The organism is Cetobacterium sp. (assembly GCF_051658645.1).
Classification (GTDB): Bacteria; Fusobacteriota; Fusobacteriia; order Fusobacteriales; family Fusobacteriaceae; genus Cetobacterium_A.
Map to the genome: position 1 here is coordinate 57,672 of NZ_JBOFMZ010000035.1, position 50,544 is coordinate 108,215.

Below are 50,544 nucleotides of genomic sequence, written 5' to 3' on the forward strand. Positions count from 1 at the left end.
TAAAGAAGCTTTAGAAGAACAATTGAGAGTAAAGCAAGGCAAAATGACAGATGTTTGTTCAGCTGCTGGAAATAGATTACTTTTAAAACTAGGTAGATTCGGTAGCTATTTAGAAAGTGAAAACTTTAAAGAGGATAATGAAAGAGTTTCTTTACCTGGAGAAGTAAAAAAGCTATTAATGAATGGTTCTATTGAAGAGGAAAACGGAATAGTTCAATTAAAATGGATAATGGATGGAATTCAAAAAGAAGAAGAAGAGATTCTTAAAAATGCAGGAAACTGTGAAAAATGTGGAAAACCTTTTAAAATTGGAAGAGGAAGATGGGGTAAATTCTTGGCTTGTACAGGATATCCAGATTGCAAAAATATAAAAAAATTAGAAAAAGATAAAAAAGAGTAGCAATAAAAGACTCGCCTTTGTAGGCGAGGCTTTTGTATGTATAAAAAGGAGAGAATATGATAAAAAAAGAAGTAATCGTAATAGGAGCAGGACTAGCTGGTTCAGAAGCAGCCTACCAATTAGCAAAACATGGAGTAAAAGTTAAGTTATATGAAATGAGATCGAAAGTTTCAACAGAAGCTCATACAAGTAATAAATTTGCTGAGTTAGTTTGTAGTAACTCTTTAGGAGGAGACCATTTAGGAAATGCTTCTGGACTTATGAAAGAAGAGCTAAGAAGAATGGGTTCGTTATTAATAGAGATAGCAGATGATGTTAAGGTTCCAGCTGGACAAGCATTAGCTGTGGATAGAGAAGGATTCTCTGAAAGAGTAACAGAGAAGTTACATTCTATGGAAAATATAGAGATATTTAATGAAGAGTTAAAAGAGATACCAAAAGATAAAATTGTAATTGTTGCAAGTGGACCTTTAACATCAGATAATCTTTCAAAAAATATAGCAGAATTATTAGAGCAAGAATATTTATATTTCTATGATGCAGCAGCTCCAATAGTTACTTTAGAATCTATTGACCAAGATAAAGTGTTCTATCAGTCAAGATATGATAAAGGAGAGGGAGAGTATATAAATTGTCCTATGAATAAAGAGCAGTACGAAGCTTTTTACGATGCCTTAATTACAGCGGAAAGAGCTCCTATGAAAAAGTTTGAAGAAGAGAAGCTTTTTGAAGCTTGTATGCCTGTAGAGAGAATAGCTCAAAGAGGATTCAAAACTTTATTATTTGGACCATTAAAACCAAAAGGATTAATTAATCCTAGAACAGAAAAGCAAGAGTTTGCAGTAGTTCAATTAAGACAAGATGATAAAGATGGAAAATTGTATAATTTAGTAGGATTCCAAACGAATTTAAAATGGGGAGAGCAAAAAAGAGTGTTCTCAATGATACCTGGATTAGAAAATGCTGAGTTTATAAGATATGGAGTAATGCATAGAAATACTTTTATAAATTCAACAAAGTTATTAACACCAGCTTTAAACTTAAAAAGTAATGACAACATATACTTTGCTGGGCAGATAACTGGTGGAGAGGGATATGTTTGTGCAATTGCTACAGGATTAATGGCAGCAACAAATATTTTAAGAAAAATGGATGGAAAAGAGCCATTAATATTAGATGATAGAAGTTCAATAGGAGCAATAATTAAATATATAACAGAAGAAAAAAAGAATTTCCAACCAATGGGAGCAAATTTTGGAGTAATAAGATCATTAGAAGAAAGAATAAAAGATAAAAGAGAAAAATATAAAAAGATTTCAGAAATAGCCTTAAACTATTTAGAAGAAAAATTAAATGAAGAGAAATAAAAGGAGTTAGGGATGGGTACTCTTAATTTATTAGTTAATATAAAAGAGTTTTTGTATCACTGCGAATTTGGAAGAGGAAAAAGTTTAAATACAATAAAATCATTAAGAATTGATTTATATAGATTTAATCAATATGTTATGAAATCAAAAGACTTAGAAAAAATATCTGATATTGATGGTTTTAATTTTAGAGAGTTTTTGATAGAACTTCAAAGTGAAAATATAGGAAAGAGGTCTTTAAATAGAAAAATTTCTTCAATAAAATCTTTTTTCAAATATTTAAAAGATACTGACAAAATAAAAAGCAATCCAGCTCAACTTATAATAGCTCCAAGCTATGATAGGGGGATTCCAGATGTACTTAGTTTAGATGAAATAAATATTTTTAGAAAAGCAATTGAATTAAAAAATTATCATAGCTTAAGAGATAGATTGATAATTGAGTTACTTTATTCAAGTGGGATAACATCACAAGAACTTCTCGGATTAGGAGAGGAAGTTTTTAATTTAGATAACAGAGAAGTTGTTGTAAGTAGTTTTAAAAAATATAGAACAGTATTTTTCAGTGAAAGAACAAGAGAATTCTACAAAAGGTATATTACAGCTAAAAAAGAAAAACTAGGTGAAAAATACAAAAAAGAGATATTATTTGTAAATGGATCTGGTGGAAGATTAACAGATCGTTCACTTAGAAGACTTATTGACAGATATGCTATTAGAGGTGGAATAATAAAAGAGGTAAGCCCTCATAGTTTTAGACATACTTTTGCTGTTCATATGCTAGAAAATAAAATGGGACTATTGCAATTACAAAAACTATTAGGACATACAAACTTAGAATCAACAAAAATATATATAGAAGCTTTAGAAAAGAAAAAGCGTAAAGATTTATTTGAATAATAAAAGATGAAAAAAAATCATATTATAATTAAAGGAGAATTTATGACAAAAAAATGTATAGGATGCGGAATTGAACTTCAAGGGGAAAATTCAAGTTCTAATGGATTTTTACCAAAATCGGTTTTACAAGGTGGAAGCAAAGAATTACTTTGCCAAAGATGTTTTAAAATAAAAAACTATGGACAATATATACCTATAAAAATGACAAAAGAAGATTATAGAAACGAAGTAAGAAAAAATTTATCAGAAGCAGATGTAGCTATTCCTGTTTTTGATATAATTGATTTCGAAGGTTCTTTTGATGATGAGATTCTAGATATTCTTAGAGAGATGGAATCAATAATTGTAATAAATAAATTAGATTTAATTCCTGACAATAAGCACCCTTCTGAAGTTGCAGATTGGGTAAAAAGAAGATTAGCAGAAGAGGGAGTTGCACCATTAGATATAGCTATTGTAAGTTCTAAAAATGGATATGGAATAAATGGTATTTTTAAAAAAATAAAACACTTCTATCCAAATGGAGCAACTGCTTTAGTTTTAGGAGTAACAAATGTTGGGAAATCGAGTATTATAAACAAGTTAATCGGAGCTAAAAGAGTAACTGTTTCAAAATTCCCAGGAACAACTTTGAAAAGTATAAAAACAGAAATACCTTTCTCTAAGATTACTTTAATTGATACACCTGGATTAATCCCAGAAGGAAGATTCTCAGATTTTGTATGTCAAGAATGTAATCAAAACTTAATTCCAGCAAATGAAATATCTAGAAAAACATATAAAGTTGAAAAAAATAGAGTAATATTAATTGGTGGGATGATTCAAATGACTGTTTTAAATAATGATGATTTAAAACCAATATTCTCATTATATGCATCTAAAGATGTTACTTTCCATGAAACTAACTTAGATAAAGCTGTTGAATTAATGAATGGAGTAGATTTTATAACTCCACCATGTGATTCTTGTAGAGATGAATTTAATAATCTTGAAAAAGATGTAGAACTTTACACAGTTGAAACTGGAGAAGAACTAGTATTTAAAGGATTAGGATGGCTATCGGTAAAAAGAGGGCCTTTATACGTAGAGATTACTTCACCAAAAGGTGGAGATATAATAATAAGAGATGCATTTATAAAACCAAAAAGATCATAGAATAATAAGAGGTTATGATTTATGGAAAAAGATGGAAAAATAATAACTTTAAATTGGATTATAAATATAGCAGTTACAATTTTGTTTATCTATTTAGCTATGAGAGGTATCGATGATTTAACAGGAACATATAAAATAGATGAAACTATAAGAAATACAAAAGAACTTAGAGTAGCTTTAGAAAAATATTATCAATTAGCAGGAGATTACCCAGACTTAACTAAGTCTGGAGTAAATTTAAATTTGTATCTTTTAGATTATACTGATGCGAAAGGAAATAAAATATCTTTTGCAGAAATTTACGGGAAAAAAACTTTAGCAAAAACTTATGGAAGTAATTCTATTATTGCATCAAATAATGTTTATAATGTTTCTCATTTTGAGAATAGTAGTAAAGAAGGTGGATGGAACTATAATTATTCTGAGAGAACAGGAGAGATTCATCCAAATTTACCAGATGATATATATGTAGAAAAAATAAACTGGAATAGGCAGTAGCGACAATATGGAGGGGCAAATGTACGATATTATATTTTTAGGTGGCGGACAAGCAGGAGTTTTTGGAGCTTATGAAGCAATAAAAAAGAATAAAGATTTAAAAGTATTGATTTTAGATAAGGGAAGAATGCTTACACAAAGAGTTTGTCCTAAAGAAAAATTGGGAACATGTGTAAAATGCCCAACATGTGCAATTATTTATGGTGTTTCAGGAGCAGGAGCATTTTCGGACTCTAAATTCAACATGGATTATAGAGTAGGTGGAGATGTACATATTTTAACAGGAAAAGCCATAGTAAATGAAACAATTCAATATGTAGCAAACATATATAAGAGTTTTGGATTCGATGAGAAACCATCAGGTTTAGAATATAACCAAGTTATGCTAGATATAAAGAAAAGATGTATCGAAAATAATGTTCAATTAGTTGACACTCCTACAATGCATTTAGGAACAGATGGATCAAGAGAACTATATACAAAGTTAGTAAATGAACTTCTAGAAAAAGGAGTAGAATTTATAACTGAAAGATCAGCAGAAGACTTAATAATTGAAAATAATTCAATTAAAGGAGTAATAGTAAAGAATAAAAAAGGTGAAATTGAAAAATATTTTGCAGATAATGTTGTAATTGGTCTTGGAAGAAGTGGTGCTCAAAAGTTAATGGGAATGTGTGAGAAATCAGGTGTATCTTACGAAACGGGTGCTGTAGATTTAGGTGTTAGAGTTGAAATACCTGATTTAGTAATGAAAGACATAAATGAAAATTTCTATGAAGCTAAAATGATTTATCATACAACAAAATATAGAGATAAAATGAGAACTTTCTGTTCAAATCCAAGTGGGTTTATAGCTGCTGAAAAACATAGTGATGATGTAGTATTAGCAAATGGGCATGCTTATAAGGATAAAAAATCAGAAAATACAAACTTAGCCTTACTATGCACAAAGACATTTACACATCCATTCAAGCAACCGTTTGAATATGCGACAGCAATAGCTAAAATGTCATCAATGTTAACAGACGGAAAAATATTAATGCAATCTTATGGTGATTTAAAAGTAGGAAGAAGATCAACTGATGAATCAATTGCAAGATTAAATATTATTCCAACAACAGAGGATTATGTAGCAGGAGATATTTCACTTGCTTGTCCTAAAAGAATACTAGATAATATAATAGAATTTATTGAAGTACATGACAAAATAACTCCAGGGTTTGCGTCAAGTGATTTGATACTATATTTCCCAGAAATAAAGTTTAGAAGCACAAGAATAGAAATAGATGCTAACATGGAAACAAACATCAAGGGATTATATGCTGCTGGGGATAGCTCAGGATATGGAAGTGGATTGAACATAGCTGCTGTAATGGGGATACTAGCTGTAAGACATATAATTTCTAAATAATTTGGAGGAGTATTATGGGATTTTTTGATAAACTTTTCGGTAGAAAAAAAGAACAAAAAGTAGAAGAACAAAAAAAGGAAGAACAAAAATTAGAACAAGATGAACTTAAAGAAGAAGTGGAGTCTATTGAACAAATAGTTTTAGAAGAAGTAGAAAATATTGAACAAAAATTAGAGCAAGATGAGTTTAAAGAAGATAAACAAGAGGAAAAAGAGATAATCTATACAGAAAAACCAAAAATGGAAAAAAGAAGGTTTTTTACATCTTTAAAAGATAAACTTTTTAAATCGAGAGAGGGTCTTTTTGGAACTTTGAAAAACATTTTTACAGGAAAATCTATAGTGGATGGTGAAATGTATGAAGAACTTGAAGACACTCTTGTACAATCAGATATTGGAATAGAAATGACTTTAAAAATTGTAAAGGATTTAAAAGTAGAAGTAAAAGCAAGAGGTGTAAAAAAACCTGAGGATGTTTATCCTGTATTAAAAGATGTATTAGAAGGATATTTAATAAATGAAAATACAAAACTAGATATTCAGCCTGGAAGAATGAATATAATTTTAGTTGTTGGAGTAAATGGTGTTGGAAAAACAACCACTATCGGAAAAATAGCTTCGGCATTAGTTAAGGATGGAAAAAAAGTTGTAATAGGAGCTGCAGATACATTTAGAGCTGCAGCAGTAGAGCAATTAGAAGAATGGGCTAAAAGAGCTGGCGCTGAAATAGTAAAACATCCTGATGGAGCTGATCCAGGTGCAGTTGTTTTTGACACTTTAAAAGCAGGTGAAGATAAAAATGCAGATGTTGTAATAATTGATACTGCAGGTAGATTACACAATAAAAATAACTTAATGAAAGAATTAGAAAAAATAAATAATATAATTAAAAGAAAAATAGGTGATCAACCTTATGAATCTATTTTAGTTTTAGATGGAACAACTGGACAAAATGGATTGGTTCAAGCAAGAGTTTTTAATGAAGTAACAGAGTTAACTGGATTTGTTGTTACAAAATTAGATGGAACTGCAAAAGGTGGGATATTATTTAGTATTTCTGAAGAATTAAAAAAACCTATAAAATATATAGGTGTAGGAGAAGGAATAGAGGATTTAAGAGAATTTAATAGTAAAGAGTACATACAAGCAATTTTTGATTAAAAAAAAAAAAGAATTTCTGTTGTAAATATATATAAAATTTGTTAATATATAGTTGAAAAATAGGTGCACTATTACAGTGTGGTTAAAATTATGATTAATTTAACAAGAATTAAGGAGGAGTTAAAATGAGTATTATAGTTCAGATTAAAGAAAAAGCGAAAGCTTTAAAAAACAAAATAGTTCTTCCTGAAGCTACTGATGAGAGAGTAATCAGAGCAGCAGCAGGAATAGTTGAAGAAAAATTAGGAACCCCTGTACTAATAGGAAATGTTGAAGCAATAAAAGCATTTGCTAAAGAATTAGTAGTATCATTAGAAGGTGTTGAAATAATAGAGCCAAAAACTACAGAAAAGCTAGCTTCTTATGTAGAAAAACTTTGTGAATTAAGAGCAAAAAAGGGAATGACTCCAGAAGAAGCAGAGAGATTGTTAACAACTGATGTTAATTTCTTTGGTGCTATGATGGTAAAAATGGGAGATGTAGCTGGAATGGTTTCAGGATCAGACTCACCTACAGCAAATGTTTTAAGAGCTGGATTACAAGTTGTTGGAACTAAAGCAGGAGTAAAAACTGTATCATCAGTATTTATGATGGAGTTAAAGCATAATGTAGAAACTTATGGAGAAATTTTATTATTTGGAGATTGTGCTGTAATACCAGAACCAACTTCAGAGCAACTAGCTGATATTGCATCAGAAGCAGCAGCAACAGCATCAGCAGTAGCTGGATTAGATCCAAAAGTAGCACTTATGACATTCTCTACAAAGGGATCTGCAAAACATGATTCAGTAGATGTTGTAAAAAGAGCTGGAGAAATATTAAGAGAAAGAAATGTAGAGTTTGCATTTGAAGAAGAGTTACAAGCAGATGCAGCATTAGTTGCAGCTGTAGGATTAAAGAAAGCTCCAGAATCGAAGGTTGCAGGACATGCAAATATATTAATATTCCCTAATTTAGCAGCAGGAAATATAGGTTATAAATTAGTTCAAAGATTAGCAAATGCAGAAGCTTATGGTCCTTTAATTCAAGGATTAGCATCTCCAATAAATGATTTATCTAGAGGATGTTCAGTTAAAGATATTATAGATTTAACTGCAATAACTTCAGTTCAAGCTGGAAAATAATTGTTTCAAAATAAAATTAAGGTAAAAAATAGTAAGAGTTAATATCTTACTTGAAAATAAAAAAATAAAATTAAGGTGGTAAATTTTATGAAAGTTTTAGTTATTAATTGTGGTAGTTCATCTCTAAAGTATCAATTGTTAAATGCAGAATCAGGAGAGCTTTTTGCAATTGGACTTTGTGAAAGAATTGGAATTGAAGGATCAAAAATGGAATATGAGACTCCAGCAAATGATTTTGAAATAGAAATAAAAGAAGCAATGCCAACTCATAAAGAAGCTTTAGAACTAGTAATGAAAGCGATAACTCATCCAGAGTATGGAGTAATAAAGTCAGTAGAAGAGATAGATGCAATAGGTCATAGAGTAGTACATGGTGGAGAGAAATTTGCTCAATCTGTATTAGTAACTCCAGAAGTTATGGTAGCAATGGATGAATGTTCAGAGTTAGCTCCATTACATAATCCTGCAAATATATTAGGAATTAAAACTATGCAAGGATTAATGCCTGGAAAACCAAATGTAGCGGTATTTGATACATCGTTCCATCAAACAATTCCAAAAGAAGCTTTTATGTATGCATTACCATATGAAGACTACACTGATTTAAAAGTTAGAAAATATGGATTCCATGGAACTTCTCATAAATTTGTTTCAGGAGTAGCTCAAGAGTTATTAGGAAATCCAGCAGAATCAAAAATAATAATATGTCATTTAGGAAATGGTGGATCAGTATCTGCTGTTAAAAATGGTAAATGTATAGATACGTCTATGGGATTAACTCCATTACAAGGTATAATGATGGGTACTAGATGTGGAGATATTGATCCTGCAGCAGTTTTATTCATAAAAAACAAAAGAGGATTATCTGATAAAGAGATGGATGACAGAATGAACAAACAATCTGGAATCTTAGGAATTTTCGGAGTATCTTCAGACTGTAGAGATATGGAAATGGCAGCAGAAGCAGGAAATGAAAGAGCAATATTAGCTGAAAATATGTTTGCTTATAAAATAAGAGGATATGTAGGAAATTATGCTGCTCAAATGGGAGGAGTAGATGCAATTTGCTTTACTGGTGGAATCGGAGAAAATTCTGGAAAAACTAGAGAAGACATTTTAAAAGGATTAGAATTTTTAGGAGTTGACTTAGATAAAGCAGTAAACTCTAAAAGACAAAAAGGAAATGTTCTTTTAACTACAGAATCATCAAAAGTAAAAGCATTTAAAATCCCTACAAACGAGGAATTAGTTATAGCTAGAGATACTTATGAGATAGTAAATACTGCAAAGTAGTTTATATATAAGATTATATCAAAGAGCAAGAAGTCAAAAAAATTATATTTTGTTAAATTAAATTAAAGTTTCTCAAAAAAATAGAACTTTGATTGACATTTGAGTCAAAAATGTGTAAAATAAATTTGACTCAAGAGTCGATTAGAAAAAGGGAGGATAATTCAAATGGCTAAAAAAATGCAAACTATGGACGGAAATCAAGCGGCAGCATATGTATCATATGCGTTTACAGAAGTAGCGGGTATCTATCCAATAACTCCATCATCGCCAATGGCTGAGTACACTGACGAATGGGCATCAAGAGGAATGAAAAATATGTTTGGAGTTCCAGTAAAGGTTGTTGAAATGCAATCAGAAGCAGGAGCAGCAGGAACAGTTCACGGGTCTTTACAGGCTGGAGCTTTAACTACAACGTATACAGCATCTCAAGGTTTACTATTAAAGATTCCTAATATGTACAAAATAGCTGGTGAATTATTACCTTCTGTTATACATGTTGCAGCAAGATCACTTGCAGCTCAAGCATTATCAATCTTCGGAGATCATCAAGATGTTTATGCAGCAAAGCAAACAGGATATGCAATGTTATTTGAAAGTTCAGTTCAAGAAGTAATGGACTTATCTGCAGTTCCTCACTTAGCAACTTTAAAATCTAAAGTACCTTTTATGAATATATTTGATGGATTCAGAACTTCACACGAAATTCAAAAAGTTGAAGTAATTGAATATGATACATTAAAGAGTATGGTTGATATGGATGCAATAAAAGAATTTAGAAATAAAGCTCTTAACCCAGAGCATCCAGTAACAAGAGGAACAGCTCAAAATGAAGATATTTACTTCCAAACTAGAGAAGTACAAAATAAATATTATAACGCAGTACCTAAAATAGTTGCAGATTATATGGATGAAATTTCAAAAGTAACAGGAAGAGATTACAAACCATTTAATTATTATGGAGCACCAGATGCAGAAAATATTGTTATCGCAATGGGATCTGTATGTGAAACATTAATAGAAACTGTTGATTATTTAAATGCAAAAGGGGAAAAAGTAGGTCTTATAAATGTTCATCTTTACAGACCATTCTCATCTGAATACTTCTTTAATGTATTCCCTAAAACAGTTAAGAAAATTGCTGTATTAGATAGAGCTAAAGAGCCAGGATCACTTGGAGAATCTTTATATATGGATATTAGAGGATTATTCTACGGAATGGAAAATGCGCCAGTAGTTGTAGGTGGAAGATATGGATTATCTTCAAAAGATACAACACCAGCACAAATGAAAGCTGTATATGATAACTTAAAAAAATCAGAACCTAAAAATGGATTTGTTGTAGGAATTGTTGATGATGTTACATTCCATTCTTTAGAAGTAGGAGCTCAATTAGATTCAGCAGCTGAAGGAGTAAGAGAATGTTTATTCTTTGGACTTGGAGCAGATGGAACAGTAGGAGCGAATAAGAACTCAATTAAAATAATTGGAGATAAAACAGATTTATATGCACAAGGATACTTTGCATACGATTCTAAAAAATCAGGTGGATCAACTAGATCTCACTTAAGATTTGGAAAAAATCCAATCAGATCTACATACTTAGTATCAGCACCAACATTTGTAGCGTGTTCAGTACCAGCTTACTTAACGCAATATGAGATGATTTCTGGTCTGAAAAATGGTGGAACATTCTTATTAAATTGTGTTTGGAATAAAGAAGAAATTTTAACTCACTTACCAAATTCTTATAAAAAAGCTTTAGCAGAAAAAAATGCAAAGTTCTATATAATAAATGCAAATAAACTAGCAGCAGAAATTGGATTAGCAGGAAGAACTAATACAATAATGCAATCAGCGTTCTTTAAATTAGCAGATGTAATTCCATTTGAAGAAGCTCAATCTTACATGAAGCAGTATGCTGAAAAGTCATATGCTAAAAAAGGTGACTCTATTGTAAAAATGAATTATGAAGCTGTAGATAGAGGAGCAGGAGAGTTAGTTCAAATAGATGTTGATCCATCTTGGATTAATTTATCAACTGAAGCTGTAGTAGAAAAAGAATCTTGCGATTGTACAGGATGTGGATGTTCAACTACTAAGTTAGAATCATTCGTTGAAAAAATTGCAAAACCTATAAATGCTTTAAAAGGTGAAGAGTTACCAGTTTCTACATTCTTAGGATATGAAGATGGAACATTTGAAAATGGAACAACTGCTTTTGAGAAAAGAGGAGTTGCAGTAAATGTACCTGAGTGGAAAGTAGAAAATTGTATCCAATGTAATCAATGTTCATTTGTTTGTCCACATGCAGTTATAAGACCATTCTTAATGACAGCAGAGGAAAAAGCAGGAGCACCTAATGAGTTAAAAACAAAAACTCCAGTAGGAAAAGGATTAGAAGGATTAGAGTATAAAATACAAGTATCTCCTTTAGACTGTACAGGATGTGGACTATGTGTAAACGTTTGTCCAGCTAAAGAAAAAGCTTTAGTTATGGTACCTATTGGTCAAGAAGTGAAAAATGGAGAGCAAGAAAATGCTGACTATTTATTCAATAAAGTAACATACAAAGATGAATTTATGCCTAAAACAACAGTAAAAGGATCTCAATTTGCACAACCATTATTTGAATTCCATGGAGCTTGTGGAGGATGTGGAGAAACACCTTACATCAAAGCAATAACTCAATTATTTGGAGATAGAATGATGATAGCTAATGCAACAGGATGTTCTTCTATATACGGAGGATCAGCACCATCAACTCCTTATACAACAAATAGCTGTGGAGAAGGTCCATCATGGGCTAACTCATTATTTGAGGATAATGCAGAATTTGGATATGGAATGTCAGTAGCTGTTGAAGCAATGAGAGATAGAATTGAAACAATCATGGAAGAAAACATGACAAATGTTTCTGAAGAAATTGCAACAATGTTTGCTGAATGGATTGAAAATAGAAAAGATGGAAATAAAACAAAAGAAATTAGAAATAAATTAGTTCCAGCATTACAAGCTTGTAATTGTGAAGTTTCAAATGAAATTTTAGATTTAAAGCAATATCTTGTTAAAAAATCACAATGGATATTTGGTGGAGACGGTTGGGCTTATGACATCGGTTATGGTGGATTAGATCACGTATTAGCTTCTCCAGATGATATTAATGTTTTAGTAATGGATACTGAAATGTATTCTAATACTGGTGGACAAGCTTCAAAAGCAACTCAAACAGGAGCGGTAGCTAAGTTCGCTGCTGGTGGAAAAGCTAATAAGAAGAAAGATCTTGCATCAATAGCAATGTCTTATGGACATATCTATGTTGCACAAGTATCTATGGGAGCTAACCAATCTCAATACTTAAAAGCAATTGCAGAAGCAGAAGCTTATGCAGGACCATCATTAATTATAGCTTATGCACCTTGTATAAGTCATGGATTAAAAAATGGAATGGGTAATAGCCAACTTGAAATGAAAAAAGCTACTGAATGTGGTTACTGGCCAATATTTAGATATAATCCATTATTAGAATTAGAAGGGAAAAATCCACTTCAAATAGATTGTAAAGAACCAATTTGGGATAATTATAATGATTACTTAATGGGAGAGGTTAGATATGCAACATTAACAAAATCTAAACCAGAACATGCAAAAGTATTATTCGCTAAGAATAAATCAGAATCTCAAAGAAGATGGAGACAATATCAAAGACTTGCATCATTAGACTTCACATCAGAAGCTAAGTAATTCTTTAAAATATGAGAGATAAGGTAGAGATACTTTATCTCTTTTTTTTAATGGAAAACTATTTTGTAAATTAACATATAATTTGTTATAATTAAGAGTAAGTAATAAAAAAGAGAGGTGAAATGATGAAGATATCTGTTGCAATGATAACTTTTAACGAAGAAAAAATATTAAGAAAAACTTTAGAATCAGTTAAAGATTTAGCAGACGAAATAGTTATTGTAGATAGTGGTTCTACAGATTCTACAGAAAAAATAGCAAAAGAATTTGGTGCAAAGTTTTATGTAGAATCTTGGAAAGGGTATGGTCCACAAAGAAATTTAGCTATTCAAAAATGTTGCGGAACTTGGATTTTAAATATAGACGCGGATGAAGAAATTTCAGATGAATTAAAAAATAAAATAAGAGAAATAGTTAATAACAAAAAAAATTCAAAAGAAGTTTTTAAAATAAATAGATTGTCTGTTTGCTTTGGTAAAGAATTAAAATATGGTGGATGGGGAACATCTTACGCTATTAGGTTATTTAAAAAAAGTACAGGTCAATTTAATGATAATACAGTTCATGAAGCTTTTGAAACAGAAAAAGAAATTTTTAAGATAAAAGAAAATATTCTTCATCATTCATACTTAACGATGGATGATTATTTTATAAGATTTAATAGATATACAACTGAAGGAGCAAAGGATTATTATAAAAAAGGAAAAAAAGTTAATTTTTTTGACATAGCTATAAATCCACTATATAAATTTTTAAGGATGTATATATTTAGATTAGGATTTTTAGATGGTATTGAGGGATTTGTAATAGCTTCAACAAGTTCATTATATTCTATGATAAAATATTTTAAGTTGAGGGAGATGTATAAAAATGGCTCATACATACAAAAAGATAATAATAGCAAGAACAGATAAAATTGGAGACTTAATTTTATCAATCCCTAGTTTTTTTATGGTGAAAAAAATGTATCCAGATGCTGAAATAACTTTGTTGGTAAGAGGTTACAACTACAACATAGTAAAAAATTTACCTTATATAAATAGGGTTGTTCAAATTGATAGATATAGACAAAAAGAATTGTTGGAAAAAATACAATATTTTAATGCCGATGCTTTTATAGCTTTATATGTTGATGATTTTGTGATGCAACTTGCAAAAGCAAGTAAAGCAAAAGTAAGAATAGGTCCATTATCTAAACTAAAATCTTTTTTTATTTTCAATAAGGGTGTTTTACAAAAAAGATCGAAATCAATTAAGCATGAAGCTGAATACAATTTAGATTTGATAAAAAAATTAGATAAAAATCTTTTTGAAGAACGATTTGAGATAAATACAGGAATATATTTGGATAAAAGTAACATAGATTCAGCTGAAAAATTTTTTAAAGATAATAATATAGGAAAGAAAGTTTTGGTTGTTAATCCGTTTATGGGAGGTTCAGCTAAAAATATAACTGATGAAGAGTACATTCAACTTATAAAAAAAGTCATAGAAAAACAAGAAGATTTAGATATAGTTATAACTGCTCATATTTCAGATGAAGAAAGAGGCTTAAACTTAATAGAAAAAATAGGAAAAGAAAGAGTATTTTTATTTGCAAATGGAGGCGAGTTGTTAAATATAGGTGCAGTTATAAATAAATCCAAAGTTTATTTTGGTGGCTCAACAGGTCCAACTCATATAGCAGGTTCATTACAAAAAAGTATAGTTGCATTATACCCTAAAAAACCAACACAAAGTCCTAGACGTTGGGGGGTATTTGGAAATAATAATGTAAGTTATATTATTCCAGATGAAAACTCTAAAGAAAATTATAATCATAAAAATTTTGATTCATATACAGAAGAGGTTGAAAATAAAATAATAGAAGAGATAATAGAGAGGTTGGAGCGTTAATGATGAAGATATTGATTATACATACAGCTTTTATAGGGGATATAGTTTTATCAACCCCTTTGTTAAAAAGAATAAAAGAAGTTTATCCAGAATCTAAAATTACGTATGTAACAACTCCTATAGGAGCTAGTGTTTTAAGAAATAATAAACATTTAACAGAGATAATAGAATATGATAAAAGAGGCTCTCATTCTGGAATTAAAGGACTGATTGCTTTAGGAAAAAGATTGAGATATGAAAATTTTAATATGGTTTTAACACTTCATAGATATCTACGAAGTTCAATATTATCTTGGTTAACAAGATCTCCAAAAAGAATTGGATATAAATCTGCAAATGGGTCTTTTTTATTTACGGATAAAATAATATATGATAAAGAAAAGCATGAAGTTGAAAAATTATTGTCTTTTATTGATAATAATACAAAAAATACGATTGGAAATTATCCTATAGAATTATATCCAAGTAAAAAAGATATAGAAAATATAGAGAGTATTTGGATTGAAAATAAGTTAATAAATAAAAATGTAGTAGCAATTGCACCAGGAAGCAAGTGGTTCACAAAAAAATGGCCTTTGGAATATTTCAATCAAGTTATAGATTTGCTAGTGGAAAATGGAAATAAAGTTGTAATAGTTGGAGGCAAAGACGAACTTTTCTTGAATATAAATATCTCTAGAGGCATTGTTGATTTAAGAGGAAAAACTACGCTTTTAGAATTAGCAGAAGTATTGAAAAGATCAAAAATTGTTCTGACAAATGATTCGTCACCAATTCATATAGCTTCAGCATTTAGTGGCACACATATTATAGCTTTGTTTGGGCCTACAGTGAAAGAGTTTGGTTTCTTTCCATGGAGTGAAAACAATGAGGTTTTAGAGGTTGAAAATTTGTCATGTAGACCTTGTGCGATTCATGGTGGAAACAAATGTCCAAAAGGTCATTTTAAATGTATGTTAGAGATAAAACCAGAATTAGCTTATAGAAAAATTATAGAGAATTTAAAGAGGTAGTTATGGAAAATGTAGTTTGCAATCATTTCGTAGATTTTACTCTGCCAAATAAAGTGAAAAATAAGAATTATAAAATTTCAAGAGTTTTAAAAGATGATAATCGAAGTGAAGTAAAGCTTATACAAATAGATAAAAAAAAGTATGTTTATAAAATTCCTAAAGAAAAGAATAAAAGAGTTTGGCAAAGGTTTATTTCTATTTTTAGAGGCAGTGAAAGTAAAAGAGAGTATGAAAACTATTTAAAAATATTGAATTTAGGATTTAAAGGGCCAGTTCCTATTATGTATTGGGAAAAAAAAGTTTTAGGAATGAGTTTTGATTCATTTTTAATAATGACATACATAGAAGGAAAATCAGCAACTTTAGAAGAATTAAATTTAGTAAAAAAAGAATTGGAAAGAATTCATAGAAAAGGATATTTACATGGAGACTCTCAATTGAGTAACTTTATGGTATCGAAAAAAAAAATATTTTTAATAGATGCAAAATTAGTAAAGAATATATATAGAAAAATAGGAGAAGCTTATGAATTTATATATTTAGAGGAAAGTTGCCATGTTGAAGTAGATGTATATAACAAAAAAATAATAAGTTATAAACTAGCTAAAAGTTTAAATAGCTACTTACATTGGTTTGGGAAAATAAAAAAAACCATTAGAAGAAAGGAAAGATAAATTGAGAGTTTTAATCATAAGGCTTAGTTCAATTGGAGATGTAATATTAACAACTCCTATATTGAAAGAGCTTAAAATAAAATATCCAAAGATAGTAATAGATTTTTTGGTTATGGATAAATTTAAAGACTCTATTTTAGGGTGCCCATATATAGATAATTTGATTTTGTTTAATAAAAAAGAGCACGATGGTTTGAAAAATATGATGCGTTTTGGAAAAAGTTTAAAAATAAATAATTATGACTATGTTTTTGATTTGCATTCAAAAGTAAGATCTAAGATTATAAGTAGTGCCATCATGTCAAAAACGTTTACATATAAAAAAAGAAGTTTATTAAAAACATTTCTAGTAAAAAATAAAATTATAAAATATAAAGTTGATAATACAATAATTAAAAATTATTTTGGAGCTTTTAAAGTTTTGAATTTAGAATATAAAGGTGAAGATTTGACATTTTCTTTTGAAGAAAAACACTCTGAAAAATTGAAGACATTGGGTATTGAATATGAAAATATTCCGATATTAGCTCCAGGAGCTTCAAAGGAAACTAAAAAATGGACCAAAGAAGAATTTGCACAATTGTCGAAACTACTTTATAATAAATATAGAAAGAAACCTATTATAATCGGATCTAAAGAAGAGTTTGAAATGTGTGAAGATATAAAAAAAATTAGTGGAGAAGTAGCTATAAATTTAGCAGGTAAATTAAACCTTAAAGAAAGTGGAGCATTATTGTCTAAAGCTAGTTTTTTAGTAACTAATGATTCAGGACCATTTCATATTGCCAGAGGAGTAAAATGTCCTACTTTTGTTATATTTGGACCAACTAGTCCAGATATGTTTGAGTATGATGAAAATAATAGGTTGATTTACTTAAATGAATCTTGTTCACCTTGTAGTTTACACGGTGATAAGGTATGCCCTAAAAAACATTTTAATTGTATGAAAAAATTAAGTGCAGAAAGGGTAATGAATATAATAGAAAAAAATGGGAGGTAGTTGAGCATGGCAAAAAAGTCAGTAGAAACAACGGATAAGTCAAAAGCATTAGAAACAGCATTAAAGCAAATTAGAAAAGACTTTGGTGAAGGTTCTATAATGAAACTTGGTGAAAATCAAGGAATGAATATTGAAGTAATTCCTACAGGAAGTATTAATTTAGATATAGCTCTTGGAATAGGTGGAGTACCTAGAGGAAGAATTCTAGAAGTGTATGGAGCAGAAAGTTCAGGAAAAACAACAATAGCTTTGCATATAGTAGCTCAAGCCCAAAAATTAGGTGGAGTAGCAGCATTTATAGATGCTGAGCATGCCTTAGATCCAGTTTATGCAAAAGCATTAGGAGTTGATGTAGATGAGTTGTTAATATCTCAACCAGATTTTGGAGAGCAAGCTTTAGAAATTGCGGATATGTTAGTGAGATCAGGTGCTATAGATGTTATCGTTATTGACTCGGTAGCTGCTTTGGTTCCAAAAGCAGAAATTGATGGAGAAATGTCAGATCAACAAATGGGACTTCAAGCAAGATTAATGTCAAAAGCTTTAAGAAAATTAACAGGATCAATTAACAAATCAAAAACAACAATGATATTTATAAATCAAGTTAGAGATAAAATAGGTGGATTTAGTTTTGGACCACAAACGACAACAACAGGTGGAAAAGCTTTAAAGTTCTATTCTTCTGTTAGATTAGAAGTAAAAAGAATTGGAAGTGTAAAACAAGGTGAAGAAATGATTGGTAATGAGACTGTTGTAAAAGTTACTAAAAATAAAGTTGCACCACCGTTTAAAGAAGCAAAATTCCAAATAATGTATGGAAAAGGTATATCTAGAGTTGGTGAGATTATGGATATGGCTTTAGATAATGATATTGTTGCAAAATCAGGTGCTTGGTTTAGTTTTGGAGATATAAGATTAGGTCAAGGAAAAGAAAATGTAAAAGCTAGATTAGAGACTGAACCAGAATTGCTAGCAGCTATAGAAGAGAAAGTTAATGAGTTATTAGTAAAGAATAAAACAATAGTTAAATCAGTAGAGGGAGAAGATAATCTTGAAGTTGAAGAAATTATTGAAGAATAATTTTCTTTTTGAAAATGGATTGAACATTGGTTTGAATAATGAAATAGTAAATAAATATGATTTAAAAAGGAGAGAGGAGCTATCTCATGACGAGTATTTACAAGTGTTAGAGTTAGCTGCTCTCTCTACTTCATATTATTATTTATCAAAAAGAGATTATAGTAAAAAAGAGATATACACAAAGCTACTACAAAAATATTGGGAAAAACCTCCTGTTTTAAAAGTTATAAAAACATTAGAAAATATGGGATATATAAATGATATAGAGTTTGCAAAAACATATGCTAAGTCAAAAAAATGTGGAAGAAAAAAAATTGCATATGACTTAAATTTAAAAGGAATATCATCAGAGATAATAAGTTATGCACTATCTTTTTATGAAGAAGATGAAGAGTTAGAAGAATTATCAAAAGCTTGGGATAAGTTAGGAAATAGAGACCAACATAAAAAAATTGCATCTCTTATGAGAAAAGGATATTCTTATAATGATATTAAAAAGATTATGAATAGAAAACAGGAGGCTGAATGTTAACACTTTTAAAAGTTATATTTGTTGCAGTATTAAATTTTATTTATATAACTATATTTAAAGCAGCAAAAATAAAAAAAATGCCTAAAGATAAAGCACCTTTAGAAGCTAGAAAAATATTAAAAGATATTTTATGTGAAAATTTAGTCAAAGCAGCAAAAATTGATTTAGAAGTTACTTATCTAGATGAAAAAGCTTATAGAAAATTAAAAAGAGAGAATGGGATAGTTATAGTGGCGAATCATGAAAGCAACTTAGATATACCTGTAATAGTAAAAGCTTTAGACATTCCTATAGGGTTCGTAGCTAAAAAAGAAATGGAAAATTGGCCTTTTTATTCAATGTGGATGAAAATGACTAGATGCATCTTCCTAGACAGATCAAATCCGAGAGAAGCGATAAAAAGTATAAGAAAAGCAGTTGGAACAGTAAATGAAGGGTATCCTACAGTAATTTTTCCAGAAGGAGAAAGAAGTCTAACAGGAGAAGTTGGTAGCTTCAAAAAAGGTAGTTTTAAATTAGCAACTGAAGCAAATGGAATTATTCTTCCTGTAACGATTGATGGGACTTTTTTTGTACAAAATAGAAAAAGTATAAAAATAAATCCAAATCAAAAAGTAAGAATAATTGTAGGAAAGCCGATAGATTTAAAAAAAATGTATTTGGGAGAAAATAAAAATTTAAATGAGATTGTTCAGCAATTGATAGTTAATGAAAAAGTTAAACGTTGAGTCAACTAATGTCTATTAAATTGGTATAAAAATAATTGTTAAAAACCTTGGAATAGTTTGACAGTAATTATTATTTATGCTATAATTTGCTTGAAAATTAAGTTCACCTTAACAAAGGGTAAACTAAAAATATAATAGGAATATATAGATAATATAATCCACTCAGGAGGAAAAAGATGGAAAACTTACAATCTTACTGGTCAGAATTCAAGGGACATTTATGGAAGAAAGAAATTAATGTTAGAGATTTCATTCAGAATAACTACACACCTTTCACTGGTGATGAAGAGTTCTTAGTAGGAGCTACTGACAATACAAAAGCTGTTTGGTCAAAATTAACAGAAATGTTCAAAGTAGAGGTTGAAAAAGGAGTTTATGACGCAGAAACTAGAACTCCACAATCAATTGATACTTATGGACCTGGATACATTTCACAAGAAAATGAATCAATTGTAGGACTTCAAACAGATGCTCCATTAAAAAGAGGAATCTATCCAAAAGGTGGATTAAGAATGGTTGAAAATTCTCTTGAGGCATATGGATATAAAATAGACCCAATAACAAAAGAGATATTCTCAAGATATAGAAAAACTCATAACGAAGGAGTTTTCTCAGCTTATACTGAAGATATGATGGCTGTAAGAAGATCAGGAATAGTAACTGGATTACCAGATGCTTATGGAAGAGGAAGAATAATAGGAGACTACAGAAGAGTAGCTCTATACGGAGTAGATAGATTACTTCAAGAGAGAAAATTTGAATTAAAGAAAGCTGAAGCACCAGAATTAACAGATGAAATCATTAGAAAAAGAGAAGAAATTACTGAGCAAATCAATGCTTTAAAAGTATTCGTAAAAATGTGTGCTTCTTATGGATTTGACGTAACAAAGCCAGCAACAAACGCTAAAGAAGCTGTACAATGGGTATACTTCGCTTACTTAGCAGCTACAAAAGATCAAGATGGAGCAGCAATGTCAGTTGGTAGAACTGCTACATTCTTAGACATCTTTATCGAGAAAGATATCGCAGCAGGAATTCTTACAGAAACTGAAGCTCAAGATTTAATAGATCAATTTATCATCAAGTTAAGAATAATAAGATTCTTAAGAACTCCAGAATATAATGATTTATTCTCAGGAGATCCTACTTGGGTAACTGAAGCTTTAGGAGGAGAAGGTGTAGATGGTAGAACTTTAGTAACTAAAACTGCTTTTAGATACTTAAATACTCTTTACAACTTAGGTCCAGCTCCAGAGCCAAACTTAACAGTATTATGGTCACAAAAATCTCCAGAAAACTGGAAAAACTTCTGTGCAAAAGTGTCAATAGATACATCAGCTATTCAATATGAAAACGATGATTTAATGAGACATGATTTAGGTGACGATTATGGAATCGCATGTTGCGTATCTCCAATGAAAATAGGAAAGCAAATGCAATTCTTCGGAGCTAGAGTAAATTTACCAAAAGCTTTATTATATGTAATCAACGGAGGAAGAGACGAGAAGTCAGGAGCACAAGTAGCGCCTAAATTCGAAGGAATCACTTCTGAGTATTTAGATTTCAATGAAGTAATGGAAAAATATGATGCAATGTTAAAATGGTTAGCTGGAGTATATATTAATGCTCTTAAAGTTATCCACTATATGCATGATAAATATTCTTATGAATCATTTGCAATGTCACTTCATGATGTTGAAGTTTTAAGAACTCAAGCATCTGGAATTGCAGGATTGTCAATTGTTGCTGACTCATTAGCAGCTATTAGAGACACAAGAGTAAGAGTAATTAGAGACGAAAGAGGAATTGCTGTAGACTTCGAAAGAGAAGGAGAATATGTAGCATTCGGAAATAATGATGATAATACAGATAAATTAGCTGTTGAAATTATGGAGAAATTCATGAACTACATCAGAACTCACGAAACTTACAGAAACTCAAAAGCAACTCAATCGATCTTAACAATTACTTCAAACGTAGTTTATGGAAAGAAAACTGGAACAACTCCTTGTGGAAGAGCAGCAGGAACTCCATTCTCTCCAGGAGCTAATCCAATGAACGGAAGAGATAAAAGAGGAGCTGTAGCAGCACTTGCTTCAGTAGCTAAGTTACCATTCCACCATGCAGAAGATGGAATTTCTTACACATTCGCAATTACTCCAGGAGCTTTAGGAAAATCTAGAGAAGAAAGAGTAGAGAATTTAGTAGGATTAATGGATGGATACTTCACAGCTGATGGAGGACAACATTTAAACGTTAACGTATTTGATAGAGCTTTATTAGAGGATGCTATGGCTAACCCTGAGAAGTACCCTCAATTAACAATCAGAGTTTCTGGATATGCAGTTAACTTTGTAAGATTAACAAAAGAGCAACAATTAGACGTTATATCAAGAACGATAAACGGAAATATGTAATAATAAAAGGATGTGCTAAGAAATGAAAAAGGGATTTATTCACTCACATGAGAGCTTTGGAACTGTAGATGGACCTGGTATTAGATATGTGATATTTACTCAAGGGTGTCCTTTGAGATGTAAATATTGTCATAATTGTGATACTTGGAAAAAAGAGGACGCAAAATCTTTAGAGACTCCTGAAGAAACTTTCTTAGAAATCTGTAAATATAAAAACTTTATAAAAAAAGGTGGAGTAACGGTGACAGGTGGTGATCCGTTAACTCAACCTGAGTATGTAAAAGAATTATTGAGACTTTGTAAAAAAGAAGGTATTCATACAGCTATTGATACTTCAGGATATTTATTTAATGATAAAGTTAAAGAAGCTTTAGAGTATGTAGACCTTGTTTTGTTAGATATAAAGTCAATAGATTCAGTACAATACAAAGAATTGACTGGTGTAGAGTTAGAACCTACTTTACAATTTGCACAATATTTAAAGGAAATTGGAAAACCAATGTGGGTAAGACACGTTGTTGTTCCAGGAATTACTGATAATGATGAGTTGTTAGAAAAACTAGCCGACTATTTAAAAGATTTTGATAATCTTCAAAAAGTAGAAGTTTTACCATACCACTCTTTAGGAGAGTATAAATGGCAAAAAATAGGTTTAGAGTATCCTTTAAAAGGTGTTGAACAACTTTCAGCTGAAAGATTTGAAAATGCTAAAAAGATATTTGAGAGTAGAGGATTATCAGTTAAATAGTAAAGTTTTGACTACCTTAGAGCCAAAAAGTTCTAAGGTAGTTTTTTTATATATTTTAATTGAAAATATGATATAATTAAAAGAAAAAAAGAAGGAGAAATTAATGATAATATTAGGAATAGAAACATCTTGTGATGAAACATCAATAGCTGTTTTAAAAGATGGGAAAGAAGTTTTATCTAATAGTATTTCATCTCAGATAGATATACACAAAGAGTATGGTGGGGTAGTTCCAGAGATAGCGTCTAGACATCATATAAAGAATATAGCAACAATTTTAGAAGAAAGTTTAGAAGAAGCTAATATAACGATGGAAGACGTAGATTATATAGCAGTTACATATGCTCCAGGACTTATAGGAGCGCTTCTTGTAGGAATATCTTTTGCAAAAGGGTTGTCTTACGGTCACGATATCCCTTTAATACCTGTTCATCATATAAAAGCACATATATATGGAAACTTTATAGAGCACGACATAGAATTACCTTGTATAGCTTTAGTAGTATCTGGTGGGCATACAAATATAATACATATAGATAAAGAACACAATTTTATTAATTTAGGAGCAACTTTAGATGATGCAGTAGGAGAAAGTTATGATAAAGTTGCTAGAGTTATGGGAATTGGATATCCAGGTGGTCCAATCGTAGATAAACTATCATACAAAGGAAATAAAGATTCTTTGAAAATTCCAGAACCAAAAGTGGATGGTTATAACTTTAGTTTCTCTGGAATAAAAACATCGGTTATAAACGCAGTAAATAAAGCAAAAATGAAAGGTGAAGAGTTTAAGCCAGAGGACTTATCTGCAGCTTTCCAAGATAGAGTTGTAGATATATTGTGTAAGAAAACATTGAAAGCTGTGCAAGATAAAGGTGTAAAACAAGTTGTAATAGCAGGAGGAGTAGCAGCAAATTCTTTATTAAGAAGTGAGTTAAGTAAAAGAGCTGAGAAAATAGGTGTAAAAGTTTCTTATCCTTCTATATCTTATTGTACAGACAATGCAGCTATGATTGCTGAAGCAGCTTACTATAAGTTGAAATATGGAAAAGGAACTATTTTTGCAGATTTAACTTTAAATGGAAAAGCAACATTAGATATAATGAAAGACTAAACACTACCCCAAACCTTTGGGGTATTTTAAATTGAAAAAGAGTTGAAAATATGGTAGAATTTTTGGATGACAACGTTTTATTTTGGAGGTAAAAATTGAAAATATATATTGCTCCCTTAGCAGGAGTTACAGATTATACATTTAGAGGAATACTAGAAGAATATAAACCAGACCTTATGTTTACGGAAATGGTAAGTATAAATGCTTTAGAGATGGAAAATGAAAAGACATTAAATCAAATTCTAAAAATAAGAGAGGGAGAAGCTGTTCAAATTTTTGGAAGAGATGTTGAAAAGATGGTTCATAGTGCTAAATATATAACTGAAAAATTAGGTGTAAAACATATAGATGTAAATGCAGGATGTCCTGTGAATAAAATAATAAAAAACGGTTATGGTGCTGCTCTTTTAGAGGATCCAGATCAAATTAAAAAAATATTATGTGAAATAAGAGCTAATATAGCGGATGATGTAGATTTATCTTTAAAAACTAGAGTAGGATATAAAGGTTTAAAACAACATAGATTAGTTGGTAAGATTGCCGAAGAAGCAGGTTGTAAGCATATAACAATACACGGAAGAACAAGAGAACAAATGTATAGTGGAACTGCTGATTGGGATTTGATAAAAGAAGTAAAAGAAAATGTTCGTATTGAAGTAATAGGAAACGGAGATATATTTACAGCTGAAGATGCATATGAAAAAGTAAAACATTCAGGTGTAGATGGAATAATGTTAGCTAGAGGTATTTGTGGTAATCCTTGGTTAATTCAACAAATTAGAGAGAAGTTTAAAACTGGAGCAGTGGAAACAATTTTAACACCAGAAATGAGAATAGATATGGCTATGAAACATACTCTTCAAGCTAAATTGGATAATCCTAATAAAAAATTTTTATTTGAATTAAGAAAACATCTTTGTTGGTATTTAAAAGGTATTAGAAATGGAGCGTTTTTAAAAGGAGCTATAAATCAAATTGATGATTATGATGAATTAATAGCATTGTTAGAGAGAGCAAAGGAAAATTTGTAGTAAGGAGATGATTTTTTGTCAGCAGATACACCATTAATGACCCAGTATAAAGAGATAAAAGAACAAAATCAAGATAGTGTCCTTTTTTTTAGATTAGGAGATTTTTATGAAATGTTTTTTGAAGATGCAGTAACTGTTTCAAGAGAGTTAGGATTAACTTTAACGAGTAGAAACAAAGAAAAAGGAATAGAGGTTCCTTTAGCGGGAATTCCTTACCATTCATCATCAGGCTATATAGGAAAATTAGTAGCCAAAGGATATAAAGTTTCTATTTGTGAGCAAGTAGAAGATCCTAAAACAGCAAAAGGCATTGTAAAAAGAGAAGTAGTTAGAGTAATAACTCCAGGAACAATAATTGATACAGAATATCTAGATGAAAAAAGTAATAATTATTTGATGGGTATAGTATTAAAAAAAGAATCTATTGGTTTAACATATATTGATATAACAACAGGAGAGTTTGTAGCTAGTGAAAAACCAAAAACAGAAGATTATGTATATAAAATATTAGGTGAAATAAATAAAATTTCTCCAAGAGAAGTTTTAATTGATGAAAACTCATATCCAGAATTAGAAAAAGAGTTGAAGCAGTTTGCTCAAATAAATAAAATAAATATAAATTCATGTTTGAAGGTAAAAAAAAGTGAGGAGTATTTAAAGGAATATTTTAATATAATTTCTTTAGATAGTTTTGACTTAAATGGGAAAAACTCTGCAGTAGATGCAGCAGCTATGGTTTTAGATTATGTTTTAGATCTTCAAAAAGGAAACGAAATCCCAGTTGATAAGATTGTCTATTCTGGTAGTGAAAATATAATGGAATTAAATTTAACAACTCAAAGAAATTTAGATATAGTTGCTTCTAATAGGGAGAACGGAGTTTTGGGAACTCTTCAGTGGGTTTTGGATGGGTGTAAAAGTTCAATGGGAAGCAGATTGTTAAAACATTTTTTAAAAAATCCATCAACATCTAAAAATGTAATACTAGAAAGACAAAAAGATATAGATTTCTTCTATGAAAATGTTCTTTTAAGAGAAGAAGTAAGAGAAAGATTGAAAGAAATTTATGATATAGAAAGAATAATAGGTAAATTGGTTTTAGGAAATGAGAATGCAAGAGACTTGGTGGCATTAAAAAAATCAATTTTAAATAGTTTAGAGATTTATAAAGTTTTAAAAGGTGCTGAAATATTTAATATAGCTTTAGATGAACTAGTTCAAATATATAATTTGATAGAAAAAGCTATAAAAGATGAGGTTCCATTCTCTATAAGAGAAGGTGGAATGATAGAAAAAGGATATAATCAAGCTTTAGATGAACTACATAATATATCTAACAACGGGAAAGATACAATACTAGAAATAGAGAATAGAGAAAGAGAAAGAACAGGTATTAAAGGGTTAAAAATAAAATATAACAAAGTATTCGGATATTTTATAGAGGTTACAAAAGCAAATATTCATCTAGTTCCAGATGATTATATAAGAAAGCAAACTTTGGCAAATGCAGAAAGATATATAGTTGAAGATTTGAAAATATATGAAGAGAAAGTACTGAATGCTAAAGATAAAATCGAAAATTTAGAATATATTTTATTCAAAGAAGTATCAGAAGAAATAAAAAAATATAGAGGTATACTTCATAAGTTAGCTTATAAAATAGCATATTTAGATGTAATCTCTAATTTTTCTTATATAGCAACAAAAAATAGCTATATAAAACCAGAGATAACAGAATCAGGAGATATGGAGATTATAGGTGGAAGACACCCTATTGTAGAGCAGCTTGTAGGTAGAGAAAACTTTGTAAAAAATAACATTGTTTTAAATGATGATAAAAACTTAATAATCTTAACTGGACCAAATATGTCTGGAAAATCTACTTATATGAAACAAGTAGCATTAATTTTAATTATGGCACATATGGGTTGTTATGTTCCAGCGGAATATGCTAAAATAGGAATAGTTGATAAAATATTTACAAGAATAGGAGCAAGTGATGATTTAGTTACAGGGCAATCAACGTTTATGTTAGAGATGACAGAAGTTGCAAATATTGTAAATAGTTCTACAAAAGACTCTTTTATTATTTTAGATGAAATAGGAAGAGGAACATCAACATTTGATGGAATTTCAATAGCAACATCAATAACAGAGTATATTCATGACAATATAAAAGCTAAAACTATTTTTGCAACACATTATCATGAATTGACACAACTAGAAAGTAAACTGAGTAAATCAGCTAATTTTAGAATAGAAGTTAAGGAAGAGGAAAAAGAGATCACTTTTTTAAGAGAGATTGTAAGAGGTGGAGCAGATAAATCTTATGGTATAGAAGTAGCTAGATTAGCTGGTCTTCCCAAAGAAATTCTAGATAGAGCAAAAGAGATGTTAAAAGTTTTAGAAAATAGAAAAATGATAATAGAAAAAAAAGTAAAAAAAGAGCAACTAATATTATTTGGAGATTTTGAACCTGAAATTAAAGAAGAATTAATAAAAAAAGAAGAAAAAGTTGTTGAATTAGAAAATGAGGAAAAAATAGTTTTGCGTCTTTTAAAAGAGATTCAACTTGATAAAATAACACCTTTAGAAGCATTTTTAAAGCTAAATGAATTAAAACGTATCTTAAACTAGGAGGCATCACATGGATAAAAAAAAGTTAGCCTATAGAGTTATAATAGTATCAGTGTTGGTTTTGGGATATTTCAATTATTTTGGTGAAGAGAAAAAGATAGAGAAAAAAGAAGATGTTATAGAAACTATAGGTGCTATATATGATACAGATGGATATCATATAGAAGCTGAAAAACAAAATGATTTCGTTAAAACAAATGAAACAACTTTTGAAAAAGCAAAAGCAGTTTTAGATGGAATGATTTTAACAGGTGACAGTGCTATTTTAGATGCGGGAAAAAACTTGTTACTAAAATCAAATATATTAGGAAAAAGTTTAACAGGCTGGGAATTTGAAACACAAGAAGCTAAATATACTAAAGAGAATGGTGAGATAGAGTCAACGATTGGTGTAGTTGCAGTTAATAAAGAAAAAGATATAGAAGTTTCTGGTCAAAATTTTAAGAGTGATCTTAAAATGGAGAATGTAGTTTTATCTGGTGATGTTAAGTTTAAAACAAAAAATTTGACATTATCAGCAGAAGCAGCAAACTATAATGATAAAGATAAAATACTGAATATAAATGGAAAAGCATTTTTATCTGGAAGCGATATAGGAGAAAATTCTGGAGTATTAACAGGTAATTTTGAAGGTCTAAAGTATGATACTACAACTAATTTATTAAAAAGTTCAAATCCATTTGAAGTGGATTATAATGGAATTAAGCTCTATGGAGAAGATTTGGTTTTAAATGATAAAACACAATCTTTTGAAATTAGCAAGAATGTTTATATTTTAGCAGATGGTTATAAAATAGATATGAAAAGTATAACTTCTGATGGTGGAGATAACATTAATTTTAATGGAAAGATTAAAGGTAGCAATGGAATCTATTCATTTACAGGAGATAGTGGTTTATATAATAAAATTACTAAGAAACTTATTATTACAGGAAACGTAAATGGAATAGATAAAGATGGAGCAAAATTATTAGCAGACATGGCAATATACTCAACAGACAAAAAAGAATTAGAACTAATATCTGATAAAAATATAGAATATACAAGTCCTACAAACAAGATATTCACTAAGAATCTAGTTTATTTAAGTGAAACAGGTGAATTATATTTAAAAGATGGATATACATATTTTAGTGATAAGTATGACAGTAAAGGTCAAAAATTCTTCTATAACAAATTAACTGGAAAAGGCTATGTTGTAAAAGGACAAGTTAAAGATAACATTGAAAAAAAGATAGCTTCTGGTAATAGAATTGATTTTGATAGAAATGAAGAGAGTTATTTAATCGATGGCGAAGGATCTTTTGAAAATATACAGTATATATTTGAAAGTTCTAAAATTGATTATTTAGGAAAAAAAGGATTTGTTTATATTCCTGAAAAATATATATTAAAAAGAAAAATAGAAAAAGATACTTTTGAAGGATTAAAAGGTGAGTATAACTTATTAACAGAGATATTTAAATCTTTTGGAGCGTTTAAATATTTAAGTGCTGATAATATTTTAGAAGGAACAAATTTAGAATTTAATCAAAAAACAGGAATTGGAAAGATAGAGAAAGATTTAGTAGCAATAGATAAAAAAGATGGCACAAAAATCGTTTCAACAACTGGTGAATTTAAACAAAATGAGTTCGTAAAAATAAAAGATAAATTAGTATTAACAAGTGGAGATATTGTAGCTAATGCTAACTCAGCAGATTATATAATGAAAGATCAAAAAATATATATCCCAGGAGAGATAGTATTTAAAGATACAATAAAGAAAAGTTCTGGGAAAATGTTTAATGGAATCTACGAAACTGAAAAAAAATTATTTGTTGGGGAAAAATTTAGTGGAAAAGATGTGAAGAATACCTTAAAAAGTGATATAATAAAGTACTTTGTTTCAGAAGGAGATATTATTCTTGAAGGAAATGCAGAGATTAAAGATGAAATATCTACTTTAAAAGGTGAGCGATTAGAGTACAATCAAAATACCGAAATAGCTAAATCAACTAAGCCTGTTAATATTAAATATACTGATTATGATATTAATATGAAAAATGGAACTTTAAACAAAAAAACTAGTCTTTTAAATGGAGATAGTGTAACAATAAAATCTAAATTAAATGAAGAGTTTAAAGGAGATAGAGTAGAGGGAACTTTGCAAAATATGAATTTAGACTTTATTGATAATGTTTCAGGAAATATATATCAAGATGGAGTTCCTGTGAACTTTAAAGGCGATTTTGTTAGAGCATATTTTAAAAAGAATACAGAAGGTAAAAATGAGATTCAAAGGGTAGAGATTAGAAAAAATGCTATAATACAAAAAGAGGAAACAACGTTATATTCAGATTATTTAGAAATACAACCTCAAAAAAAATTAGTGTTTGGAAAAGATAATACAAAAGCTATAATGAAAGATAAAGATGGAGTAATAACAACAGTAACTGCTAATATGATGAATGGAAATTTAGATACTCAGATTATAGATTTAGTGGGAAAAGTTGTAATAATAAGAAAAGATAAAGAGAAAACTTTAAATGCTACTTCAACAAAAGCAAAGCTGAAGAATAAAGAAAACTTAGCAGAGCTAAGAGGAGATGTTTTTGTAGATGATGGAGATTCAATAGTTACAGCAGATGAAGTAGATTATAATATGAAAACAAATAAAGCAAAAGCTAGAGGAAATGTTTTTGTAGATTATAAAGTAAACGAGAATAAAACTATGAATAACAATAACGAAATAAATTCAGGATACAACAAAATTATAAAAAAATAAGGAGAACTTATGAGAAGTATAGTTGCTCAAGGATTGTGTAAAAGTTATAAAAAAAGGCAAGTTGTTAATGAAGTGAGTTTAGAAGTTAAAAAAGGTGAAATAGTAGGATTACTAGGTCCTAATGGAGCTGGAAAGACAACAACGTTTTATATGATAACAGGAATTGTAAAACCTGAAAAAGGTACAGTTTTCATAAATGAAGTTGATATAACAGATTATCCAATGTATAAAAGAGCAGATATGGGAATAGGTTATTTAGCTCAAGAACCATCAATATTTAGAGAATTATCGGTTGAAGATAACATATTGGCAATATTAGAAATGAAAGGTTTTTCAAAAGATGAGCAACAGAAAAAAATGAAAGATTTATTAGAAGAGTTTAAGTTAAGTCATGTTGCAAAATCTATGGGATATTCTCTTTCTGGTGGAGAGAGAAGAAGAGTAGAGATAGCCAGAACAATAGCTAATAATCCAGATTTTATATTGCTTGACGAACCTTTTGCAGGAGTAGATCCAATTGCAGTAGAGGATATTCAACAAATTATTAGATATTTAAAAGAAAGAGGATTGGGAATTTTGATAACAGACCATTCAGTTAGAGAAACACTATCAATAACAGACAAAGCATATATAATGGCTAATGGAAAAGTTTTGATAAGTGGAACTCCAGAAGAGATTGCAAATGATCCAATTGCTAAAAAAGTGTATTTAGGTGAAAACTTTAAATTAGATTAAATAAAATTTTAAAAATAGTGGAGGAAACAAAAAGATGTTAACAGGTAACGAAATTAGAAGCAAGTTTATAAAGTTTTTTGAAGAGAAAAATCATAAGCACTTTGAAAGTGCGTCACTTATTCCAGATGATCCAACTCTTTTATTAACAGTAGCAGGAATGGTTCCATTTAAACCTTATTTTTTAGGGCAAAAAGAAGCACCAACACCAAGAGTAACAACTTACCAAAAATGTATTAGAACAAATGACTTAGAAAATGTTGGAAGAACAGCTAGACATCACACTTTCTTTGAAATGTTAGGAAACTTCTCTTTTGGAGATTATTTTAGAGAAGAAGCAATTCTTTGGTCTTGGGAATTTATAACAGAGATTTTAAAATTAGAAAAAGATAAATTGTGGGTTTCTGTATTCACAACAGATGATGAAGCAGAAAAAATATGGGTTGAAAAATGTAATTTTCCTAAAGAAAGAATTGTAAGAATGGGAGAATCTGAAAACTGGTGGGCAGCAGGAGCAACTGGATCATGTGGACCATGTTCAGAAATACATGTAGATTTAGGAGTGGCTTATGGTGGAGACGAAAACTCTAAACTAGGAGATGAAGGAACAGATAATAGATTTATTGAAATTTGGAACTTAGTATTCACTGAGTGGAACAGAATGGAAGATGGATCATTACAACCACTTCCAAAGAAAAATATAGATACGGGTGCAGGATTGGAAAGAGTAGCAGCTATGGTTCAAGGCAAATCTAATAATTTTGAAACAGATTTAATCTTCCCTATAGTTGAAGAAGCAGCAAGACTTACAAAAACTAAGTATGCAGTGGATTCTAAAATAGATTTTTCTTTAAAAGTAATAACAGATCATTCAAGAGCAGTAACATTCTTAATTAATGATGGAGTTATTCCATCTAATGAAGGAAGAGGTTATGTTTTAAGAAGAATTCTAAGAAGAGCAGTAAGACATGGAAGAATGTTAGGAAGAAAAGAGTTGTTCATGTTCCAAATGGTTGATAAAGTTGTAGAATTGATGGAAGAAGCTTATCCAGAATTAAGAAACAATATTGAACATATTAAAAAAGTTGTTAAAATTGAAGAAGAAAAATTCTCTAATACATTAGATCAAGGAATTCAATTAGTTACAAATGAAATAAAAGATGCTAAAGCAAAAGGTAAATCAAAACTATCAGGAGATATAACGTTCAAGTTATATGATACATATGGATTCCCTTATGAATTAACAGAAGAGATTTGTGAAGAAAATGGAATTGAAGTTTCAAATGAAGAGTTCTTAGAAAAAATGCAAGAGCAAAGAGAGAAAGCAAGATCTGCAAGAACTGTTATAATGGAAAAAGGTCAAGATAGCTTTATAGAAGAATTCTATGATAAGCATGGTAAAACAGAATTTACAGGATACTCTGACTTAATGACTTCAGCAACACTTTTAAGTGTAAGAGAGCTAGAAAATAATAGATATGCTTTAATATTTGATAAAACACCATTCTATGCTGAATCAGGTGGACAAGAGTCTGATAATGGAATTGTAGAAGGAGAAAACTTAGTTGCAAAAGTAATAGAAATACAAAAGCAAAAAGAAATCTATACTCATATAGTTCAAGTTGAAAATGGAGTTGAAGAATTGATTGAAGGAACAATACTTAGCTTAACTGTAGATCCAGTAAGAAGAGAAGAGATTGCTAAAAATCATACTGCAACTCACTTGTTACACCAAGCTTTAAAAGATGTTTTAGGAGCGCACGTTCAACAAGCAGGATCATCTTGTGGTGCTGATAGATTAAGGTTTGACTTTAATCATTACGAAGGATTAACTTCTGAAGAGTTGGAAAAAGTTGAAAAAGCTGTAAATGAAAGAATATTTATGGCAACATCAGTAAATGCAAATACAATGTCAATGGACGAAGCGAAATCAAAAGGAGCAACAGCTTTATTTGGAGATAAATATGGAAATGAAGTTAGAGTTGTAACTATTGGTGATTATTCAATGGAACTTTGTGGAGGAACTCATATAAGCAACATAAGTAAGATTGGTATGTTTAAAATAGTTTCAGAGGCAGGAGTAGCAGCAGGAGTAAGAAGAATAGAAGCTCAAACAAGTTATAAAGCATACTTGGCTGTTTTAGAAATAGAAAAAACTATGAAAAAAGTAGCTAAAAATTTAAAAACTGATTTAAACAAAATAGAAGAAAGATCTGAAAAAGTTGTTGAAGAATTAAGAGATCTATCTAAAGAAGTTGAAATATTAAAATCTAAAGTTGCAACATTTGAAGTAAGTTCGTTATTTGATGAAGTTGAAGAAATAAATGGAGTTAAGGTTTTAATAAAAGATTTTACAAACAAAGAAGCAGATTCGTTAAGAGAAATCGTAGATAAAGCTAAAGATAAATTAGGAAGTTGTATTGTAGTTTTAGGTTCAAATAATGAAAAAGCAGTATTTGCTATTGGAGTTACAAAAGACTTAATTGGAAAAGCAAAGGCTGGAGATTTAGTAAGAGAAGCAGCGAAAATAGCAGAAGGAAATGGTGGAGGAAGACCAGATTTTGCACAAGCTGGAGGAAAAGATGGGGCAAAAGTGAAAGAAGCTTTAGCTGCAGTGAAAGAAATACTAGTAAATTCACTATAATTGGAGGATATAATATGTTAAAAAGATATCTTTCTTTAGATGTTGGAGATGTAAGAATAGGAGTGGCAAGATCTGATCTATTAGGGATGTTAGCCACTCCCTTAGAAGTAATTGATAGAAGAAAAACAAAAGCAGTAAAAAGAATTGCAGAGCTTTGTAGAGAGGAAAATACTAAATCTATAGTTATTGGAATTCCTAAAAGTTTAGATGGAACAGAAAAAAGACAAGCAGAAAAAGTAAGAGAGTTTATTCAAAAATTAAACAAATCAATTGAAGGATTAGAATTTTTTGAAATAGACGAAAGACTTTCAACTGTTTCAGCAGACAAGATGTTAAATGAAACACATTTAAGGGGAGCTAAAGAGAAAAGAAAAGTAGTTGATAAGGTAGCAGCCGCTATTATACTACAAACCTTTTTAGATATGAAAAAATAACGAAGTGGAGGCTAAGATGAATTTTAAGGGGATGACAAAACTATTTTTTGTATTAGTGATACTAATATGTTCTTGGTGGTTGGCCGTTATTAAACCAACTAAACTAGGATTAGATTTAAAAGGTGGAGTTTATGTAGTGCTGCAAGCTCAACCAGAATCTGGAACAGAGCTAGATGATGATGCAATGAATAGATTGATTGAAGTTCTAGATAGAAGAATAAATGGTCTTGGGGTAGCAGAATCAGTGGTTCAAAGAGCAGGTACAGATAGAGTTATAATAGAGTTACCAGGAATAACAAATTCTGAAGAAGCAGTAAACATGATAGGAAAAACAGCTTTGATGGAATTTAAGATAATGAATGACGATGGAACACTAGGGACAACACTATTAACTGGTGGAGCCTTAAAAAAAGCAGAGGTTTCTTATGATAATTTAGGAAGACCTCAAATTCAGTTTGAAATGAATATAGAAGGAGCCAAAGAATTTGCTAAAATAACAAGAGAGAATATAGGGAAAAGATTGGCTATAACATTGGATGGAGAAGTTCAAACAGCCCCATCGATTAATGGAGAAATTCCAAGTGGAAGTGGAGTTATAACAGGAAGTTATACTCCAGATGAAGCAAAGAAAACAGCAACACTGCTAAATGCAGGAGCATTACCAGTAAAAGCAGAAATAATTGAAACGAGAATTGTTGGAGCATCTTTAGGAGATGAATCAATAGCTCAAAGTAAAAGAGCAGGGCTTGTTGCAGTTGGATTAATTGCAGTATTTATGCTATTTATGTATAGATTACCTGGATTTGTAGCAGATTTAGCTTTAATTAGTTTTGGATTAGTAATGTTTGCAATGTTAAACTTTGTAGATGCAACTCTAACATTACCAGGAATAGCGGGGATGATTCTTTCAGCGGGAATGGCAGTAGATGCAAATGTGATTATCTTTGAAAGAATAAAAGATGAGTTAAAATTAGGAAGCACGATAGCAGGTGCTATCAAACTTGGATTTAGTAAAGGTATAGCGTCAATAATAGATGCGAATGTGACAACTCTATTAACAGCCCTTGTATTATTTATGTTTGGAACAGGAACTGTAAAAGGATTTGCAGTAACGTTAACAATAGGTACAGTAGCTTCAATGCTTACAGCTATATTCATAACAAAGGTTCTGTTAACAACATTGGTGAGTTTATTTAAAATAAAAAGAACAGAGTTCTTCGGTGTGAAGAGGGGGTAAGTAAATGTATATTGAGGTAATAAAGCACAGTAAAAGATGGATAACGTTATCAGCAATATCTTTTATAGTATTCCTGGGAATGTTTTTTGTAAAAGGATTAAATTATGGAATAGACTTTACAGGTGGTAGTTTAATCCAGTTGAATTATACAGATTCTATAACTTTAACAGATATAAATAAAGAGTTAGATAGTTTAGCAGTACAGATCCCACAACTATCTTCAACAGCTAGAAAAGTGCAAATTTCTGCAGCTGATAATAATGTTATTATTAGAACAGCAGAAATGACTGAAGCTCAATCTCAAGAGTTATTATCAAAATTAAAAGTTATTGGAGAATATAAATTAGAAAGATCTGAAAAAGTTGGAGCTACAATAGGTGAAGAATTAAAGAGTTCAGCTATTTATGCTTTAGTTATTGGAGGGTTACTAATTGTTTTATATATAACAATTAGATATGAATTCAAATTTGCTATAGCAGGAATATTAACACTATTACATGATGTTACAGCAGCATTAGGAGTTATTGCATTATTAGGATATGAGATAGATACACCATTCATAGCAGCGATATTAACTATACTAGGATACTCTATAAATGATACAATTATTATATATGATAGAATTAGAGAAAGTCTTAGAAAAAAATCTGATTTAACTTTTGGTGAAGTATTAAACAAAAGTTTAAATCAAGTTTTAGTAAGATCTATAAATACTTCGGTAACGACTTTATTGGCGTTAGTGGCAATATTAATTTTCGGTGGAGATAGCTTAAGAACTTTTACAACAACTTTATTAGTTGGAATAGGAGTTGGAACATACTCGTCAATATATATATCAACACCATTAGTATATCTTTTTGAAAAGAAGAGAGATGAAAATTATGAACCTAAAAAAGATGATGATGACGATAATGATTCACAATCTGAAGAGAAGATTCTAGTATAATAAAAAGCCACCTAAATGGTGGCTTAATCTACTTAATAAGAGTTGGAGGTAAAAATGAGAACTTGGGCAGAGATAGATTTGGATAATTTAGAATATAATATAAAAAAAATTAAAAAGCTATCTCATAACAAAAATATAATGGCAATTATAAAAGCAGATGCCTACGGAATGGGAGCAGTCACAATAGCAAAGGAACTTTCAGCTATGGGAGTAAAAATTTTTGGAGTATCATCTTTAGAAGAAGGTATTGAATTAAGAAATAGTGGTATTGTTGATGAAATTTTAATTTTAGCAGGAACTTTTAATGAAGAGTTAAAAGAAGCTGAAGAAAAAGATTTACAAGTTACTCTGACGGATTTTTCTCAAATAGATTATATCTGTAAAAATAAGCTTTCATTGAAAGTTCATATTAAGATAGATACAGGAATGGGTAGGGTTGGATTTACAGTAGAAGAAGGAAAAAAAATATTAGAAATATGTAAAAATAAAAAAATAGATATAATTGGAGTATACTCTCATTTGTCAGTTTCAGATGAGTCAGATGAAGAATCAAAAGACTATACAAAAAAACAGTTGGAAAAATTTAAATATTTTGAAAGTTTAAAAGAGATAAAATATATCCATATTCTTAATAGTGGTGGGATATTAAAATTTTCTGAAATTCCTCAGAGTAACTTAGTTAGAGCTGGAATAATTATGTATGGTGTCTATGGAGAGGGAATAATAGAAGATTTAAAAAGAGTTTTTACTTTGAAGAGTAGAATTCTTCTCCTTAAAGAACTAGAAGAGGATATAGATATATCTTATGGAAGAGTTGGAAAAGGTTTTAAAGGCGATATGATTGCAACGATAACGGTTGGATATGCTGATGGATTTAGAAGAGAGCTTTCAAATAAGGGTATGATAGAAATAAAAGGTATACCTTGTAAAATAGTAGGAAAAGTATGTATGGATATGTTAATGGTAAAAATACCACAAGAGTTAAGAGATAAAGTGAAAATAGGTGATGAGGTTATTGTAATGGGAGAAGATATTTTTGAAAAATCAAAAATTATCGGTTCATCAATATACGAATTATTTACAGGCTTAAGTAGAAGAGTTAATAGAGTCTATTTAAAAAATGGAGAGCCTCATCTAGTAAACAGTTTAATAGGAAAGATTTAAAGGAGAAGAAAATGGCAAGAGTAATATTAGAAGTAGGAAAAGAAAAAAAAATTAGGAATTTTTATCCAAATGTTTTTAAAGATGAAATAGCGGATACATTTGGGAATATTGTAAATGGAGATATAGTTGAAGTTTGTACAAAGGATGGAGAAGTATTAGGTAAAGGATATGTTGCAGAAGCAACAAATGCTTTTGTAAGAATGTTAACAACAAAGGATGTAGCAGTAGATAAAACTCTTATATTAGAAAAAATAAAAAGAGCGTATGAAAAAAGAAAGCATATATTAGCAGAAACAAATTGTATAAGAGCTTTTTACTCTGAAGCAGATGGAATTCCAGGTTTGATTATTGATAAATTCGATAAATATGTATCTGTACAATTTAGAAATTCAGGATTAGAAGTAGCATTTAGACAAGAGATAATAAATGCAATAAAAAAAGTTATGAAACCAAAAGGTATATATGAGAGAAGTGATGTAGAAAATAGAACTCATGAGGGTGTTGAGCAACAAACTGGAATCGTATATGGAGAAATTCCAGAGAGAATAATAATGGAAGATAACGGATTAAAATATTTAGTTGATATAGTTGATGGTCAAAAAACAGGATTCTTCTTAGACCAAAGAGATTCAAGAAAATTCATAAGACCATTTTTAAACCATAACACTAGATTCTTAGATGTATTCTCAAGTAGTGGTGGGTTTTCAATTGCAGCATTAAAAGAGGGATGTAAAAAGGTTGTTGCAATTGATAAAGAACCTCATGCATTAGAACTTTGTAAAGAAAATTATGAATTAAATGGATTTACAAATGATTTTGAAACAGCTGAAGGAGATGCATTCTTAATGCTAAAAATATTAGCTAATAGAGGGGACAAATTCGATGTAATAACATTAGATCCACCATCATTAATTAAAAAAAGAATTGATGTTCCTAGAGGAAGAGATCTATTCTTTAGCTTATGTGATCAAAGTTTTAAGTTGATTGAAGATGGTGGAATAGTGGGAATAATAACATGTGCATATCATTTAAGTCTTCAAGATTTAATAGAAGTAACAAGAATGGCAGCTTCTAAGAATGGGAAATTGTTACAAGTTATAGGAGTAAACTATCAACCAGAAGATCATCCTTGGATACTACACGTACCAGAAACATTATATTTAAAAGCATTGTGGGTAAGAGTAGTAAATAATTAATTAAGGGGGAATAATTATGTACTTGGATATTTTAATAGCAGCAATACTCATATTTGCAATAATTGAGGGGCTAAAAGATGGATTTTTGTTACAATTTTTTTCAATATTTGGAATCTTAATAGATTTTATTATAGCACAAAAGTTTACTCCAATTATTATGGAAAAAGTATCTATAAGCCATAACGAAAACAATTTTTTATTGACTTATATAGGAGTATTTATAGCATCATATATTGCTATTGCTATTTTAATGTTTTTTATAGGAATTATTTTAAAAGCTCAAAACAAAGGGTTGTTATCAAGAGGACTTGGTGGAATATTTGGATTTGTAAAAGGACTAATAGTTTGTATAATAGTTTTATTCTTATTTAATTTTACGAATCAGAAATATTCGGCTCTAAAAAAATATGGAATTGGAAGTGCTACAAACGCAATATTTTTAGAAAAATCAAATTATTTAGATGATTATTTACCCAAAGAGTTAAAGACACAATTGAACTATATAAAAGGAAAAGAGTTAGTAGAAAAATATTTTAATAAAATGTTTTAGGAGTGAGAGATGAAAATAATTGAAAAATATATATTGGGAGATGTAAAAAAACCAATAATATTTGGAGTATCTCTATTTACATTTATTTTTTTAATTGAAATAATAGTTTCTCTTATGGAAAATATAATTGTAAAAGGGATATCTTTAATTGATGTATTAAGAATATTATCATTCTATCTTCCTCCAATTTTATCTCAAACAATACCTATGGGAGTATTTTTAGGAGTCATGATAACATTTTCTAAATTTACAAGAACTAGTGAAGTGACAGCTATGAGTTCTATTGGGATGTCATTAAAAGATATACTGAAGCCAATAATAATATTGGCTTCAGTAATAACTCTTTTTATATTTTTTTTACAAGAAAGTATTATTCCAAGATCATTTCGTAAGTTAGAAGAAATTTCAATAAAAATAGCTTATGAAAACCCTGTATTTCAGTTAAAAGAAAGAATATTAATAGATGAAGTAGAAGAGTATAACTTATATATTGATAATATTGAAAGAAAAACAGATGAAGCTAATAACGTCTTGATATTCCAAAAAGATGATAAAAGCAATTATCCAACAATTTTGTTAGGAAATAAAGCTTATTGGAAAGATGTCAATATGGTATTAGAAGAATCAAAATTTTATACATTTAATCAAGATGGAACACTAAAAATAGAGGGTGAATTCAGCCAAAAAAAAATCCCATTAAGTTCATATTTTCAAGAGATGAATATAGAAGTTAAGGATATTGAAGCTATGCCGATAAAAAAACTATTTAATAGTTTGAAAGAAAAAACTGAAAAAGAAAAAATTCCATTCTTAGTAGAAATAAATAGAAAAATAGCAATTCCATTATCAACAATCGTTTTAGCGATATTAGGAGTCGTATTATCAGTAGGTCATCATAGAAGCGGAAAAGGAACTAGTTTTGGAATAAGTTTAGGAATTATATTTACTTATATTGTATGTTTAAATGTAGGGATGGTAATGGCTAACAAAGGTGTTGTATCACCATATGTTGGAGTTTGGTTGCCTAATCTTTTATTAGTTTCTGGAACACTGCTTATATACAGAAGGAAATCAGGTGGTGCTAGATGAAAAAGTTAGATATATATATAAGCAAAAATTTTATCAAGTCATTTTTATTAAGTTTAATAGCTTTTATAAATATATTTATTTTAAGCCAACTATTTAAAATAATTAGATATATAACAGAAGGAAGAATGACAATACTTCAATCACTAACTTATATTTTATACTTACTACCTAAAATATTTATAGAGGTAACTCCATTAGCAATACTTTTAGGTTCTTTAATGTGTATAAATAAAATGGCATCTAATTTAGAAATTATATCTTTAAAAACATCAGGAATAAGTTTTAGAAGAATTGTAAGATATCCAATAATAATATCATTATTAATATCTTGTATTGTATTTCAAGTTATGAATAAAGTTTATCCTTCAACACTACTTAAGAGTAGAGCTTTAAGAGCAGGAAGAGAAATTTCTGAAAGGGTAATGCCAATTACTAAAAAGAATGCTTTTTTAAGAACAGAAGAAAATATAGTTTATTATATAAAAAATATTGATAGAGTTAAAAATAGTGCTGAAACATTGCAAATAATAAAATTAGATAAAGATTTTAAAAATATAGAAGAGATTATTACCGCTAAAAATGCAGAGTTTGATTCAAATAAAAATATTTGGAAACTTAAAGAAGTTGTAATAAACAATTTTAAAAACAAAACTCAAAAAACTAAAAAGAATTATGAAGATATTACTTTGAATAAAAATCCGAGTGAATTCATAACTATTCAAGGTGACCCAGATGAATTAACCAATGCTGAAATAGCATCAGCAATTAGAAATATTCGTACAACAGGTGGAGATGTAAAAGAGCCAATGTCAGTTTTAGGAAAAAGATATTCTTTTCCTTTTGCTAGTTTTATAGTTTCATTTTTAGGATTATCTTTAGGAAGTAGATATGTAAGAGGAGCTTCAGCTATAAGTATTGCATTAAGTGTAGGACTTGGATATTCGTACTATATAGTGCAAGCATCATTTGAAGCATTAAGTGTAAATGGTATATTAAATCCATTTATAAGTGGATGGATTCCAAATGTTATATTTTTAGGTTTAGGAATATATTTCATGAGGAAAGCCGAGTATTAAGGAGGAGCATGAGCATAATAGTTGAGAAATTAGATAACGGAATCACATTGTTAACTGAAGATATAAAGAGTATAAATACTGCAAGTATAGGATTTTTTGTAAGAGCTGGAGTAAAAAATGAATTACCTGGAGAAGAGGGAATATCTCACTTTATAGAGCACTTATTGTTTAAAGGAACTACTAATAGGTCAGCAAAACAAATTTCTGAAGAAATTGATGATGAAGGTGGAATGATAAACGCATATACAAGTGTTGAAAATACAGCATACTACATTCAGATGACATCAAATACTTTGCATACAGGAATAGATATATTAAATGATATGTTTTTAAATTCAACTTTTACAGAAGAGAATATAGAGAAAGAAAGAAATGTAATAATAGAAGAGATAAGAATGTACGAAGATATACCTGAAGAGGTAGTACATGAAGAAAATTTAGAGTTTGCAATTAATGGAGTACAAAGTCAAAAAATAGCAGGTAGCTTAGAAAGCTTAAAGAAAATAGATAGAGCTGCTATTTTAAAGTATTTTAATGATTTATATAAACCAGAAAATATTATAATTTCAGTAGCTGGAAACATAGATTATAAAAATGTTTATAATCAGTTGAACAAAGGTATTGGACAATTAAAAGATAATAGTACTGAAAGAAGCTACAATGGAGAGATGTTTATAAATTCAGGTGAAAAGATAATTAATCAAGATACAAATCAAGTTCATCTTTGTGTAAATACTCCAGGTGTTTCTAATAAAGCTGTTGGAAAAGTTGCAATGTCTGTTATTTCAAATGTTTTAGGTGGAAATATGAGTTCTAGACTTTTCCAAAAGATTAGAGAAGAAAGAGGACTTGCATATTCAGTTTACTCTTATACATCTAACTTTGATGAAGGAGGGTTATTTACAGTATATGCTGGAACAACTCATGAAGATTACAAAGAAGTTATCTCTATAATTGAAGAAGAATTAAAAGAGTTAAAAGAAAATGGAATTACAGAAAAAGAGTTGAATAGATCTAAAAATCAATTTCTAAGTATGGTAACTTTTGGACTTGAGAGTAGCAAGGGTAAGATGACTAGAATGGCTAGTTCATATTTTGTTTATGGTTATGTAAGAGATATTGAGACTGTAATTAAAGAGATACAAGATGTAAATTTAGAAGATATCAGAAAAGTTGCAAGAGAAATATTTGATGAAAGCAGATTATCTAAAACAATTTTAGGGAATCTTTAAGGGAGATAAAATGGAAAACATTATTGTTAAGTTAGTTTTAGAAAATGGCGTAGAATCACCTAAATATATGACAGAGGGTGCAGCTGGAATGGATGTTCAAGCTAATATACCTGAGGCAATTATATTAAAAACTTTAGAAAGAAAATTAATTCCAACAGGAATCAAAATGGAAATACCATATGGTTATGAGGTTCAAGTAAGACCTAGAAGCGGTTTGGCTTTAAAACATGGAATAACTTTAGTAAATACTCCAGGTACGATAGATTCAGACTATAGAGGTGAAGTGGGAGTAATACTTATAAATCTTAGTAATGAAGAGTTTGTTGTTAATCCAGGAGAGAGAATAGGTCAGCTAGTTCTACAAAAAGTTTATAAAATGGAGTTTGAAAAGGTTCAGGAGTTATCTAAAACCGTTAGAGCTGAAGGTGGCTTTGGGCATACAGGAAAGTAGGAGAATCAAATGGGAAAAAATCATGATTTAGTAGTTACTATGAAAAGAATAAAAAAGATGAAAAATATGATTTTGTATATTGCTTTATGCATAGTAGCAATAAGTTTGTTAACTGTTTATAGTGCAACAATCCATAAGGGAACATCATTTTTTTATAAAGAAATAATGTGGATAGGATTAGGAATAGTGACATACTTTATATTTTCATTTATAGATTATAGAATCTATGGAAAATACTATAAAGTAATTTATCTTGTAAATACAATACTTTTAGTATCGGTTTTTATTGTTGGTGATAAAAGACTTGGAGCACAGAGATGGTTAGATTTAGGATTCATAACAATACAACCTTCGGAATTTTCAAAACTTTTAATTGTTTTAACATTTTCTGAAGTTTTAGCAACTAAATTTAATAACAAATTTATAGGTTTAAAAAATATTATAGCAACAGCATTACACATAATTCCTATTTTTTTACTTATAGCAGCCCAACCAGATTTAGGAACATCACTTGTTATAATATTTTTATATCTAGTATTAGTTTTTATGAATGGTATAGATTGGAAAACAATAATTTTAATGGCAATCACAGGAATAACAATGGTACCAATAGGTTATTTTTTTCTTTTAAAAGATTACCAAAAAGAAAGAGTGTTAACGTTTTTGAATCCCGAAGCTGATTTACTAGGAAGTGGATGGAATGTAACGCAATCAATGATAGCTGTTGGATCAGGTGGAGTTTTTGGAAAAGGATTTTTACAAGGAACACAAAGTAAATTGAGATTTTTGCCAGAATCACACACAGATTTTATAGCGGCTGTATTTTTAGAAGAAAGAGGTTTAATAGGAGGATGTGTACTTCTAGCTTTGTATTCATTACTTTTATGGAGAATATTTAGAATAGGAGATAAATCTGAAAATCATGGGAAGTTTATAGCTTATGGGATATCATCAATTTTCTTTTTCCATATAGTTGTAAATATAGGAATGGTTACAGGAGTAATGCCAGTAACAGGTCTTCCACTTTTACTTATGAGCTATGGAGGTACATCATTTTTATTTGCCTTTGCTATGTTAGGAATAGTTCAAAGTATAAATGTTTATAAGGAGTAATGATGGAATATATTATAGATTCTAGTTTTAATGATGCTAGATTAGATAGATTTTTAAGAAAGAAATATGAAAATACTCCTTTAACAGAAATTTTTAAAGGCATAAGAACTGGAAAAATAAAAGTTAATGGAAAAAAATCAAAAGAAAATTATAGATTAAAAGAAGGAGATATTATTAAAGTTTTAATATCTGGTGGAGAAACAGAAGAAAAAAAATTAATGAAAATTTCAGAAAAAGATATGGATTCTTTGAAAAAAGGAATTGTTTACGAAGATGAAAAAGTAGTTATTTTTAACAAAGAAGCAAATATGGTTATGCATAAAGGAAGTGGACATGACTATGGACTTTCAGAGCTTTTTAAAAGTTATTATAAAACAGATGAGTTTAACTTTGTAAATAGAATAGACAAATCTACATCTGGATTAGTAATAGGAGCTAAAAATTTAAATGTAACTAGAGAGTTAGCTCAAGAAGTTAGAGAAGGAAATACAGATAAAAAATATTATATTCTTGTGAATGGAATAGTATCTAAAAATGAATTTACTTTAAAAACTTATTTGAAAAAAGAGGATACAAAAGTAGTTGAATTAGAGTCTTATGAACCAGGAGCTAAAGAGAGTATATCTTATTTTAAAGTTTTAAAAAGAGGAAAAAAGAATACAATATTAGAAGCAAAGCTAGAAACTGGAAGAACTCATCAGCTAAGAGTGCAACTTTCAAGCTTAGGGCACCCCATAGTTGGGGATGGCAAATATGGAAAAGCAGGTAAAAGCATGTTTTTATTCTCATACTACTGTGAAATTCCAAAATATAAATTAAAAATAGAATTACCATTACCAGAAAAGTATTTAGAAAGATTGGATTAAAAAAAGGGGCTTTGAAATTTCAAAGCCCCTTTTTTTTATCACAAAACGAATTTGCTACTAAAATAACTTTTAATGTATCTACAGAATCATTATCAATAGACACACCTAATAAAACATCATCAATTTCATTTGCACATTTTTGTTTTATAGTATCTACAATAATACTTGACTCGATAAGATTTAAATTTTTAGGACCAACAATATTAACTAAAAATTTTTGAGCACCAAAGATACTTCTTTCAAAAAGAGATGAATCAATAGCAGAGATAGCTGCTTTATATGCTCTGTTTTCACCAGTACCTTCTCCAAATCCTAAAATAGCTTCTCCAGAATTTAAAAGTAGAGATTTAATATCCGCAAAATCTAGATTGATAAAACCTTTTGCGAGCATTAAATCTGTCATACCTTTTACAGCAGTAAGTAAAATAAAATTACTTTTTTTAAAAGCTTCTTTAACTGTTATATTTTGATTTGAATTTTGAAGAAGTTTATCATTTGGAATAACAATTAGTGAATCAACAAAAGGTTCAAGATTACTAATTCCAATTTCAGCTATCTTCATTCTTCTTTTACCTTCAAATGAAAATGGTCTCGTAACTATTGCAACAGTTAGAATATTCATCTCTTTTGCGAGTTTAGCAATAGCAGGAATAGCAGAACTTCCAGTTCCACCTCCCATAGTTGATGTTAAAAATAAAAAATCAGTTCCTTTGAGAATTTTTTTTATAAATGGCAGGCTTTCTTTTACCGCTTTTTCGCCAAGTTCCAAATTTCCACCACAGCCAAGTCCTTTCGTAGTAGAAACTCCAAGTTGTATTTTATGTAGCGTTTTAGAATTGTTTAAATCTTGTAAATCAGTATTGAGTGCAAAAAAATCAACTTCATCAATTTGTGAAGCGATAATTTCATCGATAGCATTTATACCACCACCGCCAATACCCATAACTTTTATATTTACATTTAATTTGTTATTTTTCAAAAAGTCACCCCCTTTAATCAAATAAGTAACAATAATATTTTAATACTACATAAAATCATATGTGTCAATATTTAAAATTATTTTAAATGTTCAGTATCAGAGAATTTTATAATTTTAAATTTTTCTGAATCGTATTGAACAAGAGTTGTACTTGTATTTTCAGGTATAGGCTGTTTTGAGAATTCATCTATTCCTTTGTTATTTATCAAAGTGAAAAGAGCTTTTAAAGTCACACCATGACTAACTACTAGTATATTCCCATCAATATTTTCAGAAATAAGTTTATTTAAACCTTTCCGAACTCTTTTTAAAATTTCATTATAACTTTCACCATTATATGCTACTGGATTATATTCACTAGCATTATGCCAAAAATTATGATATTCAATTGGATAGTTTTTTTCAAACTCAACTCTTGCAATTCCTTCAACTTTACCCATGCTAATTTCTTTAAACTCTTCAATTGGGAATATTTCTAAATTTCTATCTCCTAAAATCAATTTAGTTGTTTCAATAGTTCTTCCTAAAGGTGATGAATAAACTTTATTAAATTCAATATTTTTTAAATGTATAGAAAGTTTTTTGGCTTGTTCAATTCCTAAACTAGTTAAAGGAGAATTTGAACTCCCTTGAAAAATCTTTAATGTATTCCAAACTGTTTCACCGTGTCTTACAAAATAAATATGTAGCATAAATTTCTCCTTTTTAATTATAAAGTTCTTTTTTTTAAAATGAAATTCTTGTATAATCTTATTATACATTGAATTTTGGAGGTTGTAAAATGAAGTTTTTAGGAGTAATACCAGCAAGATATGAATCAACAAGATTACCAAAGAAACCATTGAAGGATATTTGTGGTCATACTATGATTGAATGGGTTTATAAAAGGGCTTTAAAATCTAATTTGGATAAAGTTATAGTAGCAACAGATTCAGTAGAAGTTTTTGATGAAGTAAGTAGTTTTGGCGGAGATGTTATTTTAACATCTGAAAATCATTTAAATGGAACTAGCCGAATAGCTGAGGTTTGTGAAAAGATAACTGATTATGATGTAATCATAAACATTCAAGGAGATGAACCATTAATTGAAGGGGATATGATCAATTCTTTAATAAATATATTTAAAGAAGAAGAGAAACTTCAGATGGCTACATTAAAACATAAGCTATTAAAAAAAGATGATATAGAAAATCCTAATTTTGTAAAAGTAGTTACAGATAAAAAAGATTATGCAATATATTTTTCAAGAAGTGTAATCCCTTATCCTAGAAATGAAAATTGGGACATATATTTTAAGCATGTCGGAATATATGGATATAAAAGAGAGTTTGTTTTAGAATATTCAAAATTAGAAAGTACACCTTTAGAAAATTCAGAATCTCTAGAACAGCTAAGAGTTTTAGAAAATGGTTATAAAATAAAAGTTTTAGAAACTCCTTATGAAATTATAGGTGTTGATACACAAGCTGAGCTTGATAAAGTTAGAAAATATATTGTTGAAAAAGGAATAAAAATATAATGAATATGAAAAAAATAAAAAATACATTGTTGATAAGTTTAAGTTTATTAGTTCTAGGATGTAGTAATAGTTCTAAAAAAGATGATTATTCTAATTCTACTAATCTAAAAATAACGAAATCTAAAAAAAATAGCATTCAGAAAAAAAGTAACTTAAAAGGCGATAGGGTAGATTTATATGGGCAGTATAAAAAAGATCATGTTCCTATAGCAAAACCAATTACATACTTAAAGTATGTTAATGATTTAGAATTTCCTAAAGCTCCGTTTAAAACTTATTCTGAAAATGAATTTTTATCTTTTTATAAAAATACAAAAGTAAAAGGTTATGGTGATAATTCAGTTTATTGGAGATGGAAGCTGAGTTTGACTAAAAAAGAATTGAATAACATTCTTAATAAAAACTTACTTTCACTGTCAAAGAGAAGACCGAAGGAGGTACTAACATATTCAAAAGGTGAATGGATATCTAAATCTTTACAACTAAATCCAGTAGGAGACTTAATAGATATTAAAATTTTAGAAAGAGGAAAATCTGGCTTAGTTATAAAATTATTAGTGAAAGGAACTAAAGGACAATATGTAGTAGCAAAAGAGGGGAATGTAAGAAGTCTTTTGGGAGTGAGTAAGAGTAGTGTAAATTCTACAATAAATATATATGGAGCAAAAGGTGGAAGCGTAAAACATTCAGATAAACCTATATCAAAAAATCCTTCGTTGCTACCTTCAGCATTTTTAGCCATGGAAAAATTATCAAATGGGAATTATAATATTTATGGTGGAGGATACGGTCATGGAGCAGGTATTCCTCAATGGTCAGCTATGGATTTAACAAAAAATAAAGGCTACTCATATAAACAAGTTTTACAAAGATATTATTTTAATACAAAATTGAAAAATATAAAATCTATAGATGGATTAACTCAAAAAATAAAAGTTGGAATTATGACAAGTGAATTTAAAAGTTTAAATCACAAAAAAATATCAATGTATTCTTCTGGAAGTATAAAAATAAAAAATAAAAGTAGTAATTTAACAATATCTCCTAATCATTTTGTAGATTTTATAACTAAAAATGGTTTTATTGAAGTTATAGTTGAAGGTAAATTAAAAATGAAAACAAAAAATCATATTAGTATAACTTCAAATAGAATGATTTCATTAACTAATGTAAAAAGAAATGTTAAAAATAATAAATATCCAACATATAGAGGAAATTTTGAAATAAGATTAGTAGATTTAGATAAATCACTAAATTTAATAAATGAAATAGGAATAGAGGATTATTTAGTTCAAGTTGTTCCAAGTGAAATGCCTAAGAGTTTTGGATTAGAAGCTTTAAAAGTTCAGGCTATAGCTGCAAGAACATATGCTGCTAAAGATATTTTGAAGCATAGATATTCTAAATTAGGATTTCATATATTAGATAGCACTCAAAGTCAAGTATATAATAATTTAGATGAGAATGATATTTCTGATAAAGCTGTGAAATCAACAAAAGGACTTATCTTGGTACATGAAGATAAACCAATTGATGCAAAGTATTATTCAACTTCATCTGGATTTAATTCTAACGCACATAATATATGGTAAAATAAAAAAGTATTGACTAATTAGTTATTATAGAATAGAATGTAAAATGACTAACTAGTCATTTTAAAAATTAACTTTTATTAAGGAGAGCAGATGAATAAAAAAATCAAGATTTTAGAAGCAGCTAAAGATGTTCTTTTGAAAAAAGGTGTTTTTAAAACAAGAGTTGAAGATATAACAAATCACTTAGGAATTGCTAAGGGAAGTTTTTATACATATTTTAAATCTAAAGATGAGCTTTTAGGAGAGATAATAGATAGTGTTTATAAGCTAAGAGAGGTTGAACTAAGAGAGCTGATAAATAAGCCATCAGATTATCAAAAAAATTTAACAGCATTTATAATGAAAAGATTTATAATATCGTCTGAAAACTTAAAGTTATATTTAATATTAATAAATTTAACTAGAAATTTAGAACATTTAACACCTATTTTAAGAGAAAAACTTATTAATATTGAGTTTTTAAATCGAAAACTATTGAAAAAAATAATTGAGAATATTCCAGATGTAAACTATTCAGAAAAAGAGATAAATACAATGATAATTTTTATTTTAGGTGGAATAAAGTCTTACAGAATGGAGAGACTATTCTATAAAAATGCAGAAGATTATTTTATAAGTGATATAGAAGAGTTTAAAGAAAGAATGCAGGAGATAGATTTAGAAGAAGAGGTTAAGTTAGTGGTAAATACAATTTTAAAATTATTAATAGGGGGCAAAAAATGAAAAAGTTATTAGGATTATTAATTTTACTTTCAACAGTAGCGTTTTCTAGAGAGTTAACATTAGAAAGTGCAATTGATTTAGCTTTAGAAAATGGAAAAACAATAAAATCAGCAGAATTTTCTAAAGAAAATGCTAATTTGAATGTAAAAAGAGCTTTTAAAGCAGCGTTACCGACAGTGACTTACAATGGTCAGTATCAGATGTCAGAGCATACAAAAAGATCTATGAATGACATGAATTCAGACGAAAAAACAGGTTATACTCAAACCTTAGGAGTATCACAACCATTATTTAGAGGTGGAGCAATAACAG

The 50,544-nt window shown here is 29.2% G+C and carries 44 protein-coding genes (1 of these 44 cut by a window edge); 42 read left to right on the forward strand and 2 right to left on the reverse strand.

What is annotated here, in order from left to right; all coding sequences use genetic code 11:
• The 38 genes from topA to ACRCZX_RS03450 all read left to right on the forward strand — a co-directional run.
• Window positions 1-400, forward strand: the final stretch of a protein-coding gene (gene topA / locus ACRCZX_RS03265) for a type I DNA topoisomerase (protein WP_438581510.1). Its footprint begins 1,892 nt before the window's first position; the window shows 400 of its 2,292 coding nt (coding positions 1,893-2,292); its start codon lies beyond the left edge, outside the window; it ends in the stop codon at window positions 398-400.
• Window positions 401-459: 59 nt separating this feature from the next.
• On the forward strand, window positions 460-1,767 hold the full coding sequence (gene trmFO, locus ACRCZX_RS03270; protein WP_438581553.1) for a methylenetetrahydrofolate--tRNA-(uracil(54)-C(5))-methyltransferase (FADH(2)-oxidizing) TrmFO: 1,308 nt from the start codon (window positions 460-462) through the stop codon (window positions 1,765-1,767).
• A 12-nt stretch (window positions 1,768-1,779) separates the two neighbouring features.
• The gene (locus tag ACRCZX_RS03275; protein WP_438581511.1) at window positions 1,780-2,667 is read left to right on the forward strand and encodes a tyrosine-type recombinase/integrase; all 888 of its coding nucleotides are present in this window, start codon (window positions 1,780-1,782) and stop codon (window positions 2,665-2,667) included.
• Window positions 2,668-2,709: 42 nt separating this feature from the next.
• Window positions 2,710-3,822 carry a ribosome biogenesis GTPase YqeH gene (gene yqeH, locus ACRCZX_RS03280; protein ID WP_438581512.1) on the forward strand — a complete coding sequence of 371 codons (1,113 nt, stop codon included), beginning with the start codon at window positions 2,710-2,712 and terminating at the stop codon, window positions 3,820-3,822.
• A 21-nt stretch (window positions 3,823-3,843) separates the two neighbouring features.
• Window positions 3,844-4,320, forward strand: a complete 477-nt coding sequence (locus ACRCZX_RS03285; protein ID WP_438581513.1) for a hypothetical protein — start codon at window positions 3,844-3,846, stop codon at window positions 4,318-4,320.
• Between the two features lie 19 nt (window positions 4,321-4,339).
• A complete protein-coding gene (locus tag ACRCZX_RS03290; protein ID WP_438581514.1) occupies window positions 4,340-5,731 on the forward strand; it encodes an NAD(P)/FAD-dependent oxidoreductase in 1,392 nt (463 codons plus the stop codon).
• A gap of 14 nt (window positions 5,732-5,745) precedes the next feature.
• Window positions 5,746-6,891, forward strand: a complete 1,146-nt coding sequence (gene ftsY, locus ACRCZX_RS03295) for a signal recognition particle-docking protein FtsY (RefSeq protein WP_438581515.1) — start codon at window positions 5,746-5,748, stop codon at window positions 6,889-6,891.
• Window positions 6,892-7,016: 125 nt separating this feature from the next.
• Window positions 7,017-8,015: a phosphate acetyltransferase gene (gene pta, locus ACRCZX_RS03300; RefSeq protein WP_438581516.1), complete on the forward strand. Its 999-nt coding sequence runs from the start codon at window positions 7,017-7,019 to the stop codon at window positions 8,013-8,015.
• A gap of 87 nt (window positions 8,016-8,102) precedes the next feature.
• Window positions 8,103-9,308, forward strand: a complete 1,206-nt coding sequence (locus tag ACRCZX_RS03305; protein WP_438581517.1) for an acetate/propionate family kinase — start codon at window positions 8,103-8,105, stop codon at window positions 9,306-9,308.
• Between the two features lie 165 nt (window positions 9,309-9,473).
• The gene (nifJ, locus tag ACRCZX_RS03310) at window positions 9,474-13,049 is read left to right on the forward strand and encodes a pyruvate:ferredoxin (flavodoxin) oxidoreductase (RefSeq protein WP_438581518.1); all 3,576 of its coding nucleotides are present in this window, start codon (window positions 9,474-9,476) and stop codon (window positions 13,047-13,049) included.
• A 125-nt stretch (window positions 13,050-13,174) separates the two neighbouring features.
• On the forward strand, window positions 13,175-13,963 hold the full coding sequence (locus tag ACRCZX_RS03315) for a glycosyltransferase family 2 protein (protein ID WP_438581554.1): 789 nt from the start codon (window positions 13,175-13,177) through the stop codon (window positions 13,961-13,963).
• Window positions 13,920-14,945 carry a glycosyltransferase family 9 protein gene (locus tag ACRCZX_RS03320; RefSeq protein WP_438581519.1) on the forward strand — a complete coding sequence of 342 codons (1,026 nt, stop codon included), beginning with the start codon at window positions 13,920-13,922 and terminating at the stop codon, window positions 14,943-14,945. Before ACRCZX_RS03315 ends, ACRCZX_RS03320 begins: the two co-directional genes overlap by 44 nt.
• Before the next feature lie 2 nt (window positions 14,946-14,947).
• The gene (locus ACRCZX_RS03325) at window positions 14,948-15,958 is read left to right on the forward strand and encodes a glycosyltransferase family 9 protein (protein ID WP_438581555.1); all 1,011 of its coding nucleotides are present in this window, start codon (window positions 14,948-14,950) and stop codon (window positions 15,956-15,958) included.
• 2 nt (window positions 15,959-15,960) lie between these two features.
• Window positions 15,961-16,632, forward strand: a complete 672-nt coding sequence (locus ACRCZX_RS03330) for a lipopolysaccharide core heptose(II) kinase RfaY (protein ID WP_438581520.1) — start codon at window positions 15,961-15,963, stop codon at window positions 16,630-16,632.
• A gap of 1 nt (window position 16,633) precedes the next feature.
• On the forward strand, window positions 16,634-17,632 hold the full coding sequence (locus tag ACRCZX_RS03335) for a glycosyltransferase family 9 protein (RefSeq protein WP_438581521.1): 999 nt from the start codon (window positions 16,634-16,636) through the stop codon (window positions 17,630-17,632).
• Between the two features lie 6 nt (window positions 17,633-17,638).
• Complete coding sequence (gene recA / locus ACRCZX_RS03340) at window positions 17,639-18,712, forward strand: recombinase RecA (protein WP_438581522.1); 1,074 nt, start codon at window positions 17,639-17,641, stop codon at window positions 18,710-18,712.
• Entirely contained in the window at window positions 18,684-19,244 is a 561-nt protein-coding gene (locus ACRCZX_RS03345; protein WP_438581523.1) for a regulatory protein RecX, read from the forward strand. Before recA ends, ACRCZX_RS03345 begins: the two co-directional genes overlap by 29 nt.
• On the forward strand, window positions 19,238-19,972 hold the full coding sequence (locus ACRCZX_RS03350) for a lysophospholipid acyltransferase family protein (RefSeq protein WP_438581524.1): 735 nt from the start codon (window positions 19,238-19,240) through the stop codon (window positions 19,970-19,972). The genes ACRCZX_RS03345 and ACRCZX_RS03350 overlap by 7 nt, the downstream gene beginning before the upstream one ends.
• A 176-nt stretch (window positions 19,973-20,148) precedes the next feature.
• Window positions 20,149-22,389: a formate C-acetyltransferase gene (pflB, locus tag ACRCZX_RS03355; protein WP_438581525.1), complete on the forward strand. Its 2,241-nt coding sequence runs from the start codon at window positions 20,149-20,151 to the stop codon at window positions 22,387-22,389.
• Window positions 22,390-22,411: 22 nt separating this feature from the next.
• A complete protein-coding gene (pflA, locus tag ACRCZX_RS03360; RefSeq protein WP_438581526.1) occupies window positions 22,412-23,137 on the forward strand; it encodes a pyruvate formate-lyase-activating protein in 726 nt (241 codons plus the stop codon).
• A 103-nt stretch (window positions 23,138-23,240) separates the two neighbouring features.
• Entirely contained in the window at window positions 23,241-24,251 is a 1,011-nt protein-coding gene (gene tsaD / locus ACRCZX_RS03365) for a tRNA (adenosine(37)-N6)-threonylcarbamoyltransferase complex transferase subunit TsaD (protein WP_438581527.1), read from the forward strand.
• Between the two features lie 95 nt (window positions 24,252-24,346).
• Window positions 24,347-25,282, forward strand: a complete 936-nt coding sequence (gene dusB, locus ACRCZX_RS03370) for a tRNA dihydrouridine synthase DusB (RefSeq protein ID WP_438581528.1) — start codon at window positions 24,347-24,349, stop codon at window positions 25,280-25,282.
• A 15-nt stretch (window positions 25,283-25,297) separates the two neighbouring features.
• Entirely contained in the window at window positions 25,298-27,919 is a 2,622-nt protein-coding gene (gene mutS / locus ACRCZX_RS03375) for a DNA mismatch repair protein MutS (protein ID WP_438581529.1), read from the forward strand.
• Between the two features lie 10 nt (window positions 27,920-27,929).
• Window positions 27,930-30,686, forward strand: a complete 2,757-nt coding sequence (locus ACRCZX_RS03380) for an LptA/OstA family protein (protein WP_438581530.1) — start codon at window positions 27,930-27,932, stop codon at window positions 30,684-30,686.
• A 9-nt stretch (window positions 30,687-30,695) separates the two neighbouring features.
• A complete protein-coding gene (gene lptB, locus ACRCZX_RS03385) occupies window positions 30,696-31,421 on the forward strand; it encodes an LPS export ABC transporter ATP-binding protein (RefSeq protein ID WP_438581531.1) in 726 nt (241 codons plus the stop codon).
• A gap of 34 nt (window positions 31,422-31,455) precedes the next feature.
• A complete protein-coding gene (alaS, locus tag ACRCZX_RS03390) occupies window positions 31,456-34,062 on the forward strand; it encodes an alanine--tRNA ligase (protein ID WP_438581532.1) in 2,607 nt (868 codons plus the stop codon).
• Between the two features lie 14 nt (window positions 34,063-34,076).
• Window positions 34,077-34,496, forward strand: a complete 420-nt coding sequence (gene ruvX, locus ACRCZX_RS03395; protein WP_438581533.1) for a Holliday junction resolvase RuvX — start codon at window positions 34,077-34,079, stop codon at window positions 34,494-34,496.
• Between the two features lie 16 nt (window positions 34,497-34,512).
• On the forward strand, window positions 34,513-35,733 hold the full coding sequence (gene secD, locus ACRCZX_RS03400; protein WP_438581534.1) for a protein translocase subunit SecD: 1,221 nt from the start codon (window positions 34,513-34,515) through the stop codon (window positions 35,731-35,733).
• Between the two features lie 4 nt (window positions 35,734-35,737).
• Window positions 35,738-36,679 (forward strand): protein translocase subunit SecF, encoded by a 942-nt coding sequence (gene secF / locus ACRCZX_RS03405; protein ID WP_438581535.1) that lies wholly within the window; start codon window positions 35,738-35,740, stop codon window positions 36,677-36,679.
• A 54-nt stretch (window positions 36,680-36,733) separates the two neighbouring features.
• Window positions 36,734-37,843 (forward strand): alanine racemase, encoded by a 1,110-nt coding sequence (gene alr / locus ACRCZX_RS03410; RefSeq protein ID WP_438581536.1) that lies wholly within the window; start codon window positions 36,734-36,736, stop codon window positions 37,841-37,843.
• A gap of 11 nt (window positions 37,844-37,854) precedes the next feature.
• Window positions 37,855-39,039 (forward strand): class I SAM-dependent rRNA methyltransferase, encoded by a 1,185-nt coding sequence (locus ACRCZX_RS03415; RefSeq protein ID WP_438581537.1) that lies wholly within the window; start codon window positions 37,855-37,857, stop codon window positions 39,037-39,039.
• Between the two features lie 16 nt (window positions 39,040-39,055).
• Window positions 39,056-39,589, forward strand: a complete 534-nt coding sequence (locus tag ACRCZX_RS03420; protein ID WP_438581538.1) for a CvpA family protein — start codon at window positions 39,056-39,058, stop codon at window positions 39,587-39,589.
• Window positions 39,590-39,598: 9 nt separating this feature from the next.
• Window positions 39,599-40,678, forward strand: a complete 1,080-nt coding sequence (locus ACRCZX_RS03425) for an LptF/LptG family permease (protein ID WP_438581539.1) — start codon at window positions 39,599-39,601, stop codon at window positions 40,676-40,678.
• Window positions 40,675-41,754, forward strand: coding sequence for an LptF/LptG family permease (locus ACRCZX_RS03430; protein ID WP_438581540.1), 1,080 nt, complete (start codon window positions 40,675-40,677; stop codon window positions 41,752-41,754). Before ACRCZX_RS03425 ends, ACRCZX_RS03430 begins: the two co-directional genes overlap by 4 nt.
• Before the next feature lie 8 nt (window positions 41,755-41,762).
• The gene (locus ACRCZX_RS03435; protein ID WP_438581541.1) at window positions 41,763-42,986 is read left to right on the forward strand and encodes a M16 family metallopeptidase; all 1,224 of its coding nucleotides are present in this window, start codon (window positions 41,763-41,765) and stop codon (window positions 42,984-42,986) included.
• A gap of 10 nt (window positions 42,987-42,996) precedes the next feature.
• A complete protein-coding gene (gene dut / locus ACRCZX_RS03440; protein ID WP_438581542.1) occupies window positions 42,997-43,437 on the forward strand; it encodes a dUTP diphosphatase in 441 nt (146 codons plus the stop codon).
• Between the two features lie 9 nt (window positions 43,438-43,446).
• Window positions 43,447-44,550, forward strand: a complete 1,104-nt coding sequence (rodA, locus tag ACRCZX_RS03445) for a rod shape-determining protein RodA (RefSeq protein ID WP_438581543.1) — start codon at window positions 43,447-43,449, stop codon at window positions 44,548-44,550.
• Window positions 44,550-45,416, forward strand: a complete 867-nt coding sequence (locus tag ACRCZX_RS03450; protein WP_438581544.1) for an RluA family pseudouridine synthase — start codon at window positions 44,550-44,552, stop codon at window positions 45,414-45,416. Before rodA ends, ACRCZX_RS03450 begins: the two co-directional genes overlap by 1 nt.
• A gap of 19 nt (window positions 45,417-45,435) precedes the next feature.
• On the opposite strand, the gene ftsZ is transcribed toward ACRCZX_RS03450, so the two are convergent.
• Both ftsZ and ACRCZX_RS03460 read right to left on the reverse strand, forming a co-directional pair.
• Window positions 45,436-46,395: a cell division protein FtsZ gene (ftsZ, locus tag ACRCZX_RS03455; RefSeq protein WP_438581545.1), complete on the reverse strand. Its 960-nt coding sequence runs from the start codon at window positions 46,393-46,395 to the stop codon at window positions 45,436-45,438.
• A 77-nt stretch (window positions 46,396-46,472) separates the two neighbouring features.
• Window positions 46,473-47,087 (reverse strand): histidine phosphatase family protein, encoded by a 615-nt coding sequence (locus tag ACRCZX_RS03460; RefSeq protein ID WP_438581546.1) that lies wholly within the window; start codon window positions 47,085-47,087, stop codon window positions 46,473-46,475.
• An 89-nt stretch (window positions 47,088-47,176) separates the two neighbouring features.
• On the opposite strand from ACRCZX_RS03460, the gene kdsB reads away from it, so the two are divergent.
• The 4 genes from kdsB to ACRCZX_RS03480 form a co-directional block, all read left to right on the forward strand.
• Window positions 47,177-47,914: a 3-deoxy-manno-octulosonate cytidylyltransferase gene (gene kdsB, locus ACRCZX_RS03465; protein WP_438581547.1), complete on the forward strand. Its 738-nt coding sequence runs from the start codon at window positions 47,177-47,179 to the stop codon at window positions 47,912-47,914.
• Window positions 47,914-49,506: a SpoIID/LytB domain-containing protein gene (locus ACRCZX_RS03470; protein WP_438581548.1), complete on the forward strand. Its 1,593-nt coding sequence runs from the start codon at window positions 47,914-47,916 to the stop codon at window positions 49,504-49,506. Before kdsB ends, ACRCZX_RS03470 begins: the two co-directional genes overlap by 1 nt.
• A gap of 93 nt (window positions 49,507-49,599) precedes the next feature.
• On the forward strand, window positions 49,600-50,232 hold the full coding sequence (locus ACRCZX_RS03475; RefSeq protein ID WP_438581549.1) for a TetR/AcrR family transcriptional regulator: 633 nt from the start codon (window positions 49,600-49,602) through the stop codon (window positions 50,230-50,232).
• Window positions 50,229-50,544, forward strand: a 316-nt coding sequence (locus ACRCZX_RS03480) for a TolC family protein (RefSeq protein WP_438581550.1), incomplete at its 3' end; no start/stop codon positions are given. The genes ACRCZX_RS03475 and ACRCZX_RS03480, both read left to right, overlap by 4 nt.

Excerpts from the sequence above, each read along its gene's own strand:
- ACRCZX_RS03275 (WP_438581511.1), top strand. The coding sequence starts at position 1,780 with ATGGGTACTCTTAATTTATTAGTTAATATAAAAGAGTTTTTGTATCAC.
- yqeH (WP_438581512.1), top strand. The coding sequence starts at position 2,710 with ATGACAAAAAAATGTATAGGATGCGGAATTGAACTTCAAGGGGAAAAT.
- ACRCZX_RS03285 (WP_438581513.1), top strand. The coding sequence starts at position 3,844 with ATGGAAAAAGATGGAAAAATAATAACTTTAAATTGGATTATAAATATA.
- ACRCZX_RS03290 (WP_438581514.1), top strand. The coding sequence starts at position 4,340 with ATGTACGATATTATATTTTTAGGTGGCGGACAAGCAGGAGTTTTTGGA.
- ftsY (WP_438581515.1), top strand. The coding sequence starts at position 5,746 with ATGGGATTTTTTGATAAACTTTTCGGTAGAAAAAAAGAACAAAAAGTA.
- pta (WP_438581516.1), top strand. The coding sequence starts at position 7,017 with ATGAGTATTATAGTTCAGATTAAAGAAAAAGCGAAAGCTTTAAAAAAC.
- ACRCZX_RS03305 (WP_438581517.1), top strand. The coding sequence starts at position 8,103 with ATGAAAGTTTTAGTTATTAATTGTGGTAGTTCATCTCTAAAGTATCAA.
- nifJ (WP_438581518.1), top strand. The coding sequence starts at position 9,474 with ATGGCTAAAAAAATGCAAACTATGGACGGAAATCAAGCGGCAGCATAT.
- ACRCZX_RS03315 (WP_438581554.1), top strand. The coding sequence starts at position 13,175 with ATGAAGATATCTGTTGCAATGATAACTTTTAACGAAGAAAAAATATTA.
- ACRCZX_RS03320 (WP_438581519.1), top strand. The coding sequence starts at position 13,920 with ATGGCTCATACATACAAAAAGATAATAATAGCAAGAACAGATAAAATT.
- ACRCZX_RS03325 (WP_438581555.1), top strand. The coding sequence starts at position 14,948 with ATGAAGATATTGATTATACATACAGCTTTTATAGGGGATATAGTTTTA.
- ACRCZX_RS03330 (WP_438581520.1), top strand. The coding sequence starts at position 15,961 with ATGGAAAATGTAGTTTGCAATCATTTCGTAGATTTTACTCTGCCAAAT.
- recA (WP_438581522.1), top strand. The coding sequence starts at position 17,639 with ATGGCAAAAAAGTCAGTAGAAACAACGGATAAGTCAAAAGCATTAGAA.
- ACRCZX_RS03350 (WP_438581524.1), top strand. The coding sequence starts at position 19,238 with ATGTTAACACTTTTAAAAGTTATATTTGTTGCAGTATTAAATTTTATT.
- pflB (WP_438581525.1), top strand. The coding sequence starts at position 20,149 with ATGGAAAACTTACAATCTTACTGGTCAGAATTCAAGGGACATTTATGG.
- pflA (WP_438581526.1), top strand. The coding sequence starts at position 22,412 with ATGAAAAAGGGATTTATTCACTCACATGAGAGCTTTGGAACTGTAGAT.
- tsaD (WP_438581527.1), top strand. The coding sequence starts at position 23,241 with ATGATAATATTAGGAATAGAAACATCTTGTGATGAAACATCAATAGCT.
- ACRCZX_RS03380 (WP_438581530.1), top strand. The coding sequence starts at position 27,930 with ATGGATAAAAAAAAGTTAGCCTATAGAGTTATAATAGTATCAGTGTTG.
- lptB (WP_438581531.1), top strand. The coding sequence starts at position 30,696 with ATGAGAAGTATAGTTGCTCAAGGATTGTGTAAAAGTTATAAAAAAAGG.
- alaS (WP_438581532.1), top strand. The coding sequence starts at position 31,456 with ATGTTAACAGGTAACGAAATTAGAAGCAAGTTTATAAAGTTTTTTGAA.
- ruvX (WP_438581533.1), top strand. The coding sequence starts at position 34,077 with ATGTTAAAAAGATATCTTTCTTTAGATGTTGGAGATGTAAGAATAGGA.
- secD (WP_438581534.1), top strand. The coding sequence starts at position 34,513 with ATGAATTTTAAGGGGATGACAAAACTATTTTTTGTATTAGTGATACTA.
- secF (WP_438581535.1), top strand. The coding sequence starts at position 35,738 with ATGTATATTGAGGTAATAAAGCACAGTAAAAGATGGATAACGTTATCA.
- alr (WP_438581536.1), top strand. The coding sequence starts at position 36,734 with ATGAGAACTTGGGCAGAGATAGATTTGGATAATTTAGAATATAATATA.
- ACRCZX_RS03415 (WP_438581537.1), top strand. The coding sequence starts at position 37,855 with ATGGCAAGAGTAATATTAGAAGTAGGAAAAGAAAAAAAAATTAGGAAT.
- ACRCZX_RS03420 (WP_438581538.1), top strand. The coding sequence starts at position 39,056 with ATGTACTTGGATATTTTAATAGCAGCAATACTCATATTTGCAATAATT.
- ACRCZX_RS03425 (WP_438581539.1), top strand. The coding sequence starts at position 39,599 with ATGAAAATAATTGAAAAATATATATTGGGAGATGTAAAAAAACCAATA.
- ACRCZX_RS03430 (WP_438581540.1), top strand. The coding sequence starts at position 40,675 with ATGAAAAAGTTAGATATATATATAAGCAAAAATTTTATCAAGTCATTT.
- ACRCZX_RS03435 (WP_438581541.1), top strand. The coding sequence starts at position 41,763 with ATGAGCATAATAGTTGAGAAATTAGATAACGGAATCACATTGTTAACT.
- dut (WP_438581542.1), top strand. The coding sequence starts at position 42,997 with ATGGAAAACATTATTGTTAAGTTAGTTTTAGAAAATGGCGTAGAATCA.
- rodA (WP_438581543.1), top strand. The coding sequence starts at position 43,447 with ATGGGAAAAAATCATGATTTAGTAGTTACTATGAAAAGAATAAAAAAG.
- ACRCZX_RS03450 (WP_438581544.1), top strand. The coding sequence starts at position 44,550 with ATGATGGAATATATTATAGATTCTAGTTTTAATGATGCTAGATTAGAT.
- ACRCZX_RS03460 (WP_438581546.1), bottom strand. The coding sequence starts at position 47,087 with ATGCTACATATTTATTTTGTAAGACACGGTGAAACAGTTTGGAATACA.
- kdsB (WP_438581547.1), top strand. The coding sequence starts at position 47,177 with ATGAAGTTTTTAGGAGTAATACCAGCAAGATATGAATCAACAAGATTA.
- ACRCZX_RS03470 (WP_438581548.1), top strand. The coding sequence starts at position 47,914 with ATGAATATGAAAAAAATAAAAAATACATTGTTGATAAGTTTAAGTTTA.
- ACRCZX_RS03475 (WP_438581549.1), top strand. The coding sequence starts at position 49,600 with ATGAATAAAAAAATCAAGATTTTAGAAGCAGCTAAAGATGTTCTTTTG.